Annotated in this window: 59 protein-coding genes (2 of these 59 cut by a window edge); 28 read left to right on the top strand and 31 right to left on the bottom strand. The window is 72.9% G+C overall.

Features of this window, described 5'->3' with window-relative positions; genetic code table 11:
- On the bottom strand, positions 1-785 hold the 5' portion of the coding sequence (locus ACYVLJ_RS21455) for an NAD(P)/FAD-dependent oxidoreductase (RefSeq protein WP_460440000.1). 361 nt of this gene lie to the left of the window's left edge; 785 of the gene's 1,146 nt are visible here — the first part of the coding sequence; its start codon is at positions 783-785; its stop codon lies off the left edge, out of view.
- Between the two features lie 73 nt (positions 786-858).
- A complete protein-coding gene (locus ACYVLJ_RS21460; protein WP_460440001.1) occupies positions 859-1,098 on the bottom strand; it encodes a hypothetical protein in 240 nt (79 codons plus the stop codon).
- Between the two features lie 211 nt (positions 1,099-1,309).
- Here ACYVLJ_RS21460 and ACYVLJ_RS21465 point away from each other — a divergent pair, with 211 nt between their 5' ends.
- Entirely contained in the window at positions 1,310-1,690 is a 381-nt protein-coding gene (locus tag ACYVLJ_RS21465; RefSeq protein ID WP_451981065.1) for an ATP-binding protein, read from the top strand.
- 208 nt (positions 1,691-1,898) lie between these two features.
- On the opposite strand, the gene ACYVLJ_RS21470 is transcribed toward ACYVLJ_RS21465, so the two are convergent.
- Genes ACYVLJ_RS21470 through ACYVLJ_RS21480 form a run of 3 tightly spaced genes read right to left on the bottom strand, consistent with a single transcriptional unit; the run spans position 1,899 to position 4,267 of the window.
- The gene (locus ACYVLJ_RS21470) at positions 1,899-2,756 is read right to left on the bottom strand and encodes a S1 family peptidase (RefSeq protein ID WP_460440002.1); all 858 of its coding nucleotides are present in this window, start codon (positions 2,754-2,756) and stop codon (positions 1,899-1,901) included.
- Between the two features lie 49 nt (positions 2,757-2,805).
- Positions 2,806-3,687, bottom strand: coding sequence for a CU044_5270 family protein (locus tag ACYVLJ_RS21475; protein ID WP_451981071.1), 882 nt, complete (start codon positions 3,685-3,687; stop codon positions 2,806-2,808).
- Positions 3,680-4,267, bottom strand: a complete 588-nt coding sequence (locus ACYVLJ_RS21480; RefSeq protein ID WP_451981074.1) for an RNA polymerase sigma factor — start codon at positions 4,265-4,267, stop codon at positions 3,680-3,682. Before ACYVLJ_RS21480 ends, ACYVLJ_RS21475 begins: the two co-directional genes overlap by 8 nt.
- Positions 4,268-4,418: 151 nt before the next feature.
- Between ACYVLJ_RS21480 and ACYVLJ_RS21485 the strand changes: the two genes are divergently transcribed.
- Positions 4,419-5,432: an amidohydrolase family protein gene (locus ACYVLJ_RS21485; protein ID WP_451981077.1), complete on the top strand. Its 1,014-nt coding sequence runs from the start codon at positions 4,419-4,421 to the stop codon at positions 5,430-5,432.
- A gap of 22 nt (positions 5,433-5,454) precedes the next feature.
- Here the strand turns inward: ACYVLJ_RS21485 and ACYVLJ_RS21490 are convergent, their stop codons facing one another.
- On the bottom strand, positions 5,455-5,910 hold the full coding sequence (locus ACYVLJ_RS21490) for a winged helix-turn-helix transcriptional regulator (protein WP_451981080.1): 456 nt from the start codon (positions 5,908-5,910) through the stop codon (positions 5,455-5,457).
- A 71-nt stretch (positions 5,911-5,981) separates the two neighbouring features.
- On the opposite strand from ACYVLJ_RS21490, the gene ACYVLJ_RS21495 reads away from it, so the two are divergent.
- A complete protein-coding gene (locus tag ACYVLJ_RS21495; protein WP_460440003.1) occupies positions 5,982-7,181 on the top strand; it encodes an MFS transporter in 1,200 nt (399 codons plus the stop codon).
- The gene (locus ACYVLJ_RS21500) at positions 7,178-7,351 is read left to right on the top strand and encodes a hypothetical protein (RefSeq protein WP_451981085.1); all 174 of its coding nucleotides are present in this window, start codon (positions 7,178-7,180) and stop codon (positions 7,349-7,351) included. Before ACYVLJ_RS21495 ends, ACYVLJ_RS21500 begins: the two co-directional genes overlap by 4 nt.
- Positions 7,352-7,355: 4 nt before the next feature.
- Here the strand turns inward: ACYVLJ_RS21500 and ACYVLJ_RS21505 are convergent, their stop codons facing one another.
- Positions 7,356-7,823 carry a winged helix-turn-helix domain-containing protein gene (locus tag ACYVLJ_RS21505; protein ID WP_460440004.1) on the bottom strand — a complete coding sequence of 156 codons (468 nt, stop codon included), beginning with the start codon at positions 7,821-7,823 and terminating at the stop codon, positions 7,356-7,358.
- A gap of 122 nt (positions 7,824-7,945) precedes the next feature.
- On the opposite strand from ACYVLJ_RS21505, the gene ACYVLJ_RS21510 reads away from it, so the two are divergent.
- The 4 genes from ACYVLJ_RS21510 to ACYVLJ_RS21525 all read left to right on the top strand — a co-directional run bounded on the left by ACYVLJ_RS21510 (position 7,946) and on the right by ACYVLJ_RS21525 (position 12,271).
- Positions 7,946-9,082: an LLM class oxidoreductase gene (locus ACYVLJ_RS21510; RefSeq protein WP_460440005.1), complete on the top strand. Its 1,137-nt coding sequence runs from the start codon at positions 7,946-7,948 to the stop codon at positions 9,080-9,082.
- Positions 9,079-10,368, top strand: coding sequence for an LLM class oxidoreductase (locus ACYVLJ_RS21515; protein WP_460440006.1), 1,290 nt, complete (start codon positions 9,079-9,081; stop codon positions 10,366-10,368). The genes ACYVLJ_RS21510 and ACYVLJ_RS21515 overlap by 4 nt, the downstream gene beginning before the upstream one ends.
- 74 nt (positions 10,369-10,442) lie before the next feature.
- Complete coding sequence (locus ACYVLJ_RS21520) at positions 10,443-11,363, top strand: ABC transporter substrate-binding protein (protein WP_460440007.1); 921 nt, start codon at positions 10,443-10,445, stop codon at positions 11,361-11,363.
- Between the two features lie 71 nt (positions 11,364-11,434).
- Positions 11,435-12,271, top strand: coding sequence for an SAM-dependent methyltransferase (locus tag ACYVLJ_RS21525; RefSeq protein ID WP_451981099.1), 837 nt, complete (start codon positions 11,435-11,437; stop codon positions 12,269-12,271).
- Positions 12,272-12,276: 5 nt separating this feature from the next.
- Here the strand turns inward: ACYVLJ_RS21525 and ACYVLJ_RS21530 are convergent, their stop codons facing one another.
- The 6 genes from ACYVLJ_RS21530 to ACYVLJ_RS21555 all read right to left on the bottom strand — a co-directional run bounded on the left by ACYVLJ_RS21530 (position 12,277) and on the right by ACYVLJ_RS21555 (position 17,128).
- Positions 12,277-12,948, bottom strand: coding sequence for a glycerophosphodiester phosphodiesterase (locus ACYVLJ_RS21530; RefSeq protein WP_451981102.1), 672 nt, complete (start codon positions 12,946-12,948; stop codon positions 12,277-12,279).
- A gap of 10 nt (positions 12,949-12,958) precedes the next feature.
- Entirely contained in the window at positions 12,959-13,927 is a 969-nt protein-coding gene (locus tag ACYVLJ_RS21535) for a hypothetical protein (RefSeq protein ID WP_460440008.1), read from the bottom strand.
- 96 nt (positions 13,928-14,023) lie between these two features.
- Positions 14,024-14,950, bottom strand: coding sequence for a class III extradiol ring-cleavage dioxygenase family protein (locus ACYVLJ_RS21540; RefSeq protein WP_460440009.1), 927 nt, complete (start codon positions 14,948-14,950; stop codon positions 14,024-14,026).
- The gene (locus tag ACYVLJ_RS21545; RefSeq protein ID WP_460440010.1) at positions 14,950-15,846 is read right to left on the bottom strand and encodes an alpha/beta fold hydrolase; all 897 of its coding nucleotides are present in this window, start codon (positions 15,844-15,846) and stop codon (positions 14,950-14,952) included. The genes ACYVLJ_RS21540 and ACYVLJ_RS21545 overlap by 1 nt, the downstream gene beginning before the upstream one ends.
- Entirely contained in the window at positions 15,843-16,325 is a 483-nt protein-coding gene (locus ACYVLJ_RS21550; protein WP_451981114.1) for a cupin domain-containing protein, read from the bottom strand. Before ACYVLJ_RS21550 ends, ACYVLJ_RS21545 begins: the two co-directional genes overlap by 4 nt.
- Before the next feature lie 11 nt (positions 16,326-16,336).
- Complete coding sequence (locus ACYVLJ_RS21555; protein ID WP_460440011.1) at positions 16,337-17,128, bottom strand: Rossmann-fold NAD(P)-binding domain-containing protein; 792 nt, start codon at positions 17,126-17,128, stop codon at positions 16,337-16,339.
- A gap of 41 nt (positions 17,129-17,169) precedes the next feature.
- Between ACYVLJ_RS21555 and ACYVLJ_RS21560 the strand changes: the two genes are divergently transcribed.
- From ACYVLJ_RS21560 to ACYVLJ_RS21590, 7 genes are all read left to right on the top strand, one after another.
- A complete protein-coding gene (locus tag ACYVLJ_RS21560) occupies positions 17,170-17,961 on the top strand; it encodes an IclR family transcriptional regulator (protein ID WP_451981120.1) in 792 nt (263 codons plus the stop codon).
- 97 nt (positions 17,962-18,058) lie between these two features.
- Positions 18,059-19,573, top strand: coding sequence for a flavin-containing monooxygenase (locus ACYVLJ_RS21565; protein WP_460440012.1), 1,515 nt, complete (start codon positions 18,059-18,061; stop codon positions 19,571-19,573).
- Positions 19,552-19,995 carry a cupin domain-containing protein gene (locus tag ACYVLJ_RS21570; RefSeq protein ID WP_460440013.1) on the top strand — a complete coding sequence of 148 codons (444 nt, stop codon included), beginning with the start codon at positions 19,552-19,554 and terminating at the stop codon, positions 19,993-19,995. The genes ACYVLJ_RS21565 and ACYVLJ_RS21570 overlap by 22 nt, the downstream gene beginning before the upstream one ends.
- Positions 19,992-20,351 (top strand): nuclear transport factor 2 family protein, encoded by a 360-nt coding sequence (locus ACYVLJ_RS21575; RefSeq protein WP_460440014.1) that lies wholly within the window; start codon positions 19,992-19,994, stop codon positions 20,349-20,351. Before ACYVLJ_RS21570 ends, ACYVLJ_RS21575 begins: the two co-directional genes overlap by 4 nt.
- Before the next feature lie 198 nt (positions 20,352-20,549).
- Positions 20,550-20,798: an ATP synthase subunit c family protein gene (locus ACYVLJ_RS21580; protein ID WP_460440015.1), complete on the top strand. Its 249-nt coding sequence runs from the start codon at positions 20,550-20,552 to the stop codon at positions 20,796-20,798.
- Positions 20,799-20,862: 64 nt separating this feature from the next.
- Positions 20,863-21,543, top strand: coding sequence for a response regulator transcription factor (locus tag ACYVLJ_RS21585; RefSeq protein ID WP_451981133.1), 681 nt, complete (start codon positions 20,863-20,865; stop codon positions 21,541-21,543).
- Positions 21,540-22,847: a sensor histidine kinase gene (locus ACYVLJ_RS21590; RefSeq protein ID WP_460440016.1), complete on the top strand. Its 1,308-nt coding sequence runs from the start codon at positions 21,540-21,542 to the stop codon at positions 22,845-22,847. The genes ACYVLJ_RS21585 and ACYVLJ_RS21590 overlap by 4 nt, the downstream gene beginning before the upstream one ends.
- A 4-nt stretch (positions 22,848-22,851) precedes the next feature.
- Here ACYVLJ_RS21590 and ACYVLJ_RS21595 read toward each other — a convergent pair whose 3' ends face one another.
- The 6 genes from ACYVLJ_RS21595 to ACYVLJ_RS21620 form a co-directional block, all read right to left on the bottom strand.
- Positions 22,852-24,063: a DUF1501 domain-containing protein gene (locus ACYVLJ_RS21595; protein WP_460440017.1), complete on the bottom strand. Its 1,212-nt coding sequence runs from the start codon at positions 24,061-24,063 to the stop codon at positions 22,852-22,854.
- Positions 24,060-25,361: a DUF1800 domain-containing protein gene (locus ACYVLJ_RS21600; RefSeq protein ID WP_460440018.1), complete on the bottom strand. Its 1,302-nt coding sequence runs from the start codon at positions 25,359-25,361 to the stop codon at positions 24,060-24,062. Before ACYVLJ_RS21600 ends, ACYVLJ_RS21595 begins: the two co-directional genes overlap by 4 nt.
- A gap of 82 nt (positions 25,362-25,443) precedes the next feature.
- Positions 25,444-26,364 carry a VOC family protein gene (locus ACYVLJ_RS21605; RefSeq protein WP_460440019.1) on the bottom strand — a complete coding sequence of 307 codons (921 nt, stop codon included), beginning with the start codon at positions 26,362-26,364 and terminating at the stop codon, positions 25,444-25,446.
- Positions 26,365-26,381: 17 nt separating this feature from the next.
- Positions 26,382-27,569, bottom strand: a complete 1,188-nt coding sequence (locus ACYVLJ_RS21610) for an acyl-CoA dehydrogenase family protein (protein ID WP_460440020.1) — start codon at positions 27,567-27,569, stop codon at positions 26,382-26,384.
- A gap of 26 nt (positions 27,570-27,595) precedes the next feature.
- On the bottom strand, positions 27,596-28,117 hold the full coding sequence (locus ACYVLJ_RS21615) for a flavin reductase family protein (RefSeq protein ID WP_460440021.1): 522 nt from the start codon (positions 28,115-28,117) through the stop codon (positions 27,596-27,598).
- Entirely contained in the window at positions 28,114-28,956 is an 843-nt protein-coding gene (locus ACYVLJ_RS21620; protein WP_460440022.1) for a fumarylacetoacetate hydrolase family protein, read from the bottom strand. Before ACYVLJ_RS21620 ends, ACYVLJ_RS21615 begins: the two co-directional genes overlap by 4 nt.
- Before the next feature lie 164 nt (positions 28,957-29,120).
- Here ACYVLJ_RS21620 and ACYVLJ_RS21625 point away from each other — a divergent pair, with 164 nt between their 5' ends.
- From ACYVLJ_RS21625 to ACYVLJ_RS21635, 3 genes are all read left to right on the top strand, one after another.
- Positions 29,121-29,810, top strand: coding sequence for a GntR family transcriptional regulator (locus tag ACYVLJ_RS21625; protein ID WP_460440023.1), 690 nt, complete (start codon positions 29,121-29,123; stop codon positions 29,808-29,810).
- Positions 29,811-29,844: 34 nt separating this feature from the next.
- Complete coding sequence (locus ACYVLJ_RS21630; protein WP_460440024.1) at positions 29,845-30,888, top strand: amidohydrolase family protein; 1,044 nt, start codon at positions 29,845-29,847, stop codon at positions 30,886-30,888.
- A gap of 206 nt (positions 30,889-31,094) precedes the next feature.
- Positions 31,095-32,156: a hypothetical protein gene (locus tag ACYVLJ_RS21635; RefSeq protein ID WP_460440025.1), complete on the top strand. Its 1,062-nt coding sequence runs from the start codon at positions 31,095-31,097 to the stop codon at positions 32,154-32,156.
- Positions 32,157-32,162: 6 nt separating this feature from the next.
- On the opposite strand, the gene ACYVLJ_RS21640 is transcribed toward ACYVLJ_RS21635, so the two are convergent.
- From ACYVLJ_RS21640 to ACYVLJ_RS21660, 5 genes are all read right to left on the bottom strand, one after another.
- Positions 32,163-32,957, bottom strand: a complete 795-nt coding sequence (locus ACYVLJ_RS21640; RefSeq protein ID WP_460440026.1) for an HTD2 family dehydratase — start codon at positions 32,955-32,957, stop codon at positions 32,163-32,165.
- A complete protein-coding gene (locus tag ACYVLJ_RS21645) occupies positions 32,954-34,108 on the bottom strand; it encodes an acyl-CoA dehydrogenase family protein (RefSeq protein WP_460440027.1) in 1,155 nt (384 codons plus the stop codon). The genes ACYVLJ_RS21640 and ACYVLJ_RS21645 overlap by 4 nt, the downstream gene beginning before the upstream one ends.
- A gap of 6 nt (positions 34,109-34,114) precedes the next feature.
- Positions 34,115-35,257 (bottom strand): acyl-CoA dehydrogenase family protein, encoded by a 1,143-nt coding sequence (locus ACYVLJ_RS21650; protein ID WP_460440028.1) that lies wholly within the window; start codon positions 35,255-35,257, stop codon positions 34,115-34,117.
- A gap of 155 nt (positions 35,258-35,412) precedes the next feature.
- Positions 35,413-35,757 (bottom strand): hypothetical protein, encoded by a 345-nt coding sequence (locus ACYVLJ_RS21655; protein WP_460440029.1) that lies wholly within the window; start codon positions 35,755-35,757, stop codon positions 35,413-35,415.
- Between the two features lie 88 nt (positions 35,758-35,845).
- Positions 35,846-36,739 carry an LLM class flavin-dependent oxidoreductase gene (locus ACYVLJ_RS21660; RefSeq protein ID WP_460440030.1) on the bottom strand — a complete coding sequence of 298 codons (894 nt, stop codon included), beginning with the start codon at positions 36,737-36,739 and terminating at the stop codon, positions 35,846-35,848.
- A gap of 151 nt (positions 36,740-36,890) precedes the next feature.
- Here ACYVLJ_RS21660 and ACYVLJ_RS21665 point away from each other — a divergent pair, with 151 nt between their 5' ends.
- Positions 36,891-37,772, top strand: coding sequence for a LysR family transcriptional regulator (locus ACYVLJ_RS21665; RefSeq protein ID WP_460440031.1), 882 nt, complete (start codon positions 36,891-36,893; stop codon positions 37,770-37,772).
- Between the two features lie 249 nt (positions 37,773-38,021).
- Here ACYVLJ_RS21665 and ACYVLJ_RS21670 read toward each other — a convergent pair whose 3' ends face one another.
- Together ACYVLJ_RS21670 and ACYVLJ_RS21675 are read right to left on the bottom strand one after the other, a co-directional pair.
- On the bottom strand, positions 38,022-38,678 hold the full coding sequence (locus ACYVLJ_RS21670) for a hypothetical protein (protein ID WP_460440032.1): 657 nt from the start codon (positions 38,676-38,678) through the stop codon (positions 38,022-38,024).
- A 24-nt stretch (positions 38,679-38,702) separates the two neighbouring features.
- The gene (locus ACYVLJ_RS21675; protein ID WP_451981185.1) at positions 38,703-39,308 is read right to left on the bottom strand and encodes a TetR family transcriptional regulator; all 606 of its coding nucleotides are present in this window, start codon (positions 39,306-39,308) and stop codon (positions 38,703-38,705) included.
- Between the two features lie 102 nt (positions 39,309-39,410).
- Here ACYVLJ_RS21675 and ACYVLJ_RS21680 point away from each other — a divergent pair, with 102 nt between their 5' ends.
- Positions 39,411-40,949, top strand: coding sequence for a GMC family oxidoreductase (locus tag ACYVLJ_RS21680; RefSeq protein WP_460440033.1), 1,539 nt, complete (start codon positions 39,411-39,413; stop codon positions 40,947-40,949).
- Here ACYVLJ_RS21680 and ACYVLJ_RS21685 read toward each other — a convergent pair.
- Positions 40,946-41,899 carry a protein kinase family protein gene (locus ACYVLJ_RS21685; RefSeq protein ID WP_460440034.1) on the bottom strand — a complete coding sequence of 318 codons (954 nt, stop codon included), beginning with the start codon at positions 41,897-41,899 and terminating at the stop codon, positions 40,946-40,948. The two genes, ACYVLJ_RS21680 and ACYVLJ_RS21685, sit on opposite strands and share 4 nt — an antisense overlap.
- 13 nt (positions 41,900-41,912) lie before the next feature.
- Complete coding sequence (locus ACYVLJ_RS21690) at positions 41,913-42,986, bottom strand: alcohol dehydrogenase catalytic domain-containing protein (RefSeq protein WP_460440035.1); 1,074 nt, start codon at positions 42,984-42,986, stop codon at positions 41,913-41,915.
- Between the two features lie 79 nt (positions 42,987-43,065).
- On the opposite strand from ACYVLJ_RS21690, the gene ACYVLJ_RS21695 reads away from it, so the two are divergent.
- Positions 43,066-43,845 carry a helix-turn-helix transcriptional regulator gene (locus tag ACYVLJ_RS21695; protein ID WP_451981197.1) on the top strand — a complete coding sequence of 260 codons (780 nt, stop codon included), beginning with the start codon at positions 43,066-43,068 and terminating at the stop codon, positions 43,843-43,845.
- Here ACYVLJ_RS21695 and ACYVLJ_RS21700 read toward each other — a convergent pair.
- Complete coding sequence (locus ACYVLJ_RS21700) at positions 43,821-44,399, bottom strand: TetR/AcrR family transcriptional regulator (RefSeq protein ID WP_460440036.1); 579 nt, start codon at positions 44,397-44,399, stop codon at positions 43,821-43,823. The two genes, ACYVLJ_RS21695 and ACYVLJ_RS21700, sit on opposite strands and share 25 nt — an antisense overlap.
- 59 nt (positions 44,400-44,458) lie before the next feature.
- On the opposite strand from ACYVLJ_RS21700, the gene ACYVLJ_RS21705 reads away from it, so the two are divergent.
- Positions 44,459-45,454 carry a hypothetical protein gene (locus tag ACYVLJ_RS21705; RefSeq protein WP_460440037.1) on the top strand — a complete coding sequence of 332 codons (996 nt, stop codon included), beginning with the start codon at positions 44,459-44,461 and terminating at the stop codon, positions 45,452-45,454.
- On the opposite strand, the gene ACYVLJ_RS21710 is transcribed toward ACYVLJ_RS21705, so the two are convergent.
- On the bottom strand, positions 45,445-46,170 hold the full coding sequence (locus ACYVLJ_RS21710) for an alpha/beta fold hydrolase (RefSeq protein WP_460440038.1): 726 nt from the start codon (positions 46,168-46,170) through the stop codon (positions 45,445-45,447). The two genes, ACYVLJ_RS21705 and ACYVLJ_RS21710, sit on opposite strands and share 10 nt — an antisense overlap.
- 181 nt (positions 46,171-46,351) lie before the next feature.
- Between ACYVLJ_RS21710 and ACYVLJ_RS21715 the strand changes: the two genes are divergently transcribed.
- A complete protein-coding gene (locus ACYVLJ_RS21715) occupies positions 46,352-47,131 on the top strand; it encodes a hypothetical protein (protein WP_460440039.1) in 780 nt (259 codons plus the stop codon).
- Positions 47,132-47,166: 35 nt separating this feature from the next.
- Positions 47,167-48,438, top strand: coding sequence for an alpha/beta hydrolase fold domain-containing protein (locus ACYVLJ_RS21720; protein WP_460440040.1), 1,272 nt, complete (start codon positions 47,167-47,169; stop codon positions 48,436-48,438).
- A 154-nt stretch (positions 48,439-48,592) separates the two neighbouring features.
- Here the strand turns inward: ACYVLJ_RS21720 and ACYVLJ_RS21725 are convergent, their stop codons facing one another.
- The gene (locus ACYVLJ_RS21725; protein WP_460440041.1) at positions 48,593-49,426 is read right to left on the bottom strand and encodes a helix-turn-helix domain-containing protein; all 834 of its coding nucleotides are present in this window, start codon (positions 49,424-49,426) and stop codon (positions 48,593-48,595) included.
- 115 nt (positions 49,427-49,541) lie between these two features.
- Between ACYVLJ_RS21725 and ACYVLJ_RS21730 the strand changes: the two genes are divergently transcribed.
- From ACYVLJ_RS21730 to ACYVLJ_RS21745, 4 genes are all read left to right on the top strand, one after another.
- On the top strand, positions 49,542-50,600 hold the full coding sequence (locus ACYVLJ_RS21730) for an aldo/keto reductase (RefSeq protein ID WP_460440042.1): 1,059 nt from the start codon (positions 49,542-49,544) through the stop codon (positions 50,598-50,600).
- Positions 50,601-50,675: 75 nt separating this feature from the next.
- Entirely contained in the window at positions 50,676-51,551 is an 876-nt protein-coding gene (locus tag ACYVLJ_RS21735; RefSeq protein ID WP_460440043.1) for an LLM class F420-dependent oxidoreductase, read from the top strand.
- 137 nt (positions 51,552-51,688) lie between these two features.
- Positions 51,689-53,095, top strand: coding sequence for a hypothetical protein (locus tag ACYVLJ_RS21740; RefSeq protein ID WP_460440044.1), 1,407 nt, complete (start codon positions 51,689-51,691; stop codon positions 53,093-53,095).
- 184 nt (positions 53,096-53,279) lie between these two features.
- Positions 53,280-53,929 carry the beginning of a hypothetical protein gene (locus ACYVLJ_RS21745; RefSeq protein ID WP_460440045.1) on the top strand. The gene runs 811 nt beyond the window's last position, so 650 of the gene's 1,461 nt are visible here — the first part of the coding sequence; its start codon is at positions 53,280-53,282; the stop codon falls past the right edge of the window.

A 53,929-nucleotide genomic window follows, 5' to 3' on the forward strand; every position in this document is an offset into this window, starting at 1 on the left:
GCCGCGTCGCCGGCCGCGACGACCCGGTCGTCGTCGACGCTGGTCAGCGTCTCGTCGGTGCGGAGGCGGCCCAGCGCGTCGGTGCTCAACCCGCTGCGCGCGGCCAGGTCCGGCACGCCGAACCCGGTGGTCCAGACGGTCACCTCGCTCGGCAGCTCGCGGCCGTCGGCGAGCCGCACGGCGTCGCGCGTCACCTCGCTCGCCACGGCGTCGGCGAGCACCGTGACACCCAGCGAAGCGAGCCGCGCGGCCACGGCGCGGCGCCCCTTCGGGTGCAGGTACGGCCCCAGTTCGCCGCCGCACACGAGCGTGACGTCTCGGCCCGCCTCCGCCAGTTCCGCCGCGGTCTCGATCCCGGCCGGGCCGGCGCCGACGACCGTCACGGTGGCCGCGGCCGCGACGACCGGCCGCAGTCGCCGGGCCTCTTCGAACGTCGTGACGGGATAGGCGAATCGGGGCACGTCCGGGCGGCCGCTGCCGACCGCGTAGACGAGGTAGTCGTAGCCGAGGAGGTCCGCCTCGGACAGCCGGACCTCGCGCGCGGCCGGATCGATCGTCGTCACGGTGCCGACGACCAGCCGGACGCGCTCGGCCAGGACGTCGCGGAAGCCGGTGACGGCGTCGTGGGTGCCGGCGGCGAGCTGGTGCAGGCGGATCCGCTCGACGAAGTGCGGACGCGGGTTGACCAGGGTCACGGCGACGTCGTCGCGACGGGTCAGGCGGTTGGCGGCCATGACGCCGGCGTATCCGCCGCCGATCACGACCACTTCGGTGGGCACGGCCATGGTGTCTCCTCAGCTGAACGGGTTCGGCCCAGAGACACCGCGTGCCCGGACGCTGTGACAGCTGTGAGCGGCCTCACGCGTCACTGGGGGAGCGGCTCCACACCACGGCTTCGTGCCACGCGGCGATCAGCGCTTCGTCGTCGGCGAAGCTCGGGCACTGCCCGACCGGGATCCACGCCTGCCCGGCCGGTTCGCCGTCTTCGACGCGCAGCACCGTCACCCCGGCGTACTCCAGCACTTCGTGGCCGTGCCCGGCGGGGACCGAGACCGCGCGGGTGCCCAGCTGCAACCGCACCTTTCGTTCGCCCGTCATCGACCCCGCTTTCCCCTCGGATGTTCCACGGTGTTGTCGCGCGCCGGGCGTGCGGTGTAACAGCTCGGCGCCGAGGTCTGCGGTGAACGGCCGGAATCGCCCGGTAAATGGTGGTTGAGCGGCGATCGGGTGCGTCCGTTCGTGCTAACCCGGGTGTGAAAACCGCGCCACCGGGAATCCGGCACCCGAAGCGATCTGGGGGTGGCGAGGGATGACACGCGAAAGTTTCGGGTTCACGGCGGAGGCGGCGCAGGTCAGGCTGGTGCGGTCGTGGGTGCGCGACCGGCTGGCGGCGGGCGCCGTCCCGGACGACGTGGCCGCCGACGTGGTGCTGATCTCGGGCGAACTGGCGGGCAACGCGGTCCGGCACGCGGCCGGGCCCCTGCGGGCGGTGCTGGTCTGCACCGACGACGCGGTGTGGATCGGCGTCGAGGACGCGGGCGGCTCGGCGTGGTTCGACCCGGCGGCCCCCGACGCGGCCCCGAGGGGCACGGGGCTGACGCTGGTCGCGGCCTGTGCGGGCCGCCGCGGCCACTTCCACCGCGACGACGGCGGCAAGACCGTCTGGGCCGAGATCCCGCTCGCCTCCTGAAGCCGCACTCCGGTCCTGCGGCGCCGGAGCCCTCGGCGGCCGCGCGCCGGAGCCCGCGTTGCACAGGTCGGCGAGTCGCTCGATGGCGCTGGAGCCCGCGTTGCACGGGTTGGCGAGTCGCTCGATGGCGCTGGCCCGCGCGCCGGAGCCCGCGTCGCACGTGCCGCCGGGCTGGCCGCTGCGGCCGGCGCACGCGGGTCCCAGTACGTCAGCCGGTCTGCTCGCGGATCCAGCCCGCGACGACGTCCACCCGGGCGATCGTCTCGGGGCCCGGCTGCGGGCACGGCGGCCCGGTGTTCACGATGGCCACCAGCTGCCCGGTGTGGTCGTCGCCGGAGACGAAGAACGGGCCGCCCGAGTCCTCCGGGCAGGGGCCGTTGTCCACCGTGCGCGTGCCCACCGGCAGGGCCTCCAACGTGGACCCGCCGATGCCCGACACCCGGAAGTGCCCGCGCTTGAGGTGGTCGGACGGGCCGAGCACGGTCGCCGAGTGCGAGCCCCAGCCCGCGAACTGCAGCTCCTCGCCGACCGCTGGGCGGGTCGAGGCCAGCGCGACCGGGGTGATGTCGTCCACCGGCGCGCTGAGCTCGGCCACGGCCAGGTCGTTGACCGGCGACTGGCGGACGTCGACGACCTGGGCCGTGTGCCCGCCCGGATCGCTGTCCTTCACCCGCCCGACCGTCACCGTCATCGTGTACGGCGGCCGGCCGCCGATCCGGGCGTCCTGCAGGTCGTGGAAGCAGTGCCCGGCCGTGACGACCCACCGCGGCGCCACGAGTGCGCCGCTGCAGGCGCCGTCGCGCACGCCGCCCCCGGGGACCGGGATGTCCCGGGACGTCAGTTTCGCGTTGAACGGGAGGATCGGAGCCGGGGGTGGTGGTGCCGGGGCGCGGCCCAGCGCGCTCGCGTCGGGCAGGCTGTGCCCGACGGCCGAAGCGGCCAGGGCGGGCACGGCGATCAGCGTGCCCGTCGCGGCGTGGGCGAACGCGGCACCCGCCCCCACCAGCACCGCGACGGTCACCGCGCGGGCGCGGAACCGCCGCCGTCGATCCGAAGTCGTCCTCACACCTTCAATGCACGGATGAGAGCGCCGGATGGTTGCGAACCCCGGCCCGTCAGGGGCGCTGCCCGGCTTCGTCGACGAACGTCTTCACCGTCACCGCGCTGTCCTCGGTGCCGAGGTACTGGTGCGTGGTGGCGTCGAAGACGATGACGAGCGGCTTCGCCTCCGGGGCCGAGCCCGGCGGGTTGGGCCAGGTGATCCCGACGCCCGGGCGGCCGGCGGCGTCCGTGACGTGGTCGAGGGCCCGCAGCCCCGGCACCTTCGCCGCCGCCTGGAACAGGGCCGCGTAGGACGCGGGGGGCAGGGCCTGCTCGTTCGCCATGGTGAGCACGTCCTTGCCCATCGCGTTGGTGTCGCCCTTTTCGCCGCTGTGGTGGGCGTTCAGGTAGGCGAGCATCGCGTCGGCCGTCGTCGGCAGGTCGGTCCGGTAGGCGGGCGACGGCGCGCAGTCCTCCAGCGTGCCGTTCCTGCGCGGGTCGTTGGCGCCCCAGACGGGCGTTTTGCCGTCGCGGCAGCCGGGGAACTTCGTGTCCTTGCCGAGCAGGCCGTCGCGGGTGCCGTCGACCGACAGCCAGATCTCGCGCGTGCTGTGGTCCCGGTACTCCGTCTTCACGTAGAGGAACTGGTCCGGACGCGGGGGCTTCGCGGGCGCTTGGAGGGCCGCACTCGCCGCTTCGGCCAGCACCCGCACCGGGTCGGCGTTCGCGACGGCGGGACCGATGCCCACCTGCTCGGCCGGGGCGAACGAGACGACCGCGGTGATCGCCGCGGCCAGGCCGATCGAGGCGCCGGCGGCCCAGAACCAGCGCCGGGAGCGGTGCGGCCGTTCGCCGCGCGCGGCGGCCAGCAGCCGGTCCCGGGCCGGGGCGAGCCGTTCGGCGGGCGCGAAGCCGACGGCTTCCGCGCGTTCGCGGATCAGGTCGAGGTCATCCATGGCTCGAGGTCTCCTTCACGGGGTCGAGGGCGCCGAGCTCGGCGCGGACGCGGCCGCGGGCGCGGCTGAGCCGCGACTTGACGGTGCCGACGGGAATGGCGAGGGCTTCGGCGACCTCCTGGTAGCCCAGCCCTTCGGCGGCGACGAGCAGCAGGACGTCCCGTTCGCGCGGGCCCAGCGCGGCGAGGGCGCGGTCCAGGTCCGCGCCGAGGGCCTGGGCGGAGACGCGGTCGGCGACCCGGTCGGCGTGGCCCTCTTCGGGCGCCTGCGGTCCGACGGCGAGGCGGAGCTTGAGTTCGCGCACCTCGGCCCGCCGGTGGCGCGACACGAGGTTCGTCGCGATGCCGTAGAGCCACGGGCGCGCGTCCGGCCGCGCGAGGTCGAACTTGGCCCGCTTGTCGAACGCCACCAGGAACGTGTCGGCGAGGACGTCGTCCGCGGCCGCCGCGCCGAGGCGCCGGGCCAGGTAGCGGTGGATGTGCCGGGCGTGGCGGTCGAAGATCACCGCGAACAGGCTCGGTTCCTGCTGCGACCGCGCGATCACGCTCGCGTCGTCGTCTTCGGGTTCTTCCGGGGTCATCGCCCGCCTTTCGCCGCGGTCAGTTTCACCTGCTCTTCGCACGAACCCCGGAACGGGTTCTCGGACTCCGGGGCACCGGCGGGAAAAGTGACCCGGTTCACGTCCGGACGGCGGTACGGTCGAAGCCGAAGATCACGAAGGGGGTGGGGCGGTGCTGCCGAAGATCGCGCTCGAAGAGGCCTACGAGCACCCGGACCGCGTCGCCCGGCTGCTGGCCGACGAGGAAGCGCTCGCCGACGCGTCGCACCGCGGCGGTGTGACGCCCGAGTTCTACCGGCCGGTGATGGAGAAGCTGCGCGAGTTCGACGACGTCCGGCTCGGCAGCATGGACCGGGCGGGCATCGCCCACACGATCCTGTCGCTCACCGCGCCGGGCATCCAGGGCATCGTCGACCCCGCGGCGGCGACGGCGGAAGCGCGGCGGCAGAACGACTTCCTCGCCGGGCAGGTGGCGAAGCACCCGGACCGGTACTCGGCGTTCGCCGCGGTCGCGGTGCAGGAGCCGGACAACGCGGCGGCCGAGCTGCGCCGCGCGGTCACCGAGCTCGGCTTCAAGGGTGTGCTCGTCAACGGCTACACGAACGTCGGCGACGAAGACCACGGCAGCTACCTCGACGAGCCGCGCTACCACGGCTTCTGGGAGACGCTCTGCGAGCTCGACGTGCCGCTGTACCTGCACCCGCGGCCGTCGCTGCCGGGCGGGCAGGCGCTCTACGCCGGGCACCCGGAGATGAAGGGCGCCACCTGGGGCTTCGGCACCGAAACGGCGGCACACGCGGTGCGGCTGCTGCTGGGCGGGCACTTCGACCGCTTTCCGGCGGCGAAGCTGATCCTCGGGCACCTGGGGGAGGCGCTGCCCGCACTGCTGTGGCGCACGCAGACCATGTTCGAGGCCAACCCGTTCGGCAACCGGCCGCGCCGGACGCTGCCCGAGTACGTCGCGGACAACGTCTGGATCACCACCAGCGGCGCCTTTTCCGACCACGCGCTGATCAACGCGGTGCTGACGGTCGGCGCCGACCACATCATGTTCTCCGTGGACTACCCGTATTCGGAGAACGCCGGGGCCGCCGAGTGGATCGAGCGCGCCCCGATCAGCGAGCTGGACCGCCGCAAGATCGCGCACGGCAACGCCGCCGCGCTGTTCGGGATCGAGCTAGGGTGACGCCCGGCGGACACCGTTCGCGTCAGCCGGGTCGCTGACGGCTTTTCCGCACCGTCGTCGTCTCGCTGGTCAGTGGTCGTCCGCCGGGAGCCGCGGGGACGAGTGGAGGGACGACGACGCCGTGCTCGTCGACCAGGACCGAATGGGGTTCCCCCGCCGCGAAAGCGTGCCGCTCGCCCCACTGGCGCAGCGTGACGATCACCGGGAAGAAGTCCTTGCCCGCCTGGGTGAGCTCGTACCCGCGGCGTTTGCCTGACGCCGCTTCGGCCGGCGCGATCAGGCCGTGCGCGGTCAGCTTGCGGAGCCGGTCGGTGAGGATGTTGCGCGCGATGCCCGTGCGCTGCTGGAAGTCCGTGAACGAGCGGGCGCCGTCCATCGCGTCGCGCAGGATCAGCAGGCTCCACCGGTCGCCGACCAGGTCGGCCGCCCGGGCGACCGGGCAGTCCGGGTCCGTCCACGCCGTCACGAGCCCTCCCATGAGTTGCGTTTTGAAACCATTCTGACCTACGCTCCGATGAGTTGCAAATTGCAACCAATCGGGAGGTCGTGGTGGGGCGCGGGACGAGGCTGCTGCTGGCGGTCGTGTGCGGGGTGGCGGTCGCGGGCGTCTACGCGGGGCAGCCCGTGCTCGGCCCGATGGGCGACGACCTGGGCGTGGCCCGGGACGCCGTCGGCTGGTTCGTGGCCGCCGGGCAGCTCGGCTACCTCACCGGGCTGGTGCTGCTGGTGCCGCTGGGCGACCTGCTCGACCGCGGCCGGCTGATCGCGGCCCACCTCGGGCTGGTGGCGGCCGGCCTGGCGGTCACGGCGACCGCGCCCGCCGGCTGGGTGGCGTTCGGCGGTCTCGCGCTCGCGGGCCTCTTCGCGGTGGTCGTGCAGACCGCCGTCGCCTACGCGGCCGCGCTGTCCCCGCCCGGCGAGCGGGGACGCAACCTCGGCGTCGTCACGTCCGGCGTGGTGATCGGCATCCTCGGCGCGCGGATGGTCACCGGCGTCCTGGCCGATCTGTGGGCCTGGCGCGGCGCGTACGTCGTCCTGGCGGTCCTCGCCGCCGCCCTGTGCGTGCTCTGCCTGGTCGCACTGCCCGCCGACGCTCGCTCCGGGACCGGAGGCTACGGGCGGGTTCTCCGTTCCCTGGGCGGGATGTTCACCCAGCGGGTGTTCCTCGGCCGCGGGCTGATCGCGTTCTTCCTCTTCGCCTCCTTCGGCACGTTCTGGAGCGGCGTGGCACTACCGCTGGCCGGAGATCCGTGGCACCTGAGCGAAACGCACATCGGGCTCTTCGGCGTCGCCGGGCTGGCGGGCGCGCTGGGGGCGGCCCGGGCCGGCCGCGGGAACGACGCGGGGCACGGCCGGCGGATCACCGGCGTCGCGCTCGTCCTCCTGCTCGGCTCGTGGCTCGCGATCGGGCAGCTCGAGTGGTCGCTGCTCGTGCCGATCGCCGGTGTGGTGGTGCTCGACTTCGCCGTCCAGGTCGTGCACGTCGGCAACCAGCACGTCCTCACGAACCGCTACGCCGACCGCACGAGCAGCGCGATCGGCGGCTACATGGTGTTCTACTCGGTCGGTTCCGCCCTCGGCGCCGCCGCGACGACCACGCTGTACGACGTCGCGGGCTGGACCGGCTCGGCGATCCTCGGGGCGGCGCTCGCCTTCTGCGCCCTGCTCGTCTTTTCAGGATGTGGACGCACTGGGGCGGCGGCGCCGGTGCGCCGAGAATGTCCCGACGGCGAGAGGAGTGCCCGATGAAGCGGATGGTGCGCGCGCTCGGCTGGGCGTTCACCGGGATCGGCTGGGTGCTCGTGCCGCCGGTCCCGCCGTTCGAACCCGCGTCGGTGGTGCCGGTGCCGCGGCCGGACGCGCCGACGGTCCCGTTGTCACGGCGGGAGCGCGAGGCGTTCCGGCGGATCGTCCACTGAGGACTCAGTCCAGGGCCACCGGCGCCGAACCTTCGAAGCGGTAGCCGATCCCGCGGACCGTCGTGATCGGGTCGAGGTGCGGTTCGAGCTTCGCCCGCAGCTTCCGGACGTGGACGTCGACGGTCCGGTCGTTGCCGTCCTGCCGCGGCCACAACGCGGTCTTCAGCGCGGCGCGGGTGAAGACGCGGTCCGGGTGCGCGCGCAGGAAGCGCAGCAGGTCGAACTCGAGCCGCGTCAGCGCGAGCGGCGCGCCGAGCAGGAGCGCGCGCCGCGCGCCGGTCTCGATGCGCAGCACCGGATCCGAGACCAGCCGCAGGCGCGGCGGCCGGCGGATCGTGGTGACGTCGACGCTCGCCAGGCCGTCCAGCGCCGTGGCCAGCCGGGCGGCGACGAGGGCCGCGTCACCGGCCGGGCTCGTGAGGTCGATGCGGATGCTGACCTGCAGCACCTCGGACGTCGCAGTGCTCGTCATGGCCGCGAGTCTGGGCCGTGACCGCCGCCGCGCGAAGTCCGCCCGGTGGCTGGAACGGCTTGACGGACGGGTGTCCCTTGTCGGCACGATGATCGTGTCCCACGAGCCGGACGGAGCCCGCGATGAGATTCCAGGTGCTGGACATCCTGCCCCACTTGACGAACCCGGTGACCGGTCGCCGGGTCCGCACCGACGAGCGCTTCGCCCAGGCGCTCACCTCCGCGCGCTACGCCGAAGAGTTCGGCTTCGACGCCGTCGCGCTCGGCGAACGGCACGCCGGGCACTTCCTGAGCAGCGGCGTGACCGTGCTGCTCGGCGCGATCGCCGCGACGACCAGCCGGGTCCGGATCCAGACCGGCGTGTCGGTCCTGTCGATCCACGACCCGCTGCGCGTCGCCGAGGACTACGCCACCGTCGACCAGCTCTCCCGCGGCCGGCTCGAGCTGGTCATCGGCAAGGGCAACGAGCTGCGCCAGCTGCCGATGTTCGGCATCGGCAACGGCGACCAGTGGGACGCGCTCGCCGAGAAGTACGAGCTGCTGCGCCGCCTCTGGCGCGAAGAGGACGTCACCTGGGAAGGGCGCTTCCGCGGTCCGCTGCGCGAGGTGACCAGCCTGCCGCGCCCGTTCGCCGGCGCGCCCCGCGTCTGGCACGGCTCGGCGACCACGCGGACCTCGGCCGAGCTGGCGGCCCGGTGGGGCGACCCGCTCTTCTCCGCCAACGCGATCCAGCCGCGCGACAACTACACCGTGCTGATCGAGCACTACCGCAAGCTGTACGCCGAACACGGCCACGACCCGCGCTTCGCCTTCGTCGGCGCGGGCGCCGGCTTCCTGTACCTGGCCGACACCACCCAGGAAGCCCGGGACGCGTTCGGCCCGACGTACGAGAAGATCGTCGCCTTCTTCAACCAGCCCGGCAACCACACCCCGGGCAACGCGATGGAGTTCCCGACGATCGACGACGCGATCGCGCGCGGGCCCGTCCTCGTCGGCAGCCCCCAGCAGATCGCCGAGAAGATCCTTTGGTGGCACGAGGCGTTCGGGCACGACCTGCAGTCGTTCAGCCTGCCCACCATGATCCCGCACGAGCAGCAGCTCGCCATGCTCGAGCGCTTCGCCTCGGAGGTCGTCCCGGTGGTGCGCGCGGCCGCGCCCACGGCATTGTGGAGTGACCAGGACCCGTACGGCGGGCGTCCCGCCGTCCACGGGCGGAGCGTCGCCGACGCCGCGAGCACCGTCGAAGGAGCCGCTCCGTGAGCGCGAACCAGCTGCACTTCACCGCCTTCATCTGGCCCAACGGCTACCACGAGTCCGCGTGGCGGGTCGTCGGCGACGACGTCCGCGGCGTGCTCGGCCTGCCGTACTACGCGGACATCGCGCGCACCGCCGAGCGCGGGCTGATGGACTCGATCTTCCTGGCCGACAACATCGCGATCGCCGAATACCGCGTCACGCACCTGCCGCAGACGCAGTTCGACCCGGTTTCGGTGCTCTCGGCCCTGGCCGCGGTCACCACGGACATCGGCCTGATCGGCACGGGCTCGACGACCTACAACAAGCCGTGGGAGCTCGCCCGCCGGTTCGCCACGCTCGACCACCTCAGCGGCGGCCGCGCCGGCTGGAACATCGTCACCACCATCACGTCGCTGGCCGCGGCGAACTTCGGCGAGAAGGCCCACCCCGACCACGCCGACCGGTACGAGCGCGCCCACGAGTTCGTGGACGTCGTCACCCGCGCGTGGGACAGCTGGGACGAGGACGCGATCGTCGGCGACCGCGAAAAGGGCGTCTGGGCCGACCGCGCCAAGCTGCACGCGCCGCGCTTCCACGGGAAGTTCTACGACGTCGAAGGCGTGCTGCCGTTCCCGCGGTCGCCGCAGGGGCGGCCGGTGCTCGTCCAGGCGGGACAGTCGGCCGCCGGCATCGGGCTCGCCGCGCGGTACGCCGAGCTGGTGTTCTCCGGGCCGCCGTCGCTGGGAGCCGCGGTGAAGTTCCGCGCCGAGCTGGACGCCCAGGTCGTCGCGGCGGGCCGGAACCCGGCGGACGTGCGGGTGCTGCCCGCCCTGATGGTGACCCTCGGCGGCACCGAGGCCGAGGCGAAGGCCCGGGCCGAGCGGCTCGAAGAGCTGGCCAGCCCGGAGTTCCGCTGGCAGAACGCGCTCTACACCGCCGGCCTCGACCCGGACGCGTTCGACCCCGACGCCCCGCTGCCCGCGGAGCTGCGGGCCGAAGGCGGGTCGAGCCGCCTGCAGCAGCTGGCCGCGGCGGCCCGCGAACGTCCCGGCGCCCCGCTGCGCGAAATCGCCGCCCGGATCACCGGGGGAGCGGGCCAGACGCACTTCGTCGGCACGCCGGAGCAGCTCGCCGACCACGTGCTCACCTGGCAGGACGCCGGGGCCGTCGACGGGTTCACCATCATGGGATCCACGCTGCCCTACGAGCTGACCGCGTTCGTCGACCACGTCGTGCCGATCCTGCAGGCCAAGGGCCGGTACCGGACCGGATACACCGGCTCGACGTTGCGTGGGCACCTCGCCGGGTGATTCCCAGCATGTGGTTTCTGTCGGTGGTGCTGGTTAGGGTCCTCACGTCCGATCTTGACTGAGGAGCGTGGGACGTGGGCTGGACCCGGAACATCCGAGTGGCCGCACTGGTGGCGGTGGCCGCGCTGGGCCTGACGGCGTGCGGCGGCGGGGACGGCAAGCCCGCCGCGGCGGGCAAGGGCGGGGCGCCGATCGTCGTCGCGTCCTTCAACTTCACCGACAGCCAGATCCTGGCCGAGATCTACGCGGGCGCGCTGGAGGCCAAGGGCTACCCGGTCACGCGCAAGCTGAACCTCGGCTCGCGGGAGCTGATCTACCCGTCGCTCAAGAGCGGCGAGCTGCAGTTCATCCCGGAGTACCAGGGCTCGGCGATCGCCGCCGGCTTCGGCAAGGACCCGGTGAAGGACGCCAAGGGCGAGCACGAACAGCTGGCGAAGCTGCTCGAGCCCAGCGGCGTCTCGCTGCTGGACTACGCGGCGGCGGAGGACAAGAACACCTACATCGTGAAGGCCGACCTGGCGAAGTCCAAGGGCCTCACGTCGATCGGCGACCTCAAGAAGCTCGACAAGGTCGTCCTCGCCGGCGGCCCGGAGTGCGAGAAGCGGCTGACCTGCTTCAAGGGCTTCACGGACGTCTACAAGCTGACGAACGCGACGTTCCAGACCGTCCAGGAGCTCGGGCCGCGAGTCCAGCAGCTCGACTCCGGGGCCGTCACGGTCATCCCGGTCGACTCGGTGAGCCCGCTGGCCGGCGACGCCAAGTACGTGGCGCTGAAGGACGACCTGGCCATGGTGCCGACGGAGAACGTCGTCCCGGCGGTGAACAAGAAGGTGCTCGACGAGCGGGGCGCGGACTTCACGGCCGTGGTCAACGCGGTGAGCGCGAAGCTGACGACGGAAGGCATGCGGGAACTGAACAAGCGCGTCGACTCCGACGGCGAGAAGGCCGCCGACGTAGCAAAGGACTGGCTCTCCCAGCAAGGACTCGCCGGGTGACCCCGTTTCACGGAATAGAGTGATTCGACTACCCTGGGTGCCGTCTTCGTCGGCACGACAGGGAGCTGGTTGTGGCATCCGAGGTGGGGACCGGCCCGAACACGCCGGTCGGGGTCGATCCGAGCCGGGCGAGCATCGCGCGCATGTACGACTACGTGCTGGGCGGCAAGGACCACTACCAGGTCGACCGGGACGAGCTGGCCCGGCTGCGGCAGGTCATGCCCGAGGTCGCCGACCTGGCCCTGGAGAACCGCCGGTACCTGATCCGGGTCTGCCGGTTCCTCGCCGAGCGGGCCGGGGTCGACCAGTACCTCGACTGCGGGTCGGGCCTGCCGACCACGGAGAACGTGCACCAGGTCGTGCAGCGCGTGGACAAGCTGGCGAAGGTCGTCTACGTCGACAACGACCCGGTCGTGGTCGCGCACGGCCAGGCGCTGCTGGAGGAGAACGAGCGGACCCGGTTCGTCGCCGGCGACATCTTCGAGCCCAAGTCGATCCTCGGGCACGAGGTCGTGCGCGAGCACCTCGACTGGACGCGGCCGATCGCCCTGATGTTCGTGGCCACCCTGCACCACCACAAGGGCGACCGGCACCGCCCGGCCGAGATCATGCGCGAGTACGTCGACGCGCTGCCTTCGGGCTCCTACGTCGCGATCTCGCACCTGTTCGACCCGGGCGAGGGCGGCGACCACGACACGATGGCGGCCTTCCAGGACGCCATCGCCCGCGGCTCCCTGGGCGGCGCCACCGCCCGCACCGAGGCCGAGATCAAGGAATTGCTGCCCGGCCTCGAGCTGGTGGACCCGGGCATCGTGCTGCTGGCGAACTGGTGGTCGGACGGCCCGAACCTCAAGCCCCTCAACACCGCCCAGCGCCTCATCGCCGGCGTCGTCGCCCGCAAACCCTGAGCGGTTCAGCGGGGCACGCGGTCGGGGTGGTCGGTGATGATGCCGTCAACGCCGAGCCGCACCGCGCGCGCGATTTCACGCGGGTCGTTGACCGTCCAGGCGTAGACCGGGATCGCCGCCTCCTGCAGCGCCGTGACCTGCTCCGGGCGGATCGACTCGAAGCCCAGCCCGGCGCAGCGGGCGCCGGCTTCCCGGGCCATGCGCACCGGGTCGATAGGGGCCGCTTCGACGAGGGCGATCGTGTCCACGTAGGGGTGCCCGGCGGCGGCTTCGCGGACCACGTCGTGGTGGAACGAAGCGATCGCGCACTGGTCCGCCGGGAGGCTCTCGAGGACCGTCTTGAGCACCGCGTCGACCGTCCCGGGGGTGAGGACCTCCGCCATCAGCCGGACCGCGGTTCCGCGCAGCAGTTCGCACACCTCGGCGAGCAGCGGTACCGGCTCGCCGCCGACCCGGACCCGGGCGCGCAGCTCGTCGTGGTCGAGGTCCCAGAGGTAGCCGGATTCGTCGGTCACGCGGTCGAGGAGCTTGTCGTGGAACACCACGAGCCGGCCGTCGCGCGTGGGCTGGACGTCGATCTCGACCATGTCCACGCCGAGCCCGATCGCCTTCTCGACCGACACCAGGGTGTTCTCCGGTGCGTGGCCTGCCGCCCCGCGGTGCCCGATGACCAGCATTGCCGTCCTTTCAGGAGGCGCACAGCCGAGTGCCGTGCTTCCAGTGGTGTTCGAACCACGAGCGATACACCCGGAAGAGGTGGGCGGTCATGGGGTCCGCGCCCTTGCTGTCGAAGTAGAGGTAGCCGAACTCACCGCCGTGCAGCTTGCCCTGCGCGAACTCGGTGAAGCCGAGGTACAGGTGGCGGTCGTCCACGAGGAAACCGTGCAGCACCGGAGGCAGGTCGTAGGACCGGATCTCGATCGAGATGTTGCTGCGCCGGAGGAAGGCCGCGTTCTCGGCGATCTGGTTGCCGACCTTCTCGACGACCGCGGCCGCGGTCCCGGTGTGGATCGAGCTGCCGCCGTCGACGATCGGGCGGATCCGCTCGGCGGTCCCGTCGATCAGCATCCCGTGGTAGTCGAGGTTCTGGAGGTTCTTCTGGAAGATCAGCCGGTAGAGCAGGAAGGTCTGCACGACTTCGAGGTCGAGACCGAGGTTCAGCACCTCCGTCCGCTCGGCCGGCACCACGTCGGTCGCGATCAGCCCCTGGATGTGGTCGAGGACCTCCTGGACGCCGGCGAGCACGGTGAGGCCCGGTCCGGCAGCCGCGGCCGGGCCGGGGGAGCGGCGCAGCAGCTCGTCGACGACGGCTTCGCCGGGAGCGTGCCGCAGGACCAGGTCGATCAGCTGCTTGTCACCGGATTCGACCGCCGTCTGCAGCGGTGTCCGGCCGTCGACCCGGGCGTCGGCGCGGACTCCGGCCCGCAGCAGCAGCCGGACCGCCTTCCGGTCGTCGTCGGCGATCCGCCGGCTCAACGAGCTGTCGGAGACCTCGACCCCGAGGCGGCGCAGGGCGGATCGGGCGCGGGCTCGTTTCGAAAAGACCCAGACGAGAAGACCGCTGGCGGCCAGGAGGACCGTGATCGCCGCGCCGAGGATGTCCGTCCAGCTGCCTGCGTCGAGCGCCGAAGTACTCGCGAGGACCTGGGACACCACCTGACGATCCTCCCCCCCCGGGCCGAAGCGGTCGGTCGCCCAGCGTAGCAGGATCGGTGCCGTTCGCCGGCGTCTTTCGGCGTGCCCGCGCCGTGGTCAGGTGACCGGGAACGTCGTGCCGATGCCCATCCCGGTGATCCACTCCGGCACCGGCTCGTAGCTCGTCCACGAAAGCGGTGCCCCGGTGGCGACCTGGCCGATCAGCCAGCAGCGCACCTCGTGGCCGCCGCTGCCCGCCAGGTCTTCCAGCTTCTCGTGGCCGAGGCCGGCGACCGAACCGGCGTCGTTCTCGGACAGGCGGTCGAGGAACCACCGGTCCCACTCCGTGTTGACCCGGGCGGCCGGGTCGCCGCCCATCGCGCGGACGCGGGGTTCGCGCGCCGCGGCGAACGCCCGGACGTCCGCGCGGCCGTGGATCAGGGACTCCCGGCGTTCACCCGCCACTTCGCGCGGGTCGTTGGAGGGCAGCCAGTGCGACAGCCCGCCGCTCGCCGCCACCAGGACACGCCCGGCGACGTCGGCCGACCGCAGCGCCGCGCCCAGCGCCTCGCCCAGGGCGACGCACCGCCGCAGCGAAGGCAACGGCGGCGCCGCGGTGTTGACGACCAGCGGCACCATCGGCACCCCGGACCCGGTGAGCATCTCGTAGGTCTGCACGATTCCGTGGTCGACCGTCAGCGAATACGACAGCGACACGTCGAACCCGGCATCGGTCAGTCCGTTGTGGACGGACCACGCCAGGCCCCCCGCGACCGGAAGGGGGCCTTCGGTGCTGCCGAAGTCCCCGAACCCGACCGCGTGCTCGACGCCCAGCACGAACGGCGGCATCACGTCGTAGAAGTTGCCGTGGAAGTGGTCGGGCCCGATCACGACGATCGCGTCCGGGGCCAGCGCTTCCACCGCGCGGCGCGCCAGCGAAGCGTCGGCGAGGAACTTCGCGCCCGGCCCGCCCGCGGCCGGCGGCGGCAGCAACGTCGCGAACGGGCTGTGGGACATCCCGGCGAACCCGGCGATCCCGGCCATCAGGACGGGTCCTCTCCGGACAGCAGCCAGGTGCGGTGGACGTCGAGGAACTCCCCGACCTGCTCCCACTGCGGCCAGTGCCCGGCGTCGTCGATGACGTGCAGCCGCGCGTCGGGCAGCCAGCCGAGCAGCAGTTCGGCCTCGTCGAGCCCGCCCGTGGGGTCGTGGCTCGTCCACAGCAGCAACGTCGGCGCCTTCACCCGCGACACCCACGCCGGGTCCCACGCGAAGTCCTTGCGCACCTCCGGGTCCTGCAGCACCAGCGTGTTGGTGATCGCCCGGACGAACCCCGGCCGCGAGTAGACCCGGCGGCGCAGGTTCACCAGCTCGTCGGTGACCATCTCCTTGTGGTGGAACAGGAACTCGACGCGGCGGCGCACGGTCTCGTCGCTGGGGTCGAGCACCGCGGCCATCGTGCTGTCGCGCATCCGGGCCATCACCTCGGGCTTGTTCGCGATGTTGCCGGGGGTGTTGAGCACCAGGCGGTCCACGCGGTCCGGGTGGTGCGCGGCGGTCCAGGCGGCCACCCAGCCGCCGAGCGACTCGCCCGACAGGTGGGCCCGGTCGATGCCGAGAACGTCCAAAAGGGACACGAGGTGCCCGGCGAGGACGTCGATCGTGTACGGCCGGTCGGGCAGGTCCGACCAGCCGTGGCCGACCATGTCGTAGACCGTGACGCGGAAGTCGCGCGCCAGCCCGGCCAGGTCGCGGGCGTAGGCCTCGAGGTGCCCGCCGGTGCCGTGCAGCAGCACCAGGTCCGGCCCGGCGCCCGCCCGCAGGACCCGCGTCCGCACCGGACGGCCGTCCAGCGGCACGTCCACGTAGCGCAGCGTGTGCTCGAGCTCGCCCAGCTCGCCCCAGATCCCGACGTGGCCGGGGATCGGCGAAGTCGTCATCGGTCCTCCTGGTGCCGGGCCTCGGCCATGGTCGCGAGGCCCGCGCTCTGGCGGCGGCCGAGCCCGAACAGGTCCAGCAGCCGCGAGTTTTCGATGGTCAGGAACTCGACCGGGTGCTCGGCCGAGTCGTTGAAGTGGCGGTGCCAGGTCCACGGCGGGGTGTAGACGAACGAGCCGGCCGTCCACCCGACGGTTTCGTCTTCGATCTCGCTGTGGCCGTCGCCGCTCAGGACGAAGTGGACGGTCTCGTGGTGGTGGCGCTGCATGTCCGAGCTCTCGCCGGCCGGGATCACCTGCCGGAACAGCTCGAACGTCGTGGTCGGCAGCTTCCCGGCGATCCGCAGCGACGTCGGGTTCGGCACCGCGCCGGGCGGGAGCTGCTCGAGTTCGCCGTCGTGCACGACGAGCGGCCGCTGCCGGCCGGGGCGGACGGTGTGGCTGAGGCTCGCGAGGAAGTCGGTCAGGACGAAGCCGGTCATGAAAGCACCTCTCAGGCTGGGCATTCCGTGCGGCCGCCGTCGACGGTCAGCACGGATCCGGTGACATACCCTGCTTCGGGCGAGGCCAGGAACGCCACCGCGGCCGCGACTTCGCGCGGCGCGGCGGCCCGGCCGGCGGGGATGGCGGCGAGGTCCTCGGCCAGCGCGGTCGCGACGTCGACCCCCGTCGCGCCGGCCCGGCTGCGCACGACTTCGAGGCGCCGCGCGGTGAGCGTCGCGCCGACGGCGACGCAGTTCACCGTGACGCCGCGGTCGGCGTACTCCAGCGCGGCCAGCTTCGCCGCGGCCGTCGTCGCCGACCGCAGGACCGTCGAGGCGGCGAGCCCCGGCTGCGGCTGCCGCACCGCGGTCGAGGTGAGCACGACGACGCGACCGAACCCGCGCTCGGCCATCGCGGGCAACGCGGCCCGCATCAGGGCCAGCGGGCCGAGGACGAGCAGGTCGAGGTCGTGGTGCCACTGCTCGGCGGGGACGTCGAACACGCCACCCGGCGCCGGGCCGCCCGCGGTGGCCACGACGACGTCGAGCGAACCGTGCCGCTCGTGCACCTGCGCCACCGCGCCGGCCGCCGCGGCCGGGTCCGCGAGGTCGCAGACGACGTAGCCGGCGCCGGGTCCGAGCTCGATCGCCGTTTCGGCGAGCGTGGCCTCCGTGCGGCCCGCGAGCACGACGTCGTGCCCGCTCGCGTGCAGGGCGGCCGCGCAGGCCGAGCCGATGCCACCGGCACCGCCGCCGACGAGCGCGACGCGGCGGCGTTTCGCGAAGGACTGGTTGGTCTCCATGATGTGTCCTACATTCGGGCCATGACCCCCGGTGACCAAGGATGAGTCCCACTGCCCGGGACTCCCACGACGGCGCGCTCGAACGAGCCGCGGCGTTGCTGGGCGCGTTCGACATGGCGCACCGCGAGCTGACGCTGTCCCGGCTCGTCGAGCGCTCCGGCCTGCCGCGCTCGACCGTGCACCGCACCGCGGCCCGGATGATCGAGTTGGGCTGGCTGGACAAGCCGGGGGAGAAGTACCGGATCGGCAACCGCCTGTTCGAGCTGTCCGGCCTGGTCCCGGTGCGCCACGAGCTGCGGGAGGCCGTCCTGCCGTACCTGCAGGACCTCTACGCGGCGGCGAAGACGACCGTGCAGCTCGGCGTTCTCGAAGGCACCCGGGTGCTGGTCGTCGAGAAGATCAGCGGGCACCGGCAGCTGCCGATGCTCGACCAGGTCGGCGGGTTCGTCCCGGCGCACTGCTCCGGGCTGGGCCGGGCGATCCTCGCCTGGTCGGACGCCGAAACGGTCGGCGCGGTCGTCGCCGGCGGGCTCACCCGGCGCACCGCGCGGACCATCACCGGCGCCGAAGCGCTGGCACGCGAACTGGCCGTCGTGCACGAGCAGGGCTGGGCCCACGACCGCGAGGAGGGCATCGCCGGCATCAGCTGCGTCGCGGCCCCGATCTTCGACTTCACCGGAAACGTCACCGCCGCCCTTTCGGTCACCGGGCCCACCGCCGCCGTGCAGCCCGACCGGATCGGACCGGCCGTGCGGATGGCGGCCGCCGCGGCGAGCCGCGCCTACGCCGCGCGGCGGTGGGCGGTGCCCCGGCCCGACCTGCCGTCCCAGTGAACAGGACTCGCCGTTGGTCCGCCGCGGCGGCTGATCCAGGCTGTGGCGCACGCCGAGCCGGGTCACCGGCACGGGTGCTCGACGAGGAGGACCAGGCATGCGCGTCGCGATCATCGGGGCCGGGCTCGCCGGGCTGACCACGGCCAAGGTGCTGCTGCAGGCCGGCCACGACGTCGAGGTGTTCGAGAAGGCCCCGGACGTCGGCGGGGTGTGGAGCCGCACCCGGCGCTACCCCGGGCTGACCACGCAGAGCCCCAAGGCGCAGTACTCCTTTTCGGACTTCCCGATGCCGCGGGAGTTCCCGGAATGGCCCACGGGCGCGCAGATCCAGGAGTACCTCGCCGCCTACGCCGGCGAGTTCGGCGTCACCCCCCACCTGCGGCTCGGCACCGAGGTGACGTCGGCGGTGCCCGACGGCGGCCGCTGGGTGGTGACGACCGCGGCGCAGGGGGCCGTGGCCTACGACCGGGTCGTCGTCGCCAACGGCGTGTTCTGCGAGCCCGCGCTCCCGGAGTTCCCCGGCCGCGCGGAGTTCGAGGCCGCGGGCGGGCGGCTGCTGGCCGGCTCGGACTTCCACGACGTCGAAGCCGCGCGGGAAAGGCACGTGCTCGTCGTGGGCTACGGCAAGTCCGCCTGCGACGTGACGGTCGCGATCAGCGAGGTCGCCGCGAGCACCGACGTCATCGCCCGCCAGCTGCTGTGGAAGGTGCCGCGCAAGGTCGCGGGCGTGCTCAACTTCAAGGTGCTGCTGCTGACCCGGCTGGGCGAGGCCCTGTTCCGCTACCGGTGGCTGCGCGGCTTCGAGAAGTTCCTGCACGGCCCCGGAAACCGGCTGCGGCGCTCGATGCTGAACTCCATCGGCACGGTGTCGGTGCGGCAGTTCGGGCTCGCGAAGCACGACCTCGTCCCGCGCGGCCGGATGGAGGACATCGTCAAGAACGCGATCGGCCTCGCGACCGAAGGGTTCTTCGAAGGCGTCGCGGACGGGTCGATCCGCGTCCACCGCGACACGGTGATCGCGCGGCTGACCGCCGGCGGCCGGCCGGGTGCGGAGCTGGCCGACGGCACCGCCCTGCCCGCCGACCTGGTCGTCTGCGCGACCGGCTTCAGCCAGGGCGTGCCGTTCCTGCCCGCGCCGGTCCGGGACCGGCTCTTCGACGACCGCGGGAACTTCCTGCTGTACCGCCAGATCCAGCCGGTCGGCGTGCCCGGCCTGTACTTCAACGGCTACAACTCCTCGTTCTTCAGCCCGCTCAACGCCGAGATGGCGGCGCTGTGGATCGCGGCGGACCTCGGCGGCGCGCTGACCCTGCCGGACGAACCGGCCCGGCGCGAGGACGTCGTCGCCCAGCTCGCCTTCCTCGACGTCGCGACGGGCGGGCACCACTGCCACGGCACGAAGATCATCCCGTTCTCCATCCACAACGTCGACGAGGTGCTCGGCGACCTCGGCGTCCAGCTCGGCCGGTTCACCCGCTTCACGCACTGGCTGAACCCGGTGTCGCCGGCCGCCTACCGCTCGCTCGGGCCGAAGGTGCTGGCCCGGCTGGAAAACACCCGCGAAAGCCCCGCTGTAGAAAGGAGTCCCGAATGGACACCGCGACCGGCGTGATCCGCCCCGGCGACGGCACGAACCTCGGCGCGATCGGCCTGGGCATCCACGCCCGGCTCACCGGCGCCGACACCGGCGGCGCGTACTCGCTGTTCGAGTACGTCGTGCCGCCGGGCCTCGGCGGGCCGCCGACCCACGTCCACACGCGCGAGGACGAGCTGTTCACCTGCGTCCAGGGCCGGGTCGAGGTGGAGCTGGACGGCGTCCGGCACGTCCTCGGCCAAGGCGACTCGCTGCTCATGCCGCGCGGCGTGCCGCACGTGTTCCGCAACCCGTTCGACGAGGAGACGCGCGTCATCGCGGTGGTTTCGCCGCCGGGGCTGGAGAACTACTACGAGGAGCTCTCCCAGCTGCCGCCCGGGCGCGACATGAAGCTCGTCGCCGAGGTGATGAAGCGCTACGGCCTGGCGCTGCAGAAGTGAGCCACGAGGAGCTGGTCCGCGCCCTGTGCGCGGCGGTCGACGCGGGCGACGCGGAGTCGTTCGCGTCGTGGTTCACCGACGACGCGACGTACGTGTTCGGCAACAACCCGCCGCTGACCGGCCGGGCCGCGATCACCGCGGCGACGGCCGGCGCGGCGGGAGCCCTGCCGTGGGTCCGGCACGTCGTCGACCAGGTCGCGGCGGTCGGCGACCAGCTGTTCTGCCGCTTCACCATCGAGACGGCGGCCCCCGACGGCTCGCCGCTGGCCCTGCCGTGCGTCACGGTCATCCGGCTCGCCGGGGACCGCGTGCGCGACTACCGCGTCCACATGGACCTGACCCCGGCGCTCGCCTGATTCACCCGCGCATTTCGCTTTCGGGCGGGACGTCCGTATTCCGTGATATCCTCGGGGTACGGAACCGCTCGGTTCCGGGGGAATCCCTTCGAGTGTTCTGCCCGGTGAATTCCGTTCACCCGACGACAGCTGTCGATTCTCGGCGCCTCCGCACGACCCTGTCCTTGCTTCAGCGCACCGACGTAAAGGGGAATGCCCATGAGGGACATCGTTCTGGCCGAAACCGCCTCCATCAACCAGGGCCTCGCCGCCATCGGCTACGGGCTCGGCGCGATCGGCCCGGGAATCGGCGTGGGACTCATCTTCGCAGCCGTCATCAACGGTACCGCGCGGCAGCCCGAAGCTCGGGGAAAATTGCAGACGATCGCGTACTCGACCTTCGTCCTGACCGAAGTTCTCGCCCTGATCGGCATTGTGATCTACTTCATCGCTTCGCGGTCCACGTGAGACCGCCGCCGCCCGTGCCCGGCTTCCGCCGGGCGCGGGCGGCGGTTTTCACTAGGCTGGTCCCGTGGACGAGCCGACCCCGCCGCGCATCCTGGTCATCGAGGACGCGGACGCCATCCGTGTCCCGGTCGAGTCCGCGCTGACCACCGCGGGGTTTTCCGTGCGTGCCCGCCCGGACGGCACCGGGCTCGAGGCGGAACTGGCCCGCGCCCGCCCGGACCTGGTGGTGCTGGACGTGATGCTGCCCGGCCGGGACGGGTTCGAGCTGCTGCGCGTCATCCGCCGGGTGTCGGCGGCCGGGGTCGTGATGCTGACGGCGCGCGACGGCGTCGAGGACCGCCTGCGCGGCCTCGGCGAAGGCGCCGACGACTACGTGGTGAAGCCGTTCGTCCTCGCCGAGCTGGTCGCGCGGGTGACCGCGGTGCTGCGCCGGACCGGGCGCACCCGGCCGGCCGTGGAGGTCGGCGACCTGGTGATCGACGTCGAGGGCGGGCGGGCCCGCTACGGCACCGCCGACGTCGAGCTGACCACCACCGAGTGGAACGTGCTGCTGTACTTCGCCCAGCACCGCGACCGCGTGGTCTCCAAGACGCAGATCCTCACGGCCGTGTGGGGCTACGGCGACTACGCGCCGAACCTCGTGGAGGTCAACGTCAGCACGTTGCGCCGCAAGCTCGAAGCGCACGGCCCGCGCGTGCTGCACACCGTGCGCGGGCAGGGGTACGTCCTGCGTGGCGAGCCGTGACCGGGCTGCGGACCGTGTCGCTGCGCCGCCGCGTCACGGTCACCGTGCTGGTGGTGCTGGCCGTCGTGCTGGTCGCGGTCGGCTTCGTCGTCGACACGGTGTTCCGCGCCCAGGCCGAAAAGGACGTCAACGCGGTGCTCACCGCCCGCGTCCAGCTGGCGCAGCAGCTGGCCAAGCAGAACGTGGCGCCGCAGAACCTGGTGCGGCGCGTCGAGACGCGCGGGGTGCAGGGCGCGCTTTCCCTGCCGGACGGCTCGTTCTTCGGCGCGGGCGACCTGCCGCCGGACGCCCGGATCCGCCAGGTGCACGCGACGCTGTCCGGACCGGCGCGGATCAACGGCGCCAAGCTGACCCTGACCGCGGACGAGTCCCTGATCGCCGCCGCCGAGCAGAGCCTGCGGTGGGTCCTGCTGGCCACCGGGGTCGCCGCGCTGGTCGTCGCCGCGGTCGCGCTGCTGCTGGCCGTCCGGTTCGCGCTCGCGCCGCTGGACGCGATGACGCGGCTGGCGCGTTCGATCGTCTCCGGCAAGCGCGGCGGCCGGCTCGCCCCGGAACGCCCCGGCACCGAGCTGGGTCGCGCGGCGGAGGCGTTCGACTCCGCGCTCGACGCCCTCGAGGGCGCGGAGCGGGCGGCCCGGGCGTCCGAAGAACGGACCCGGCAGTTCGTCGCCGACGCGGCCCACGAGCTGCGGACGCCGTTGGCGGGCGTGCAGGCGGCGGCCGAGGCGCTGCTGCAGCAGCCGCCGGAGACGCCGCACGAGCAGCGGGAGCAGTTGCAGCTGCTGGTGGTCCGCGAGTCGCAGCGGGCCGGGCGGGGCGGCGCCGACCTGCTGCACCTGGCCCTCGACGACGCCGGTGCCGAGCTGGAGCGGACGCCGGTTCCGTTGCGGGAGCTGGCTTCCGCGCAGGCCGAGCAGCTGCGGCTGACCGCCCCGGACGTCACGGTCGAGGTCACCGGCCCGGACACGGTCGTCCTCGGCGACCGGGCGCGGCTCACGCAGATCCTGGCCAACCTGAGCGGCAACGCGGTCCGCGCGATGGCCGGCCGCGGCACGCTCACCCTGGAGACCACCCCCGACGGCATGACGGTCACGGACACCGGCCCGGGTGTGCCGGGACCGGAGCGCGAACGGATCTTCGACCGCCTGGTCCGGCTCGACGCGGCCCGCGGCCAGGGCGGCTCGGGCCTGGGCCTGCCGATCGCCCGCGGCTTCGCCCGCGCCCACGGCGGCGACCTGTGGTGCGAGGCCGCACCGGGCGGGGGAGCACGCTTCCGGCTGGCCGGTTTGCCGCACCCGTCGTGAGTGGTCAGGCGAACAGGCCGTCCATCCGGCCGCTGTGACCGGCCAGCACCTTGCCGGGATCGGTGCCCAGGACGTCCTGGACCAGCGTCGCGTAGACGTCGCGGAAGTCCGTGGTCAGCTTGAGGTCGCCGTCGTCCAGGTCGGTCAGGCTCGGCTCCGCGCCGTGGAACCCGCCCTTCACCCGGGGGCCCAGGACGAACACCGGGCCCGCCGTGCCGTGGTCGGTGCCCTGGCTCGCGTTCGCCGTCACGCGGCGGCCGAACTCCGAGTACACCAGCACGGTGGCCTGCTTGCCGCGGTCGGACTTGGCCAGCCGCTGCACGAACGGCGTCAGCGCGCCGTCCAGCTCGGTCAGCAGCCGCTGCTGGGTACCGCGTTCGTCGGCGTGCGTGTCGAACCCGCCCAGCGACACCGAGTACGCCCGCGTCGGCACCCCTGCCTCGATCAGCCCGGCGACGACGTCGAGTTGGGCCGACAGCTCACCCTTGGCCTTCTTGCCCTCGTGCGAAGACGGCCCGCCCAGCGTCTGGACGGCCCGGTGCAGGTCGGTCACCGACCGCGCCGCCCGCGCCTGCCAGAACCCCTCACCCGGCTGTACCGCGCCGAGGTCCTGGAATGCCTTGCCCAGCGCGCCCTCGGGGAGCTTGAGCCCGCCCACCGGGAGGGACGCCGCGGCCGTCTTCTCGCCGGCGAGCAGGGGCGGCAGCACCGGGTCGACGGACACCGCGCGCAGCGGGTCGTCGCCGGTCGCGTCCAGCCAGCGGCCGAGCCAGCCGGTCGGGACCGCTGTCTCCGGGGACGCCGTCTGCCAGATCGCCATCGACCGGAAGTGGCTGTGGTCCGGCTTCGGGTAGCCGACCCCGCGCAGGACGGCGAGCTGACCGCCGTCCCACAGCCCCTTGAACCCCTTCATGCCCGGGTTCAGCCCGAGACCTTCGCCGAGGTCGAGCACCTCTTCCGGCTTGTAGGCCAGCTCGGCGCGGGCGTTCTGGTAGGCCGGGTCGCTCGCCGGGACGACGGTGTTGAGCCCGTCGTTGCCGCCGTAGAGCGTGACGACCACGAGCACGCCCGCGTCCGGGTCGAGCGGGTTCTCCTGCGCGGCCGACATCAGCCGCGTCCAGTCGACCTGGGTGGCGCCGGCGGCCAGCGCCGCCGCGGCGGTCACGCCGGTCGCCGTGAGGAACCTGCGCCGGTTCACCTTCTGCACGGTCGTCACCCGCTCACTGCGTACTCGGGGGCACATGCGGCCACTGTGGACAGTTGACGGACGTTGCCCGCGACGCCGGACAACGCGGTGCGCGTCCGGTCCGACCAGGCGTCGACGCCGAGCGCGTCACCGATCGCGGCGACCTTGTCGCGCGCCTGCCCGACCGCGCCGAGGTCCGCGTGCGCGGCGACCAGCTGCGCCGCGTGCAGGCGCGCCACGCCCGCCGACGTCGTCAGCCAGGCACCGCCCGCCGCCCAGCCCCCGACGCTCGGCGGCTGGAAGGGCACCTGGCCCATCCCGCGCAACGCGGCCAGCAGCTGCGCCTGCGTCTTCTCGTCGAGCTTCCCGGGCCGGACGCCGAGGGCCCGCATCAGCCCGGCCAGCCACTCGACCGGCTGCTTGACCAGCGACGTCGCGCTGTCGCGGAACGCCGGTTCGTCGGTGATCGCGCGCAGCAGCGCCGTGATGTCGCGGCGGCTCCCGTAGGCCGCGACGAGCCGGTTGAGCACGTCCGGCGCCGGCGGGGCCGAGGACACCAGCCGGGACCAGACGCGCCCGGTCACGAACGGCGCCGACTCCGGCCGGCCCAGCACGAGGTCCACGAAGGACTGCGCGTCGAAGTCGCTACTGGCGCCGAGGATCCGCTTCACGCCGTCGTCGTGCCGCTTCGCGACGAACTGGGAACCGGTGGCCTCGCGCTTGGCGGTCCAGCCGGTGAGGGCCCGCGCGGCTTCGCGGACGTCGTCTTCGGTGTAGTGCCCGACGCCGAGGGTGAACAGCTCCATGAACTCGCGGGAGAGGTTCTCGTTCGGCTTGCCCTTCTTGTTGCTGTTGCCGTCGAGCCACAGCAGCATCGCGGGGTCGACGACCATCGCCCGGGCCAGGTCGGTGAAGCTGCCGAGCGCGTGCTCCCGCTGGGCCTGGTTCTGCGCGAGCATCAGCCGCGGGCTGCGCACCTTCTGCTCACCGGTGGCGAAGTGGCCGTGCCAGAACCAGGTCAGGCGTTCGACGGACGCCAGGTCGGCGGCCACCATCCGGTCGAGCCACCAGCCGACGGCTTGCGTCGCCTGGGCCTGGGTCTGCTTGCGGGCCTGCTGCTTCGCCGCCGGGTCGGCCTGCTTGCCGGGCTTGTCCGGCGGCGGGCCCGGGTCGGGCATCGGCGTCGCGGCCGCCCCGGCGTCCGGCCCGCCGCCCAGCAGCCGGTCACGGGTCTCGGCGAACCCGCGGTCGAGGTCGCCGGGCCGCGGCCCGAAGCCGAGGCGGTCGTGCAGCCGCCGGACGGCCGCGCGTTCGGAAAGCACCACCATGCCTCCGATGGTGCTGCCCGGGCACGAGCGCCCGCGACCGCCGGGCGCGTTCCTTAAGGCGATCCACAGCTACGCGGCCGGTTCAAGCACCGTCGTGGGCGTCGGCCATCAGGTCGGCCAGGTCCTCCGGCGCGAGGAACGACGGCGGGGGCGGCGGGCCCCACGCGTACAGGCTCTTCTCGCCCGCGACGACCCGCGGTTCCCAGAGCTGGTCTTCGAGGATGCAGTCGATGTCGGAGTAGTACTCGGAGAAGTTGCCCGCCGGGTCGCGCAGGTACCAGAAGAAGTTCGAGCCGATGTAGTGCCGGCCCAGCCCCCAGGTGTGGCGTTCAGGGTGGCCCTGGAGCATGGCGGTGGCGCCGCGGCCGACCTCGTCGACGTCGTCGACCTCCCACGACGTGTGGTGCAGGAAGCTCACCGGCGCCTGCTGCACGAGCACGTTGTGGTGGTCGGTGGAGCAGCGCATGAACGCGGCCAGGCCCGGCGCCTCGTCGCTGACCTTGAAGCCGAGGCCTTCGGTGAAGAACCGCTGGGTGGCGGCCTGGTCGGTCGAGCCGAACACGACGTGGCCGAGCTTGCGCGGCCGCACCGCCGGTTCCCGGTCGATGCCGGGCGCGCGGGTGTTCGCCCGCCGGATGGCCCCGGGCCCGTTGTACACCACGGGTTCCGGCGGTTCCTGCTTCAGCCGCGCAGCGACCGACACGACGACGTCGAGCCCGGTGGCCGGGTCCTTTGTGTGCAGTGCGTCGCCGTCGATGCGGCTCTCGACGTCGAGGCGGGCCAGGGACGCGGTGATGCGGCCGAGGTCGTCCGGGTCGTCGGCGCCGATACCGAGGGTGAGCAGCCGGCGGTGCGGGGTCTGCTTGAGCTCCAGCTGCTCGCCGCCGTCGGCGGTGGCGAAGCCGGACGCGGTCGGCGTCAGGCCGAACTCCGTGTAGTACTTGGCGGTTTCGTCGACGTCCGGGACGCCGATGGCGATCTTGGTCAGGCGGTGCAGGCTCATGACGGGTCCTTCCGGAGTCAGATGAGCGGGGTGATCTGGTCGTCGCGCCCGAGCAGGGCCTTGCCGTAGACCTCGTAGTTGACCGCGGGCAGCACGATCGCGTGCCGCGCGGCGACCGCGGAGTCGCGCCAGATCCGCTGCAGCGGGTTGACCTCGGCGAAGCTGCCCGCGCCGTGCGCCGAGAGCAGGATGTCGATGGCGCGGGTGATGTTCTCGACGGCCCAGCCCGTGTCGGCGCGGGTCCGGGCGCGGGCTTCGAGATCGGGGTAGGCACCGGCCGACGCAGCGTCGATGTCGTCGGCCGCGCGGTAGGCGTGCAGGTGGGCGGTGTCGATCCGCATCGCGGCCTCGGCGAGCTGGAGCTGGAAGGCGACGGAGTCCGCCTGCGTCGCGTAGTTCGTGTAGGAGATCGGCTTCCGCGCGGCCTTCTCGCGGACGATCTGCAGTGCCTTGCGGCCGAGCCCGAGCTGCGGCCCGGCCAGTACCAGCGTCAGCACCGGAACGAGCGCGGCCCGGAACAGGTCTTCTTCGGGCTCGCCGTTCGCGTACTGCCCGCCGATGGCCGGCGGCACCGACAGCACCCGGTGCGCGGGCACGAAGACGTCGTCGGCGATCAGGCAGTTGGACCCCGACGAGCGCATCCCGGCGACGAACCAGGTGTCCTCGAAGCCGAGGTCCGTGCGGGGGAGCAGCGCCGTGCCCTGGTCGACGACCTCGCCGCGCTCGTCGGTCAGCGGGACGCCCAGCGCCGCCCAGTCGGCGTGCCATGAGCCGGAGTTGTAGTACCAGCGCCCGGTGACGCGCCAGCCACCGTCCACTTTGGTCGTCTCGGCGGTCGGGGACAGGACACCGGACACCTTCGCGTCCGGGTTCGCCCCCCAGACGTCGTCCTGCGCCTGCGGGCTGAACAACCCGGCGAGCCACGCGCAGACGTTGCTGAGCGCGACCACCCAGGCCGTGCCGCCGTCCGCTTCGCCGACCGCGGCCGACACGTCGAGCATCGCACGCACCGGCAGCCCGTACCCGCCGTAGCGCCGTGGCTGGGCGATCTTGAACGCGCCGGCGTCGGTCAGCGCGGCGATGCTCTCTTCGACGACCCGCCGGTCGGCTTCGCCCTGGGCGGCGTTCTTCGCGAGCAGGGGCCGGAGGTCGGCGATGCGGGCGAGCACCTGCTCGGCCGTGGGGCGTTCGGTCGCGAGGGTCATGACGGCGGTGTCCTTTCCTGGCGGGGTCAGCGGGCGCAGGCGGCGATCTGGTCGGTGATGCGCGGGCGGGGCCGCTCGGCGAACCGCGAGTGGGTGCCGAACGTGCGGTGGGCGTACACGAGCGGCGGCACGTCGGTCCGGCCCAGGTCGGTGACCAGGCCGAACAGCAGCAGGTGGTCGCCGGCTTCGACGACCCGGTCCAGGTCGCAGGCCACCCAGCCGGCGGCGTCGCGCAGCCGGGGCAGCCCACGGTCGGCGAACCACGCGGTCTCGCCGCCGAACCGGTCGGCGCCGCGCGTGGCGAACCGGACGGCGAGGTCGTCCTGGCCCTCGCCGAGCAGGTTGACGCCGAACCGGCCCGCGCCGAGGATCTCGGCCAGCAGCGCCGAACGGCGGTCGAAGGCGACGCTCACCAGCGGCGGGTCGAGCGACAGGGACGTGAACGAACTGACCGTCGCGCCGTGCGGCCCCGGTGCGGTGACGACGGTGACCGGTGCGCAGACCGCCGCCATCACCGCGCGGAACCGGCGTCCGTCCACAGTGGTCATGACGGCTCCGTGAACCGGTGGCGCATCGAGCCGATGCCCTCGACGGTCGTCACCAGCTCGTCCCCGGCGGTCAGGAACCGTTGCGGGGAGCGGGCCATGCCGACGCCGGCCGGGGTGCCGGTGAAGATCACGTCGCCGGGCCGCAGCGGCAGGATCGCCGACAGCCGCGCGACGATCTCGGGCACCGGGAAGATCAGGTCGCTGGTGCGCCCCTTCTGCACGGGTTCGCCGTTGACCTCGCAGCCGAGCACGAGGTCGTCGCGGTCGGCGAACTCGTCCGGCGTGACCAGCCACGGCCCGGTGGGCCCGAAGCCGGGCGCGGACTTGCCGAGGCTGAACTGCGGGGCGGGCCCGGCCAGTTGCACGGTGCGGTCGGAGAGGTCCTGGCCGGCGGTGAGCCCGGCGATGTGGTCCCAGCCGTGCTCGGCCGCGACGTTGCGCGCCTCGCGGCCGACGACCGCGACCAGCTCGACCTCCCAGTCCACTGTGGACCCGGTCAGCGCGATCTCCCCGGTCGGCCCGGTGAGGCAGCTGGGGAACTTGGTGAACACGGCGGGGGAGTCCGGCAGGCCGAGCCCGGACTCGGCCGCGTGGTCGCGGTAGTTGAGCCCGACGCCGAAGACCTGCGCCGGGGTGGGGGAGGGCGCGCCGAGGCCGGCTTCGTCGAACGCCTCGGCGCCGTCGGGTCCGGCGTCGGAAGCCCAGGCCGTGAACTCGTCCCAGCGGGCGTAGACGGCATGGGGGTCGGCGGAGAAGCGCCGGTCGCTGGCGCGCTCGACGTCGACCGCGCCGCCTTCGGTGAGGAGGACGAGCCGGCCGGCGAGGGTGGCGATCCGCATCGGAGTGCCTTTCGGTCGAGGAAACCCGGCGCCGTGGTCCACTCGGTCGCGCCCCCGGGCCGGCCGGGCGGCGAGGTGCGCCGGTCACCTCATACTCTGCCCGTGATAAGCGACTGTCAAGAGAAGAATCGATTATTGCGCGGAGAGTGTGTTACCGTTTCGGCATGGCGAAGAGAGCGGGCGGCGAGAGCCTGGCCGTGTCGGTGTACCACCGGCTGCGGCTGGCGATCCTCAACGGAGAACTGGCCCCGGGCGAGCGCGTCAAGCCCGGTGAGCTGAGCGCGGAGTTCGAGGTCAGCCTCAGCGTCGTGCGCGAGGCGCTCGGCCTGCTCGCCGCCCAGGACCTCGTGCAGGTCGACCGCAACCGCGGCTTCCGGATCACCCCGCTGTCGATGCAGGCCCTCACCGACCTGACCGAGGCCCGCGTGGTCAACGAAGGTTCGGCGCTGCGGCTTTCCGTGCTGCGCGGGGGCGTCACGTGGGAGTCGGAAGTCCTGGCCGCGCACCACCGGCTCGCCGGCCGGCCGATGCTCCTGCCCGGGCCGTCGATGCGGCGCAACGAGGAGTGGGCCCGCGCGCACCTGGAGTTCCACCACACGCTGATCAAGGCGTGCGGCAACGCCGTCCTGCTCGACATCTGCACCCGGCTGTCCGACGCTGCGGAGCTGTACCGCGCCTGGTCCGGACCCGGCGGCGAGCAGCTCCACCGCGACGTCGCGGGCGAGCACCAAGGCCTGGTCGACGCCGCGCTGGCGCACGACCCCGAGCTGGCCGTCGCCCGGTTCGAGGCACACGTCAACCGCACGCGGGAGATCCTGATGGAGACCAGCTTCAGCGCCGAGCCCGCGTCCTGACGCCCACCGCACCTCCGCTTCCCGGGAAGGCTTCATGACCAAGACCGCCCTGACCGGCGTCCGCGTCTTCGACGGCACCGGCTTGACCGAACCGGCCACCGTCGTGCTGGACGGCCCGCTGATCGGCACCGACCCGGCCGGCGCCGAGGTCGTCGACGGCGCCGGCGCGACCCTGCTGCCGGGGCTCTTCGACGCCCACGTCCACCTGCTCACCCCGGACGACCTGCGGGCGCTGGCCGCCCACGGCGTCACGACGGCGCTCGACATGGCGTGCTGGCCCCGCGAGCGCGTCGACTCCTTCCGCGGCCGGGTGCCCGACATCCGCAGCGCCGGCGTGCCCGCCATCGGCCCCGGCGGCACCCACGCGAAGATGCCCGGCATGCCCGCGGAGGCGATCCTCACCGCGCCCGGCCAGGCCGCGGACTTCGTCGCCCGCCGCGTCGCGGAGGGGGCCGACTACGTCAAGGTCGTCATCGAAGGCGACCTGCTCGACCAGGCCACGATCGACGCCGTGGTCGCCGCGGGCAAGGGCCACGGCAAGCTCACGGTCGCCCACGCCTCGTCCGTCGACGCCTACCGGCGGGCCGTCCGGGCCGGGGCGGACGTCGTCACCCACGTCCCGCGCGACGGTGTCCTGGACGCCGGGACGACGTCGAGGATGGTCGAGCAGGGCCAGGTCGCCGTGCCGACGCTGGCGATGATGGAAGCGCTGACGACCAAGCTCGGCGCGGACGGCTACGCGTTCAGCCGCGATTCGGTGGCGGCGCTGCACGCGGCCGGCGTGCCGGTCCTCGCGGGCACCGACGCGTTCTCCGCGCCGATGCTGCCGTTCCCGGTCGTCCAGGGGGCGAGCCTGCACCACGAGCTCGCGCTGCTGGTCGCGGCCGGGCTGTCCGAACGCGACGCCCTGCGCGCGGCGACCGACCTGCCCGCCCGGTACTTCGGCCTCCCCGACCGCGGGGCGGTCCGCGAAGGCCTGCGCGCGGACCTGGTGCTCGTCGACGGCGACCCGACCCGGGACATCACGGCGACCGCGAAGATCCGCCGGGTCTGGGCCGCGGGCACGGTGGTCGCGTGACCGGCGACCCGCTTGTGCTCCACTGTGGACGGAGTGCCGTTCCCCGCACCAGGTCCCGGCGTTCGGCACGGACCGGCTGCGGCGTCGGCCGGAGGCCGCCGGTCGGGGAGTTTCCCCAGTCCCCGGTCCTGAGCCGGGGCCGGTGATCGTCCCTTCCCTAGGTTCGGCCGGGGCGGCTGCCGGCCGCCGCGGACGAAGGGGAGACGATGAACTTCAGATCGCTGGGCTGCGTGCTGCTCGCGGCGGGCCTGCTGGGCCCGGGCCAGGTCGCGGCCGCCGCCACGACGGCAGCCGCGTGCACCTGGACGCCCACCGCGCTCGGCGCGGGCACGGCCGTGAGCGCGAGCGTGACCGCGACCGACGACAAGGGCGGCTTCACGGGCTGGGCGCTGCCGACCGACGAGTTCGGCGACACCACCCGGGCGGCCTCCTGGACGAACGGGACGTACGCCGACCTCGGCACGGCCGGGTCGCCCGGCGCGAAGGTGACCGCCGAGAACCGTTCGGGTGCCGTCGCCGGGACCGCGTACAGCACGATGTTCGGCTCCGGCTTCGTCTTCGAACGGGCGTTCAAGAGCTCCGGCGGCAAGCTGGTGGCGCTGCCGTCGCCGACGTCGAGCCAGCTGCCCGCGGGCTACACGCGGTCGGCCGCCGTCGGCATCACCGACTCGGGCGACGTCATCGGCGTGGTGCGCAAGCAGAACGGCACCGGGCTGACCGCGGTCCGCTGGCCCGCCGCCCAGCCGGACACCGTGACGCTCCTGACCGGCGCGCCGTCGTCCGGCATCGGCCCGGTCTCGGTCGACAGCGACGGCTCGATCCTGCTGACCAGCCTTGACATCTGGCGCGACGGGACGCTGACCCACCTCGGCACGGTGCCGGGCCTGCAGAACGCGTCGCCCGACACCATCAGGAACGGCCGCGTCGTCGGCAACGGCGTCTACGACGGCAAGAAGGTCGGCGTCTACTGGGACCAGCAGCACGCGGCCCACATCCTGCCGCACTCCAGCTACAACCTGGCCAACCTCAACCCGGGCTACACGCTCAACTCGGCCGGCCTGGTCGTCGGCCGGCTGGACGAGGCCGGCGGCGGCGACGATGCGGCGGGCACCGGTTACGGCGTCTGGAACCAGGGCACGTTCGCCGGCAAGTTCGGCGACGTCAAGGCGGACCTGCCCACGGTCGTCGGCGACGACGGAACGATCGGCGGCTACCGCTACGACAGCGCGACCACCCACTCGCACCCGTACCTGTGGCGCTGCTCCTGACCCGCGTCAGTGCGCGAGGCTCGTGCGGACTTCGCCGTCGGGCCCGGTCAGCTCGAGTTCGCCCGGCTGCGCGCTCAGCCGGGCGAGCTCGCCGCAGAACAGCGGGGCGCGGTGGCGGTGGGCCAGCCGCGTGACGTGCGTGCCGGGGAAGTCGAGCCGCAGGACCTCGGCCAGCGCGAGGGTCATCAGTGGCCCGTGGACGACGAGGCCGGGGTAGCCCTCGACGCCGGTGACGTAGGGCCAGTCGTAGTGGATGCGGTGCGGGTTCGCGGTGGCGGCGGAGAAGCGCATGAGCAGGGCCGGGTCGGTGGCGAAGTCCCAGGCACCCGGCCCGACCCGCCGGAACGGCGCGCCCACCGGGCCGAAGGCGGCCGGGCGCGGCGCGGCGGGCGTGCCCCGCTCGCGGTAGACCAGGTCCTGCCGCTCTTCGACGCACAGGCCGTCCGGTCCGGTGATCGTGGTCCGGACGACGACGATGACGAGCCTCCCGGACCGGCCGTCCTTCTCGGTCACGGAGTCCACAGTGGACTCTCGGGTCACCGGCGCACCGACGTGCAGCGGGCGGTGGAAGACGACTTCGCCGCCCGCGAACATCCGCCGCGGGAGGCCGACGTCGGGCAGGAAGCCGCCGCGGGCCGGGTGGCCGTCCGGGCCCAGCTCCGACGACGCGGGCCAGCGGGGGAGGGCGACCCAGTGCCACAGCGGCGGCAGCACGTCGCCGGGGCGCGGGGCGGGCAGGCCGTTGTCGAACAGTGCGGCCAGCGCCGCGACCGGCGCCGGGTCGACCAGCAGGGTCGTCACGAGCCGGAGATCTTGGTGCGGGCGATCAGCTGGGCGGCGATGACGTTGCGCTGGATTTCGTTGGTGCCTTCGCCGACGATCATCAGGGGCGCGTCGCGGAAGTAGCGTTCGACGTCGTATTCCTTGGAGTAGCCGTAGCCGCCGTGGACACGGATCGCGTCCAGCGCGACCTGCATCGCGGTCTCGGAGGCGAAGAGCTTGGCCATCCCGGCTTCCATGTCGGCCCGTTCTCCGGCGTCGAGCTTCTCGGCCGCGTCGAGGGTGAGCAGCCGGGCGGCGCGCATCTTGGTGGCCATGTCGGCGAGCAGGTTGCCGACGGACTGGTGCTGCCAGATGGGTTTGCCGAAGGATTCCCGTTCCTGCGCATAGCGGACGGCGTCGTTCAGCGCGGCCTGCCCGACGCCGAGCGCCCGCGCGGAGACCTGGATCCGGCCGACCTCCAGCCCGCGCATCATCTGCGCCCAGCCCTGGTTGGGCGTGCCGCCGAGCACGGCGTCCGCGGGCACGGCCATGTCGTCGAAGACCAGTTCGCACGCCTCGACGCCGCGGTAGCCCAGCTTCGGCAGCTTCGCGGAGATCGTGAGCCCGTCGCCGGGTTCGACGAGCAGCACGGACATCCCGCGGTGGGCGGGTTTCACGTCGCGGTCGGTGATGCAGAGCAGGCCGATGAGCCCGGAGTGGGCGGCGTTGGAGATCCACGTCTTGGCGCCGGTGATCGCGTAGCCGGCGTCCGCGGGGTCCGCGTGGGTGCGCATGGCCTGCAGGTCACTGCCGCCGCCGGGCTCGGTGAGCGCCATCGTCGCGCGGACCGTGCCGTCGGCCATCCGCGGGAGGTACTTCGCGCGCTGCTCCGGCGTGCCGAAGGTCTTGATCAAGTACGTGATGACGGAGTGGCCGCCGATGGCACCGGCCAGGCTCATCCAGCCGCGGGCCAGTTCTTCGGTGACGCGGGCGAAGCACGCCGTGCTGACGTCGACACCGCCGTACTCGGCGGGGACCAGGAGGCCGAAGAAGCCGAGTTCCTTCATCTCGTCGATGAATTCGGCGGGGTAGACGTCGTCGGCTTCGAACTCGCGGACGCGCGGGCGGACCCGCTCGTCGGCGAACTCGGCCACCAGCGCCACCATCTGCTTCTCGTCGTCGCTGAGCATCGCCGCCTACTTCCGTGCCCGGCGGACGAGCCCGCCGCCGATGATGAGCCGCTGGATCTCGCTGGTGCCTTCGTAGAGCCGCAGCAGCCGGATGTCGCGGTAGATCCGCTCGACCGGCACGTCCCGCATGTAGCCGGTGCCGCCGCGGACCTGCACCGCGAGGTCGGCGACCTGCCCGGCCATCTCCGTGCAGAACAGCTTCGCCGCGGACGGCCCGATCCGCCGGTCCTCCCCCGAGACGTACCGGGCCGCCGTCTCGCGCACCAGCGCCCGGCCGGCCATGACCCCGGTCTGCTGGTCGGCCAGCATCGCCTGGACCAGCTGGAACTCGCCGATCGGCGTCCCGGCCTGGGTGGCCGAGGCGGCGTAGGCGACGGACTCGTCGAGCGCGCGCTGCGCGGCCCCGACGGCGAGCGCGGCGATGTGGATGCGCCCGCGGGCCAGCGACGTCATCGCGGCGCGGTACCCGGCCTCCTCGTCGCCCCCGACCAGGCTCGACACCGGGATGCGGGCGCCGGTGAAGGTGACGTCGGCGGTCCAGGCGCCTTCCTGGCCCATCTTCCTGTCCTTGACCCCGACCTCGACCCCCGGCGTGCCGGCGGGCACGAGGAACACGGCGATGCCGCGGTCGGTGCGGGCGAAGGTGATGAAGAGGCCGGCGATGGGCGCGTTGGTGATGAAGCGCTTCTGCCCGTCGAGCACCCAGTTGTCGCCGTCGCGGACGGCTCTGGTGCGCAGCCCGGCCGGGTTCGAGCCGGCCCCGGGCTCGGTGAGCGCGAAGGAGGCGACGACCTCACCGGAGGCGATGCGCTCGAGCCACTGCTTCTTCTGCTCGTCGGTGCCGAAGCCGACCAGCACCTGCCCGGCGATACCGTTGTTGGTGCCGAACATCGACCGCAGCGCCAGCGAGGTGTAGCCGAACTCCATCGCCAGTTCGACGTCCTGGGTCAGGTCGAGGCCGAGCCCGCCCCACTCCTCGGGGATGGCGTAGCCGAACAGGCCCATTTCGGCGGCTTGCGCGCGCAGGTCGTCCGGGATCGCGTCGGCGTCCATGATCTCCTGCTCACGCGGGATCACCTTCGTGCGGACGAAGTCGCGCACCAGCGCCAGGATCGGCCGGAAGTCCTCGGGGGTAATCGCTGCTGCCATGCCCCTCACTATGGACCACGAACCCCGCCTTCACGGTCCTGACGGGCGTCAGCGCCGCGTCGCAGCCGTGGCCAGCTGCTCGCTGATCTGCTTCAGCAACTCCGTGGCCGCGTCGCCGAGGGCCGCCAGGTCGGCGAGGGTCGTCTCTTCGGTCTTCACGGGCACAGTTCTTCCTCGAAGGCTCGGTGATGGGCGATGACGGCGTCGGCGAACGCGGCGTGCACGCGGAGGTACTCCTCCAGGCCCACCGCCGTGTCCGCCCAGGCGTGCCAGCGGACGTGGGCCTCCGCGACGTCGATCTTCGCCGCCGCCGCGACCGTCGCCGGGCTCGTGCCGCCGAGGATCGCGTGGTGCATCAAGGAGGGTGACGAACTCTGGGCCAGCTCGGCCAGCGCCGTGAGGCGGGCCAGCTCGGCGAGGGCGTCTTGGGTGACCGGACGGCGGCGGGGCGCGGGGAGCTGCCGGGGGTTCCCGAGGCCGTCGGTCAGGACGCTGGTCATCAAACTACTCCTGGGCGGAAGAAGCTGAAACAGCCTGAACAACGAGCGTTTACCCCCGGGTAGTCCGGCTAAACGCGTGATCCCGATCTCACCGGGTCGTGGATGGCCGGCCCAAGTCGGCGAAGGCCGGCGCCAGCCGCTCCAGCACCGTGACGTCGGCGGTGAAGTCGTCCGTCGTCGGGGGCATGAGCAGGACGTGGTCGGCACCCGCGGCCAGGTGTTCGCGCACCTTGGCCGCGATCGCCTCGCCGCTGCCGTAGGCCACGACCTCGTCGGCGATCCGGGGCACGTCGTCCAGGGTGAAGTCCAAGCGGCGCAGCGCGTTCGCGAACGTCGGCAGGTTCAGCGTTCCCGTCATGCGCTCGATCGCCGCCGCCCTCGCGCGGGCGACGTCCGGGTCGGGGATCACCACCAAGCCGACCACCAGCAGCTTGTCCGGGCCCAGGACCGACCGCGCGTGGGCGGTGAACGCCGGGGGCAGGTTGGCCGGCACCGCGCCGTCCGCGATCTCCGCCGCCAGGGCCAGCATCTTCGGCCCGTTCGCGCCCAGGAGCCGCGGGTACTTCACGGCCGGTGCCGGCGGCCACGTCTCCGCGTCCATCCGCCCGACGTAATCGCGCATCGTCGCCAGCGGGCTGCCGAACTCCCGGCCGGTGCCCTCCGCCTGCTGCGGGTAGCCGACGCCCACGCCCAGCACCAGCCGGTCCGGGTGAGCGTCGGCGAGGAAGGCCGCGCCGGCGTGCAGGGTCTGCGGTTCGCGGGCCCAGATGTTGGCGATGCCGGTGCCGAACGTCAGCCGCTCGGTCGCGCCCAGCAGCACCGCCAGCTGCACCAGGGCGTCCTTGCCGCCGACGACCTCGTTCGTCCACGCCGTCCGGTAGCCGGCGGCCTCCAGCCGTCGCACGGCGTCGCGCTGGCTCGTGGCCGGAGGTGTGCGGGTGAACGAGATCGGCAGGTAGACGCCGACGGGTCCCAAGGTCACCATGGAACTCCCTTTCGTGGGGTGCTTGCTTCCACCGTGCCGTCACCGAGCGTGCCCGGTCCAATGAACGTTTCGCGAAACGTGACGCGGTTTGTGCATCACCGCAGGTCGCGGGCGCTCAACCGCGAGGACGGGAGGTTACGCTGGGAGCATGTCCGACCTCGACCTACGCCTGGTGCGCAGCTTCGCCGTCGTCGCGGAGCACCGGCACTTCGGCCGCGCCGCCGCCGAACTGCACCTCACGCAGTCGTCGCTGAGCCGGCAGATCATCCGGCTGGAGCAGCAGGTCGGCGCCCGGCTGCTGGACCGCACCCCGCAGGGCACCCGGCTCACCGAGGCCGGCGCGGCGTTCCTCCCGCTCGCCGCGGAGTTGCTGCGGTCGGGGGCGCACGCGGTGGCCCGCGCGCAGGCGGTCGCGCGGCCCAGCCGGATCACCATCGGCTACACGGGCAACCTGATCGTCACGCCGGCCGTGCGCGACCTGCGCCGGCGCCACCCCGACGCCGACGTCCGCACCCAGCACCTCGCCTGGGACGACGCCCGCGCGGCGCTGCTGGAGCACCGCGTCGACGTGGCGGTCGTCCGGCTGCCGCTGCGCGCGGCGCAGCTGCACGTGACGGTCCTCTACGACGAACCCCGCGTGCTGCTGCTCCCGCGGGACCACCGCCTGGCGGGCAAGGAGTCCGTGACCCTCGACGACATCGCCGACGAGCCGTTGCCGCGCGTCCTCGACGCGGAGTGGGACGCGTTCTGGCGCGTCGACCCGCGCCCGGACGGCCGTCCGGCGCCCGGCGGCCCGCTCATCGACGCGATCGAAGACAAGATCGAACTCGTGGCGAGCGGGCAGGCGGTGGCGATCATCCCGGCCGGACCGGGCGTCGTCAGCGGCTTCCGCCCGGACCTGACGACGGTGCCGCTGGAGGGGGTCGAGCCGAGCCAGGTGGCGGTGGCGACCCGTGCGGGCGAGCGCAACCGGCTCGTGGCGGCGTTCCGGAAGGGCGCGGCGGCGATCCTGACCGGACCCACCCCGTGACGTCCTTTGTGGACAGTGTGGTCAGCGGGGCGCGGTCTGCGTCCGGGAGGCCTGTTCGGCCCGCTTCCGCTCGATCGCTTCCTGTTGGCGCTGCAGTTTGGCGTGCCAGGCTCCTGAGTCGTTGGTCATGGCGCTCTCCGGTGGGCGAAAGTGGTGTGCCGTGAACGCGGTCACGGGCGGCGGGGCGCGGGGCCGGCGGCGGGACCGGGTGCCGGTGCGCTTTCCGGAAGTACCCAGGGATCCCGCCGGTCAACCGCCCCGCGCGAGCGCCACCGAGAACGCCGGGGCGATCGCCGCGAGGAAGTCCAGCTGGTCGCGCAGCGGCGCGTCGCCGGGCAGGACGAGCTCGGTCAGGCGGTCGCGGCTCGCCAGCAGCAGGAAACACCGGGGCTGGCCGCCCGGCTCCGGCTCCGCGCAGAAGGTGCCGGCCTCGTCGGCGGCGGTGGTGCCGGCCAGGCCGATCCCGGACGTGATCGTGTGGTATTCCTTGCCGTCCAACGGAAACGCGCCGCACGAGAGCAGGTCGTCGTCGATCGCCCCGAGCACGTCCTTGCCGGCCACGTGGTCGTAGCGGGTGAGGTACTGCCGGACGTCCTGCCCGGTCGAGCCGACGCGCCAGGTCGCTTCGAGGCCCTGCTTCACCAGGCCGTCCCACGGTTGCGTGAAGCCGCAGAGCTTCAGCAGGACGATCCGCGGGTTCGGCACGGGGAGACCCCGGCGCGTCAAGCCCGCTTTCGCCAAGGCCGCGTCGGCGGGCAGGTAGTACGAGAGGTCGCTCGCCGAGGGGGGCCACGTCGCGGTGACGGGCCGGGGTGTCCACGTCGACGGCACCGCCGACTGGGCGGGGTCACACCCGGTCACGCAGAGGAGCAACGCGGAGAGCAGCACCCACCGGAGGCGGTTCATCCGCCGGATCCTGCCGAACGCGTGTCAGGCGCGCCAAGGTGCCGCGCCGGTTCGGTGTTCCTCCGCGACCGGGCCGTGACCCGCGAGACCGTCGAGGAACACCCGCACCAGGCGCTCCGCCGATTCCGCCGGCTCCCGCGGCGCCAGGCCCGACAGCAGCGCGGCCTCGTGCATTTCGAACAACAGGCCCAGATCCGCGGGCTCGAGGTCCGCTCGCACGCTGCCTTCCCGCTGCGCCTTTTCGAACGCCGGGCGCAGCAGGGAGACCAGCGCCTGGGTGTACTGGCGCTGGCTGCGCTCCGGCAGTTCGCGGAACAGCCGGACCAGCGGACGCCGCCGGGCCTGCATCGCCAGCACCATCCGCAGCAGCTCGCGGAAGGACTCCTTGCCCCGCACCAGGTGCTTCAACGCGTTCAGGTGGTGCGTGGCGACGGCGAGGGCCAGCGCCGTGCGGTCGGGGAAGTGCCGGTAGACCGTGGCCCGGCCGAGGCCGGCGCGGCGCGCGACCTCGTCGAGCGCGACGTCGGCCTTCTCGCTGAAGGCTTCGTCGGCCGCGCGCAGGATCGCCTCGCGGTTGCGGCGGGCGTCGACGCGCCGGGGCACGGCCGCGGACGGTCGTACAGCGCGCATGGGACCGGAGATTACTCGCGAGTAGTGAGACCGGCAATCGGTTCCATCTCTCGGTTCGGGTTCCTACGGTGACGCAAAGTCACCGTCGCGAGGAGTGCGCCGATGCCCAGCTTGAACCGCCGGACCGTCCTCTGGGGTGCGGCCGCCCTCGCGACCCTCGGCGCGGCCCGGGTCCCGACCACCCGGGAGGAGCACCGGGTCGTCGTCATCGGGTCCGGGTTCGGCGGCGGCGTGACGGCGTTGCGACTGGCCCGGGCCGGGGTGCCGGTACTGGTGCTCGAACGCGGCCGCCGCTGGCCGACCGGGCCGGACGCCGAGACGTTCCCGCACCCGACGTCGTCGCCCGACAAGCGGATCTTCTGGCTCGGCTCCGCGCCCGCGCTGCCCGGCCTGCCGTCGCTGCCGCCGTTCGAGCGCTACACCGGGCTGCTGGAGCAGGTGAACGGCCAGGGCATGACCATGATGTGCGCGGCCGGCGTCGGCGGCGGCTCGTTGGTCTACCAGGGCATGACGCTGCAGCCGACGGCCGAGCTGTTCCACGCCTGCTTCCCCGAACAGCTCGACTACGCCCGCCTGGACGCCGAGTACTACCCGCGCGTCGCCCGGATGCTGGGGATCGCCACCGCGCCGGACGCTCTCGTCGAAAGCAAGCCGTATAAGGCTTCGCGGGTCTTCGCCCGCAACGCGGGCGACGCGGGTTACGCCGTCGAAAAGATCCCGATGCCGATCGACTGGGACTACGCGCTGCGTGAACTCCGCGGCGAGATGAAACCGTCCTACACCAACGGCGACTGCGCGCTCGGCGTGAACAACGGCGGCAAGCACTCGGTCGACGTCACCTACCTCGCGGCCGCCGAAGCGACCGGCCGCTGCACCGTCGCGCCACTGCACAACGTCACCGACGTCGCGCTCGCACCGGACGGCCGCTGGGAGATCCACGTCGACCGCATCGACACTTCCGGAACCGTGCTGGAGAAGAAGGTGCTCACCGCGAAATCGCTCGTCATGGCGGCCGGCACGGCGAACACGACGCGGCTGCTGATGCGCGCGGGCGCGAAGGGCGCCATCCCCGACCTGCCCGACGCGCTCGGCACCGGCTGGGGCAGCAACGGCGACCGCATCTACACCTGGACGAACCTCGCCGGCGACTTCGGCACGCCGCAGGGCGGCCCGGTCGTCTACGGCAGCAAGGAATGGGACGACCCGGCGACGGCGAACACGGTCATCCAGGCGTCGCTGCCGCCCCTGCCGGACCTGCGGACCACGATGCTCGTCGGCTACGGCATCAGCGCCGGACGCGGCCGGTTCGTCTACGACGCCGCGAAGGACGACGCCGTCCTGCACTGGCCGTCCGGCGCCGACGCGAAGCTGAGTGCGCGCATCCACAAGCGCATCTCGCGCATCGCCGGCCCGCTGGGCGTCCTGCTCGACACGACCGCCGTCTCGCCGAGCACGTGGCACCCCCTCGGCGGCGCAGCGATGGGATCGGTCTGCGACCTCGAGGGCCGCGTGCTGGGCCACCGCGGCCTGTACGTCCTCGACGGCGCCCTGATGCCGGGGACGACCGCCGCCTGCAACCCGTCGATGACGATCGCCGCCCTCGCCGAGCGCGCGATGGACCGGCTGATCGGCGCCTTTTAACCGACGCGCTCCAGCTGCCGGGCGATCTCGTCCTTCGGGTACGGCGTCTTGCGGCTTTCGGCGTGCAGCGCGAAGTAGAAGTCGTTGACGACCGCGGCCAGCGGCGCGTAACGGCGCACGAGCGGGTGGCCGGACTGCGCCGCGTGTTCGCGGACGAAGGTGTTGCGGGTGCGGGCGTCCGGCCACGTGCGCAGGCCGCGCAGGACCCGGTTGACCAGGTGGGTCCGGACGTAGGCCCGGTCGTGGTCGGCGTGGTCGGCGAGGAACTCCGCCTCCGCGTCCGACAGCTCGAACCGCGGCGACACCATGAGGCCGAAGTCCGTGAGGTAGAGCCGTGCGCCGTCGGTGACGATGTTGGCGAAGTGCGCGTCGAAGTGCTGGATGCCCTGCCCGGCCAGGAAATCGGTGATGTGGCGCAGGTCCTGCTCGAGCGGCAGGTCGTCGTCCGCCCGGTCGGCGAGGCTGTGCGGCAGGTACTCGAGGAACAGCACGAGATCGGTGGTCGCTGCGGCGAGCGCTTCGAGGCGCCGCCGGACGCCCGCGTCGCCGTGCCAGAACGCGACGTCCGCCTCGATGTCGGTGTGCGGGCGCGGCAGGCCGGGCCGGACCAGCCAGTGGTGCAGCAGCGGGAAGTTCTCGCACTGTCCCGTGTGGACCCATTCGCTCGCCGCGCGGTGGGCGGCGAGCTCCCGCCAGGCGCCGCCCCCGGCCGAACCCACGCCGTAGTGGGACCAGGGCGGCAGGCCGTACAGGTCGGCGGTCGAGCCTTCGTGCCGCCGCTCGACGTCGGTGAGGGCGACCCGCTTGACGAAGACCGGCTCGCCCGCCACCTCCAGCAGCCAGGTCGATCCGCCGATCCCGGTGCCGAGCGGGCGTGCGGCGTCGAGGAGGGCGTCCGCGGCCTCGTCGAGGGCGGCGGCGATCGTGGCGTGGCGGGCGAGCCGGGTCATCCTTCGAACCTACTCAAGGCCGGACGACCGTGAGGGCGAACCGCGCCGAGGTGCTCGCCGCGTGGTCCAGCGCGGCCGTGATCTCGTCGAGCCCGAACTCGGTCACCGAGAACCGGCCGAGGTCGAGCAGACCCGCGTGGGCGAGCGCGATCATGCTCGCGCTCGCTGTCCGCGGGGCCATCCACTGCCCGCGGACGGTGACGCTGTTGCGCATGAGCCACGGGTACGGCAGGGCGAGGTCGTCACCGCCGAGCATGCCGACCCCGCCCATCAGCACGACGCGGCCGAACTCGCGGACCGTCATCGCGGCGGCCCGCACCGGCGCGGTGCTCGCCGACGGCGGCAGCAGGTCGAGGACGACGTCGACGGGCCGGCCGGCCGCCTCGCACATGCGGGCCGTGTCGCCGTCGCCGGTGAGCCGCACGGTGCGGACGCGGTCGCCGAACCGGCGGTCGAGGTCGGCCAGGGCGGCTTCGTTCCGGCCCGGCGCCACCACCCGGGCCGCGCCCATGGCGAGCGCGACCGCGACGGCCGCGCTCCCGAAGTTCCCGGTGGCCCCGCTGACCAGCACCGTCTCGCCCGGCCGCAGGTCCGCGGCGAGCAGGCCGCCGTACGGGACGAGACAGAGGACGAGCGCGGTCCACCGGCCGGCGTCGGCCGGGTCGATCGGCCCGAGCGGGATCGCGTTCTCGGTCGGGAGCAGCAGCTGTTCGGCGTACGCACCGTGGCCGTAGTGGCGTTGCAGGAACAGCCCGCCCTCGCCGCGGGCGCTCAGGCCCTGGAGCGTGATGTCCGGGGTGAGGGCGTCGTCGCGGGAGCGGATGGTCGGGTCGCACAGCACCCAGTCGCCGGGAGCCAGGCGGGTCGCGTCCGGGCCGGTCGCGCGCACCCGGCCGACGGCGCCCGCGCCGGGCACGACCGGCAGCGTCAGCGCGTAGTTCCGCTCGCCGCGGAACACCTCCGCCGCGTAGGGCAGCACCCCGGCCGCGACGACGTCGACGAGCACCTCGCCCGTGCCGAGCACCGGCTCGGGGACCTCGCGCACCGACAGGGGTTTTCCGAATTCTTCGAGGATCGCGGCTTTCATGCCCCGATCGTCGGAGAATCCGGCAAGCGTATCCAGACCTGGTATTATCCTGGGACTGTCCAGGGTCAGGGAGGCGGTCATGCCGGACGCGGCACGGGCGGGGCTGGGGGAGTTCCTGCGGTCGCGGCGCGAGCGGCTGAGCCCGGCGGCGCTCGGGCTGCCGGACCGGCGCCGCCGCCGGACGCCGGGGCTGCGCCGCGAAGAGGTCGCCGAGCTGGCCGGCATCGGCGTCGACTGGTACATCCGGCTCGAGCAGGGCCGCACGGTGAGCCCGTCGTCCTCGACGGTCGAAGCACTCGCCCGAGCCCTGCGTCTGGACGACACCGAAAGCGCCCACCTGCGGGCGTTGGCGCGCAACCCGGCTCGCACGGCGTTCACCCGCGAGAAGGTGCCCGAAGCCACGCGACGGCTCGTCGAGGGCTTGGCCGAGCCGGCGTACGTCACCGGCCGCCGCTGGGACGTCCTGGTCTGGAACCGGGCGGTGACCGAACTGTTCGTCGACTTCGGCGCGGTGCCGGAAGCCGACCGGAACATCCTGGTCTTCATGCTGCTCGACGCGCGGGCGCGGCGCCTGTTCGGCGCCGGCTGGGCCGGGCAGGCCGAGCACGTCGTGGCGCAGTTCCACGCCGCGCACGACCTGTGGGCCGGCGACCCGGCGTTCACCGAACTGGCGACGCGGCTGCGTTCCGGCTGTCCGGAGTTCGCGGCGTGGTGGGAAAACCACGAGGTCGTCCACGGTGGATCGGGCCGGAAGACGCTGTGCCTGCCGGAGCCGCGGGTCTTCGACTACGCGACCTTCCAGGCCAATGAGGACCCCGCCCTGCGCGTGACGATCTACGCGCCCGCCAAGGGCAAGTAGACGTCGTCGACGATCTCGGCGAGCACGTCTTCGTCCACTGTGGTCAGGCCGCGCGTGAGGTATTCGTTGCGCAGCAGCACGAGTGCCACGGTGGCGACGCGCGGCGTGCGAGCGCCGGGCCGCGCCTCGCCGCGCGCGATGGCCCGGTCGAGGATGGTCAGCCAGCTTTTCGCGCCGCCCTCGGCGGCCATTTCGTGCAGCTGCCGCCGCAACTCCGGCTCGTCGCCGACGCCGGTCAGGAGACCGCGCAGGACCCGGGCGGCGGGGGAGGTCTGGCCGCAGTTGATCGCGCGCAGCAGGCCCAGCGCGTCTTCGCGGAGGGTGCCGGTGTCGGGCGGCTCGAGGGTGTCCTCGGCCAGGTGGCGGTAGGCGGCGACGCCGAGCGCGGCGCGGTTCGGCCAGCGGCGGTAGATCGCGTTCTTGTTGGTACCGGCCCGCTGCGCGACCCGTTCGACGGTCAGCCCGGGGTAGCCGACGCCGGCGAGTTCTTCCGCGGCGGCGCGCAGGATCGCGTCCTCGAGTTCGGCGCCCCGCCGCCGGGTCTTCTCGGCCATGGCGCCACTCTACCGCACTAGGGTACGGTACGGACCGTACCCTAATTCTCGGAGGCATCATGCGGGCCAAAGGCATCGGCTACGACACGGGTTTCGAGCGGGGCGGGCGGTTCAACCGGCCGTTCGACCCGGACCTGGTCCGCCGCGAGCTGACGATCATCCGCGACGACCTGCACTGCACGGCCGTGCGGCTGATCGGCACCGACCTGGACCGGATCGAGTCCGCCGCCCGCGAGGCGGCCGGCCTCGGACTGGAGGTGTGGTTCTCACCGTTCCCGTGGGACCGCACGCAGGACGAGGTCCTGGCACTCCTCGCCGACGGCGCGGCGCGGGCGGAACGGCTCCGGTCGGCGGGCGCCGAGGTCGTGTTCGTCACCGGAGCCGAGGTGAGCCTGTTCAACCACGGCTTCCTCCCGGGCGACGACCTCCCCGCCCGGGTCGCCGGCCTGCTGGCGTCGCGGGACCTGGTCGCGTTGTTGCCGGAACGGGTCAACGCCTTCCTGGCACGCGCGGTTTCGGTCGTCCGCGCGCGGTTCGGCGGCCGGGTCACGTACGCGTCGGTGCCCCTGGAACGCGTCGACTGGGCGCCGTTCGACATCGTCTCGGTGGACGCGCACCGCTCGAAGGAGGTGGCGCACCTCTACCAGGAGGGCATCCGCACGCTGGTGGCGGCGGGAAAGCCGGTCGCGATCACGGAGTTCGGCGTGACGCCGTACCGCGGCGCGGCCGACCTCGGCGCGCGGTGCGGCGAAATCCTGGAGTACGAAGGCGACGTCCCGGTGCGGCTCGACGGTTCCTACGTGCGGGACGAGGAGGAGCAGGCGCGGTACTTCCGGGAGCTGCTGGCGGTGTTCACGGCCGAGGGCGTCGACGCGGCTTTCGCCTGCACGTTCGTCTGTTATGGACTGGTGCACCGCGCGGATCCCCGGGAGGACCTGGACATGGCGAGCTGGGGCGTGGTGAAGGTGCTGGCGGAGGGCACGGGCGAAACCTACGAAGGCGTGCCGTGGGAACCGAAAGCGGCGTTCGCCGCCCTGGCCGCGTGCTACGCCTGATCCAGGAACTCCACCATCGCCGCCGTGAGTTCCGGGCTCGTCATCGCCGTGAAGTGGTTGCCCGGCACCTGGATGAACCGCCCTTCCGGCAACGCCTCGGCCAGCGCTTCGGCCGTCGCGTGGCCGAAGTCCTCGTCGCCGACGGCGATCAGCGTCGGGGTCGGGATCTTCTCCAGCCCGGACGTCGGGACGTGGGTGCCCAGGACGTGGCGCAGCGCCACCGGATCGCCGCCCGCCTGCTTGAGCCAGTACGCCGGCGAGCCGGGTTCCACGGGTTTGCCGTCGATCAGGGTGGTCAGCGCCTGGTGGTACATGCCCGTGCGGGACGTCGCCCGCTCGACGGCGTCGAGGCCCTGGCCCGCCACGACCGCGCGGCGCGGGCGGGCGCCGCGGGCGAGCAGGCGGAGGACGACCCGGCCGCCGAACGAGTACCCGCCGAGGTCGTAGTCCCCGAGGCCGAGGTGCTCGAGGAGGGCGAAGCCGTCGTCGGCCAGAACATCGGATGGGTACGCTGCCGGGTCGTGGGGGTGGCCGCTGTCGCCGTGGCCCCGCAGATCCGGCAGGACCACGCGGCGGCCCTTCGCGACGAGGTCCTGGGCCGGGCCGAGCCAGTCGTGGCCGGAACCGGTGAAGCCGTGGAACAGCACCAATGGCCGGCCGGAGCCGAGGTCGCGGTAGCTGAGCTCCAAGCCGTCGGTACCACGGAAGTGCGGCATGTCCAGACCTTACAGCCCGCGAGGGAAGCGTCGCCCGAAAGTGCGAACAACTTGCCAGCTGTTCCCGTGAAGAGTTAACGTCTCACTGCTAGACATCGGATGTCCAGCCCGGTTTCGCCGGGTCCGTCCGCCGACCGATGTGCACCCCTGCCGAACCGTCGTCAGGAAGGACACACCGACGATGCCGGAATTCCCCCGCAGGACGGCCCTCGCCGTCGCTGCCCTCACCGTGCCGATCCTGCTCGCCGCGCCCGCCCAGGCGGCGCCGCTCTGGCACCCCGACCCCGCCACCGACGGCCTCAAGGCCTTCGAGGGCATCGAAGCCGACCGCGGCAACCACCACCCCGACCGCAAGTACGTCGTCGTGGAAGGCGACCACTACCGCTTCAGCATCTGGAAGGACGACCGCGACACCACCGGTGGTGGCGACCGCCAGCGCACCGAGTCCAAGGGCATGGTCCAAAGCGGCACCACGCTCGAGATGCACAACGGCGAGACGTGGACCCTCTCCTACGAGATGTACATCCCCGGCTCGCTGCACGGCACCAGCAAGTTCACCCACATCTTCCAGACCAAGACGCCGTCCACCAACGGCGGCCCGTGGGTGACGCTGGACCTGACCCGCAGCGGCAGCAAGGAAATGCTCAACGCCCGCGCGTACGCCAATTCGGGTTCGCCGAGCATCGCGGCCACCGACCTGTCCCCGCTGCGCGACAAGTGGATCACCATCGAGTGGACGTTCACGCCCGGCGCGAAGGGCAAGGCGTCGTGCGTGATCCGCAACGGCACCGGGTCCGGCGCGCCGGTGGCCGCGCAGGGCAGCATGACGAACGTGAACATCCCCGACCAGGGGGACTACGTCCGCCCGAAGTGGGGGATCTACCGCTCGGTCCAGAGCGCGCCGTCCGACATCCTCGACACCTACCTGCTGTTCCGGAACTACACGGCTTCGCGCAAGTAGGTGCGCCGGCCCGCGTCCAGGGTGACACTGGCGCTATGAAGGTCGTCGACGGGCACTCCGGCACACGCCGCCCGTCGACGACCTCGCGCTACGCCGTCCCGCTGCCGTTGCGACGCGGTCCGGTGCTGGTCACGGCCGCGTTCGCCGCGCTCGGCGGGGCCCTTATCCCGGCTGCCGCGGTGGCCGCGCTCTGGCGGATCTGGCAGTTCTACGCGATGCTGTTCGGCCTGTTCGCCGCCGTCGAGCTCGTCGCCGCCGTCATCGTCCTCGGCTGGCCGACGCGCAAGACCGCGCACGCCGGCGCGCTGGTCGCCACGGCGAGCCTCGCGTTGTGGGTGGCCAGCCGCCCGCTCGGGCTGCTCGCGCGGCTGGACCCCTGGCAGCCGGCCGACACAGTCGTCGGCTTCACCGACTACGTCGCGGCGTCCTTGCAGGTCATCGCCGTGCTCGGGTTCCTGGTCGTGGCGCGGCGGCGGGCGCACCCGCGGCCGTCCGCGGTCCGGCGCGTCTCGGCGTGGATCGTGCTGTTCCCGGTGCTGCTGCTGGTGCTCGCGGCCGGCGCGGCGGGCACGGTCGCGGCCGGCGACAACCTGACCGGCACCACCGTCTCGCCGCTGCTGGACAGCAGCACGGTCGAGTACTGCCACCCGGACGGGATCCCGCTGCTCATGGACATCTCGCGTCCGCGCCCGGACAGCCGGGGCGCCCCGGTGGTGCTCTTCCTGCACGGCGGCGGGCTGCTCGCCGGCAACCGCAAGCCGACCGGCCCGGGCGCGCTGCTCGCCGGGTCCCGGCTCGGTCCGCTGCGCGACGCGCTGACGGCCCGCGGCTTCGCCGTCGCGTCGATCGACTACCGCCTCGCGCCCGCCGCGCGGTGGCCGGCGCCACTGGACGACGCGAAGTGCGCGGTCCGGTTCCTCAAGGCCAACGCGGCCGCGCTGGACGTCGACCGGGCGCGCGTCTCCGCCGTCGGCACCGGAACCGGCGGCACCCTGGCGTCGCTGCTCGGCGTGGCCCGGGAACCCGGCACCGCCGACCGGGCCGTGGCGGCCCTGGCGGCGCCGGCCGACTTCGACCTCGCCGGGCTGGATCCGCTCACGCGCGCGTCGATCCTGACGGCGCTGGGCCGCGCGCCGGAGACGCTCCGCTCGGCGAGCCCGCTGGCGTACCCCGCCGCGGGCGCGCCGCCGTTCCTCATCGCGCAGGGCGGCCGGAAGTCGGCCGAGTTCGCCGGCCACCTGCGGGCCGCGGGCGTCCCGGTGACCACCGACGCCGACGTGGCGGAGTTCCTCGCGGGCGTGCGGTAGGTGGGGCATGAGCGGACGGGCGATCTTCGGCGATCACTCGTACCGCAGCGACTTCCACGGTTGACCGAACCCGCTCCGGTCCCGTTTTCGTTCAACCGCAAGGAAAGTCATGTCTTCCCGGACTCTCTGGGCGCTGCTCACCAGCCGGATCGCGTCAGACCTCGTCGCGCGCCTGGGCCAGCAGCCGGTCCAGGGCCGACCGGCTGCCGTCGTCCGCGGGGCGGCAGATCATCACCCGCTGGTCGGTGTCCTGGAGCGGCGCGAGCACCTCGAACCGCACGGAGAGCACGCCTGCGCCGGGGCGGCGCAAGGCCTTGCTGCCGCGGCCGTTGACCTTGACGTCCCGCTCGGCCCACAGCCGGGCGAACTCCTCGTCGCCGAGGCATTCGGCGATGAGGCCGCTCAGCGCCCGGTCGTCGGAATGGGCGGCCCACGCGGCGCGCAGGTGGGCGACACCCTCCCGCACGACGCGCTCGCGGTCGACGTAGCACTCGCGGATCTCCGGGTGCAGCAGGCACAGCCACATCGCGTTGCGCCGCGGCGGCGGCAAAGTGGCGAAGTCCAGCAGCAGCGCGGCCATTTCCGGATTCCAGGCCAGGATGTCGAACCGGTGGTTCATCAGCATGGCGGGCAGCGGCGACAGGTCGGCGACCAGCCCGGCCAGCGACGGCTCCGCGGCGGTGGCGGGTTCGCCGGTGGCGCGCGGACGCTGCCGGGTCAGGTCGAAGAGGTAGCCGCGTTCGTCGGGCGTCAGGCGCAACGCCCGCGAGAGCGCCTCGACGACGTCAGCCGAGGGACGCAACCCGCGCCCCTGCTCCAGCCGCACGATGTAGTCGATGCTGACCCCGGCCAGCTCGGCGACCTCTTCGCGGCGCAGCCCCGGGGTCCGGCGGGCCTGCCGCCGCGCCGGCAGGCCGAAGTCCCGCGGGTCGAGACGCTCGCGCCGGGTCCGCAGGAACGCGGCCAGCTCCACGGTCGGGGTGATCATGCCCGGTTCCAACAGCCGGGGTGGGACTCGTGTTCCCAGGCAGCGTCTTCCCTTACCCCCGGCCGGCGGCCGGGCGAGGCTGGAGCCCGACGGACCACCGACCCAGGAGGACACGATGCCGCTCACCCTCGACACCTACCGGCTGCTGGGCCGCTCCGGCCTGCGGGTCTCGCCGCTGGCGCTGGGCACCGCGACCTTCGGCACCGAGTGGGGCTGGGGCGCCGGGCGCGACGACGCACGCAAGCTGTTCGACACCTACGTCGAGCGCGGCGGCAACTTCGTCGACACGGCGGTCACCTACACCGACGGCAGCGCCGAGCGCCTGCTCGGCGAGTTCGCCCGTGACCGGCGCGAAAGCCTGGTGCTGGCGACGAAGTACACGACGCTGCGCCGGCCCGGCGACCCGAACTCCGGCGGACCGCACCGCAAGAGCCTGTTCTCGTCGGTGGAAGCCAGCCTGCGGCAGCTGGGCACGGACTACCTCGACCTGCTCTACCTGCACGTCTGGGACTTCACGACGCCGGTCGAGGAGATCCTGCGCGGCCTGGACGACCTGGTCCGCCAGGGCAAGGTCCTCTACGTCGCGATGTCGAACGTCCCGGCCTGGGAGGTCTCGCGGATGCAGGCGATCGCCGACCTGCGCGGCTGGGCGCCGCTGGTCGCGCTGCAGATCGAGTACAACCTCGCCAACCGGGCCGCCGAACGCGACCTCATCCCCATGGCTCGCGCGATGGGGCTGGGCGTCACGCCGTACTCGCCGCTGGCGGGCGGGCTGCTCACCGGCAAGTACCGCCGCGCCGACCTGACCTCGGCGAACGTCGCGGACGGCACCCGCAAGAGCTTCAACTCCGGAATCGGCCTGCTCACCGAACGCACCCTCGGCATCGCCGACGTCGTGCGGGAGGTCGCCGCGGACCTGGGCCGCACGCCCGCCCAGGTCGGGCTGGCCTGGACGCTGCTCAACCCGGCCGTGACGGCCCCGATCCTCGGCGCCCGCACGCCCGCGCAGCTGGAGGACAACCTCGGCGCGCTGGAAGTGACCTTCACCGACGCCCAGGTGGCGCGGCTCGGCGAAGCCGCGTCGATCGACCTCGGCTACCCGCACGAGCAGCTCGCCGGCGCCCACCTCCGGGCGGTGACCAGGGGAGACCTGACGATCGAGGCGCGGCGCTGATCCCGGGGCTTGCCCTGGAGCGCGCTCCAGGTCCTACGGTGGGGACACTTCGACCGCACGTCAGGAGAAAGCTCCATGGAACTCGGTTTCCACCTCCCCATTTTCGACATCGAAGGCGGCACCACCGCCATCGCCGGCGAGCTCGCCCGGGTGGGCGCCGCGGCGGAGGAAGCCGGGGCGACCTGGCTGTCCTTCATGGACCACTACTTCCAGATCGAGCCGACCGGCCTGCCCGCCGAGTCGAACATGCTGGAGGGCTACACGACGCTGGGCTACCTCGCCGCGTACACGTCCCGGATCGACCTCGGCCTGCTCGTCACCGGCGTCACCTACCGGCACCCCGGCCTGCTCGCGAAGATCGTCACCACGCTGGACGTCCTTTCGGGCGGCCGGGCCGTGCTGGGCGCCGGCGCGGCCTGGTTCGAACGCGAGCACCGGGGGATGGGCGTGCCGTTCCCGCCGATCGCCGAGCGGTTCGAACGGCTGGAAGAAACGCTGCGGATCTGCGGGCAGATGTGGGACCCGGAGAACAACGGGCCGTTCGAAGGCAAGCACTACCAGCTCGCCGAGACGCTCTGCTCACCCCAGCCGATCAGCCGACCCAAGATCCTCGTCGGCGGTGGCGGGGAACGCAAGACGCTGCGCCTGGTCGCCCAGTACGGCGACGCGTGCAACCTGTTCGGCAGCTCGCCCGACGACGTCGCGCACAAGCTGGACGTGCTGCGCCGCCACTGCGACGACGTCGGCCGCGACTACGACGAGATCCGCAAGACGATCCTGGCCAACAACCCGCGTCCGACGCCGGACACCCGCGACGACTTCGTCCGCGCCATGGCGGACTACGCGAAGCTCGGCGTGCAGACCGCGATCGTCACGCCGACCACCGGCTCACCCGCCGCGTGGATCGAGGGCATGGCCCCGGCCGTGCCGCAGCTGGCCGACCTCGGGTAGGCCGGGCCCCGGGCGGGCGAAGACGCGCGAGCCGCCCGCCCCGGTTGCCCGGCCCGGTTCCCGGAACGTTCCGCCCTGCCGGTTGTCCGGCCGGAGTCCTAACTTCGGTCGGACAACCGAAGAACAGGGGGAACACCATGCCCACGGGCAGATTCACGCTGACGGCCTGCGGCGCGTTGACCGCCGCGCTCGTCTTCACCGGCGTCACCGCCGCACCCGCCTCCGCCGAGACCGGGCCGAACCTCAAGGTCACCGCCACCGCCCTGCCGGGCCGGTGGCTGCCGGGGGACGCCATCCCGGTCGACCTGACGATCAGCAACCTCGGCGACACCGCGGCGACGCACGTCACCGGGTCCGGCATGACGCAGTCGGGCCCCTACTTCTCCGTCAAGGACGAGGAGTGGGGTGACCTCCACGCGGCCGGTGGCGCGTCGTTCGCGCCGGGGGAGACCCGCACGTACCACCTGCACGGGACCGTCGCCATGCCCGCCAACGGCAACCCGGTGGTGGAGTTCAGCGCCTACGTCGACGGGGACGCCGACTGGACCGACAACACGGCGCAGGTGACCGTCCCGCTCGTGCCGGCGGGCACCACCGACCGCATCGCCGGGCACCTCTACGGCGACCGCGACCGGGACGGGAAGCCGTCGCCCGGCGAGGACATCGCCGGCGCCGAAGTCCACGTCATCGGCACCGGGATGGCGCACGACGTCGTCGCGACGACCGACGCGGCCGGCCGGTTCGCGATCGACGGCCTGCCCGTCGGGAACGGCTTCAGCTGGCACTTCGAGAAGGTGCCGGGCGGCTGGGTGGTGCCGCCGACCCTCCCGGCGTTGCGCCTGGACGGCAGCGGCGCGAACACGGCCCTCGAGGCCCAGGCCATCCGGCCGCTCAGCGACGTCCTCACCGCGTCGATCAGCCTCGACAAGGGCAGCTACGCCGTCGGCGAAGTCGGGACCGCGACGGTCACCCTCGCCAACACCGGCGACCGCCCGCTGACCGGCCTGTACGCGGGCTGCGACCCGGCCGGCTCCGGCCAGGGCCTGCAGGTGCCCGCCGACCAGTGGGGCGCGTTCTCCCCGCTGCACCCGGCCGGGCAGCTGGCCCCGGGCCAGCGCGTCGTGCTGCACGTGTCGGGGAAGGTGCCCGAGGTCGCGGCCCACTTCGGCCGGACCTTCCTCGACTGCTCCTTCGACGACGGCAACACGTACGGCTCGGGTCCCTACACCTACGCCGAAGCCAAGGTGCCGGGCATGACGGCCGACGCCAAGGGGCAGCTCTGGGTGGACCGCAACCACAACGGGCAGCCGGACGCCGGTGAAGGGCTCGTGAAGACGAAGGTCACGCTGAGCGTGGACGGCACGCACGTCGTCGCGCTGGCCCAGACCGACGCGAACGGCATCGCGACGTTCACGAAGGTCCCGGTCGGCAGCTACGTGCTGCGGCCGGTCGGCCCGTGGACGACGGTCGGCGACGCGGGCGTGCCGGTGATCGCACCGCCGTACGGCTACGGCGACTGGAGCGTGCAGGTCGCGCCTCGCTGACGTCCGTTGACACCGGGATCACACGCGGCCTGGTAAGCACGGCACCCCGACCCGGCGAAACCGCCGGACCGGGGTGCCGTCACGCACATATGTCCACTGTGGACATCCGGTTTCCGTTCCGGTGAACCATCGACCGCGGCGTCCCGTGTGCCGTGGTGAGGTGGCGACCCGAGAGGAGGGGCTGATGCCCCACGAGCGCACGGCCGGACGACACCGCAAACCGGCGACGATCGGACTCGCAGCGCTGCTGGGAGTGGCAGCCGCAACGGCGACGGCAATAGCCTTGAGCGGCCCGGCGAGCAACGCGGCGACGGAGAACTGCAGTGGCTTGGACACGGCGTTGCAGAACAACCTGACGTTCATCAAGAGCCAGCAGGAAGCCCCGGACGCCCAATCGGCGGCCCGAATCGCCAACCGTCAGGCGGTGGTGAACCAGATCCAGCAACGCCGGGCAGCAGCGGGCTGCGGAGGAGCGGTGGCGGCCAACGCGGCGGTGGCGTCCTGCGCGGCGCTGGCGGATCAGGCCGCAGCCGAGAAGAAGGGGATGGGTGCCGGAAAGGCCAAGGCCGGCCAGGGGGCCAAGAAGAACGGCGCGGCTGGTAACGGTACGGCCGATCAGCAGGGTGCCGACCAGCAGGGCGCCGATCAGCAGGGCGCCGGCCAGAACGGCACGGCCGACCAGAACGGCACGGCCGACCAGAACGGCACGGCCGACCAGAACGGCATGGCCGACCAGAACGGGATGGCTTCCGGCAAGGGCGGATCCGCTGGCCACCACGGCAAGGCCAAACAGAAGGACATGGCCGGCGCGAACGGCGCCGCCGACCAGAACGG

This window comes from Amycolatopsis stemonae (genome assembly GCF_054781455.1).

Coding starts and splice junctions, on each gene's coding strand:
- ACYVLJ_RS21675 (WP_451981185.1), bottom strand. CDS start 39,308: ATGCGCGCTGTACGACCGTCCGCGGCCGTGCCCCGGCGCGTCGACGCC.
- ACYVLJ_RS21545 (WP_460440010.1), bottom strand. CDS start 15,846: ATGACGACTTCGCCGATCCCCGGCCACGTCGGGATCTGGGGCGAGCTG.
- ACYVLJ_RS21610 (WP_460440020.1), bottom strand. CDS start 27,569: ATGACCCTCGCGACCGAACGCCCCACGGCCGAGCAGGTGCTCGCCCGC.
- ACYVLJ_RS21550 (WP_451981114.1), bottom strand. CDS start 16,325: ATGACCGGCTTCGTCCTGACCGACTTCCTCGCGAGCCTCAGCCACACC.
- ACYVLJ_RS21565 (WP_460440012.1), top strand. CDS start 18,059: ATGCGCGTCGCGATCATCGGGGCCGGGCTCGCCGGGCTGACCACGGCC.
- ACYVLJ_RS21715 (WP_460440039.1), top strand. CDS start 46,352: ATGCCGGAATTCCCCCGCAGGACGGCCCTCGCCGTCGCTGCCCTCACC.
- ACYVLJ_RS21670 (WP_460440032.1), bottom strand. CDS start 38,678: ATGAACCGCCTCCGGTGGGTGCTGCTCTCCGCGTTGCTCCTCTGCGTG.
- ACYVLJ_RS21700 (WP_460440036.1), bottom strand. CDS start 44,399: ATGGCCGAGAAGACCCGGCGGCGGGGCGCCGAACTCGAGGACGCGATC.
- ACYVLJ_RS21720 (WP_460440040.1), top strand. CDS start 47,167: ATGAAGGTCGTCGACGGGCACTCCGGCACACGCCGCCCGTCGACGACC.
- ACYVLJ_RS21635 (WP_460440025.1), top strand. CDS start 31,095: ATGAACTTCAGATCGCTGGGCTGCGTGCTGCTCGCGGCGGGCCTGCTG.
- ACYVLJ_RS21465 (WP_451981065.1), top strand. CDS start 1,310: ATGACACGCGAAAGTTTCGGGTTCACGGCGGAGGCGGCGCAGGTCAGG.
- ACYVLJ_RS21650 (WP_460440028.1), bottom strand. CDS start 35,257: ATGGCAGCAGCGATTACCCCCGAGGACTTCCGGCCGATCCTGGCGCTG.
- ACYVLJ_RS21685 (WP_460440034.1), bottom strand. CDS start 41,899: ATGACCCGGCTCGCCCGCCACGCCACGATCGCCGCCGCCCTCGACGAG.
- ACYVLJ_RS21710 (WP_460440038.1), bottom strand. CDS start 46,170: ATGCCGCACTTCCGTGGTACCGACGGCTTGGAGCTCAGCTACCGCGAC.
- ACYVLJ_RS21510 (WP_460440005.1), top strand. CDS start 7,946: ATGAGATTCCAGGTGCTGGACATCCTGCCCCACTTGACGAACCCGGTG.
- ACYVLJ_RS21680 (WP_460440033.1), top strand. CDS start 39,411: ATGCCCAGCTTGAACCGCCGGACCGTCCTCTGGGGTGCGGCCGCCCTC.
- ACYVLJ_RS21740 (WP_460440044.1), top strand. CDS start 51,689: ATGCCCACGGGCAGATTCACGCTGACGGCCTGCGGCGCGTTGACCGCC.
- ACYVLJ_RS21475 (WP_451981071.1), bottom strand. CDS start 3,687: ATGGATGACCTCGACCTGATCCGCGAACGCGCGGAAGCCGTCGGCTTC.
- ACYVLJ_RS21540 (WP_460440009.1), bottom strand. CDS start 14,950: ATGGCCGGGATCGCCGGGTTCGCCGGGATGTCCCACAGCCCGTTCGCG.
- ACYVLJ_RS21725 (WP_460440041.1), bottom strand. CDS start 49,426: ATGATCACCCCGACCGTGGAGCTGGCCGCGTTCCTGCGGACCCGGCGC.
- ACYVLJ_RS21655 (WP_460440029.1), bottom strand. CDS start 35,757: ATGACCAGCGTCCTGACCGACGGCCTCGGGAACCCCCGGCAGCTCCCC.
- ACYVLJ_RS21500 (WP_451981085.1), top strand. CDS start 7,178: ATGAAGCGGATGGTGCGCGCGCTCGGCTGGGCGTTCACCGGGATCGGC.
- ACYVLJ_RS21560 (WP_451981120.1), top strand. CDS start 17,170: ATGAGTCCCACTGCCCGGGACTCCCACGACGGCGCGCTCGAACGAGCC.
- ACYVLJ_RS21645 (WP_460440027.1), bottom strand. CDS start 34,108: ATGCTCAGCGACGACGAGAAGCAGATGGTGGCGCTGGTGGCCGAGTTC.
- ACYVLJ_RS21580 (WP_460440015.1), top strand. CDS start 20,550: ATGAGGGACATCGTTCTGGCCGAAACCGCCTCCATCAACCAGGGCCTC.
- ACYVLJ_RS21555 (WP_460440011.1), bottom strand. CDS start 17,128: ATGGAGACCAACCAGTCCTTCGCGAAACGCCGCCGCGTCGCGCTCGTC.
- ACYVLJ_RS21630 (WP_460440024.1), top strand. CDS start 29,845: ATGACCAAGACCGCCCTGACCGGCGTCCGCGTCTTCGACGGCACCGGC.
- ACYVLJ_RS21570 (WP_460440013.1), top strand. CDS start 19,552: ATGGACACCGCGACCGGCGTGATCCGCCCCGGCGACGGCACGAACCTC.
- ACYVLJ_RS21490 (WP_451981080.1), bottom strand. CDS start 5,910: ATGGGAGGGCTCGTGACGGCGTGGACGGACCCGGACTGCCCGGTCGCC.
- ACYVLJ_RS21690 (WP_460440035.1), bottom strand. CDS start 42,986: ATGAAAGCCGCGATCCTCGAAGAATTCGGAAAACCCCTGTCGGTGCGC.
- ACYVLJ_RS21460 (WP_460440001.1), bottom strand. CDS start 1,098: ATGACGGGCGAACGAAAGGTGCGGTTGCAGCTGGGCACCCGCGCGGTC.
- ACYVLJ_RS21620 (WP_460440022.1), bottom strand. CDS start 28,956: ATGCGGATCGCCACCCTCGCCGGCCGGCTCGTCCTCCTCACCGAAGGC.
- ACYVLJ_RS21695 (WP_451981197.1), top strand. CDS start 43,066: ATGCCGGACGCGGCACGGGCGGGGCTGGGGGAGTTCCTGCGGTCGCGG.
- ACYVLJ_RS21730 (WP_460440042.1), top strand. CDS start 49,542: ATGCCGCTCACCCTCGACACCTACCGGCTGCTGGGCCGCTCCGGCCTG.
- ACYVLJ_RS21705 (WP_460440037.1), top strand. CDS start 44,459: ATGCGGGCCAAAGGCATCGGCTACGACACGGGTTTCGAGCGGGGCGGG.
- ACYVLJ_RS21600 (WP_460440018.1), bottom strand. CDS start 25,361: ATGGTGGTGCTTTCCGAACGCGCGGCCGTCCGGCGGCTGCACGACCGC.
- ACYVLJ_RS21735 (WP_460440043.1), top strand. CDS start 50,676: ATGGAACTCGGTTTCCACCTCCCCATTTTCGACATCGAAGGCGGCACC.
- ACYVLJ_RS21480 (WP_451981074.1), bottom strand. CDS start 4,267: ATGACCCCGGAAGAACCCGAAGACGACGACGCGAGCGTGATCGCGCGG.
- ACYVLJ_RS21605 (WP_460440019.1), bottom strand. CDS start 26,364: ATGAGCCTGCACCGCCTGACCAAGATCGCCATCGGCGTCCCGGACGTC.
- ACYVLJ_RS21665 (WP_460440031.1), top strand. CDS start 36,891: ATGTCCGACCTCGACCTACGCCTGGTGCGCAGCTTCGCCGTCGTCGCG.
- ACYVLJ_RS21505 (WP_460440004.1), bottom strand. CDS start 7,823: ATGACGAGCACTGCGACGTCCGAGGTGCTGCAGGTCAGCATCCGCATC.
- ACYVLJ_RS21615 (WP_460440021.1), bottom strand. CDS start 28,117: ATGACCACTGTGGACGGACGCCGGTTCCGCGCGGTGATGGCGGCGGTC.
- ACYVLJ_RS21625 (WP_460440023.1), top strand. CDS start 29,121: ATGGCGAAGAGAGCGGGCGGCGAGAGCCTGGCCGTGTCGGTGTACCAC.
- ACYVLJ_RS21530 (WP_451981102.1), bottom strand. CDS start 12,948: ATGCTGGTCATCGGGCACCGCGGGGCGGCAGGCCACGCACCGGAGAAC.